The sequence below is a fragment of the Paenibacillus sp. 01T443 genome (assembly GCF_056398325.1).
Map to the genome: position 1 here is coordinate 1 of NZ_JBFTPE010000038.1, position 44,680 is coordinate 44,680.

The 44,680-nt window shown below is 40.5% G+C and carries 45 protein-coding genes and 2 pseudogenes; 13 read left to right on the forward strand and 34 right to left on the reverse strand.

Annotated features, from left to right (window positions below; translation table 11 throughout):
- Window positions 1-83: 83 nt before the first annotated feature.
- The gene (locus AC1DLI_RS32585; protein ID WP_477609584.1) at window positions 84-734 is read right to left on the reverse strand and encodes a DUF4304 domain-containing protein; all 651 of its coding nucleotides are present in this window, start codon (window positions 732-734) and stop codon (window positions 84-86) included.
- Window positions 735-1,352: 618 nt separating this feature from the next.
- The gene (locus AC1DLI_RS32590) at window positions 1,353-2,162 is read right to left on the reverse strand and encodes a hypothetical protein (RefSeq protein WP_477609586.1); all 810 of its coding nucleotides are present in this window, start codon (window positions 2,160-2,162) and stop codon (window positions 1,353-1,355) included.
- Between the two features lie 321 nt (window positions 2,163-2,483).
- Between AC1DLI_RS32590 and AC1DLI_RS32595 the strand changes: the two genes are divergently transcribed.
- A complete protein-coding gene (locus tag AC1DLI_RS32595) occupies window positions 2,484-3,335 on the forward strand; it encodes a copper amine oxidase N-terminal domain-containing protein (protein ID WP_477609588.1) in 852 nt (283 codons plus the stop codon).
- Window positions 3,336-3,781: 446 nt separating this feature from the next.
- Here AC1DLI_RS32595 and AC1DLI_RS32600 read toward each other — a convergent pair whose 3' ends face one another.
- The gene (locus AC1DLI_RS32600) at window positions 3,782-4,600 is read right to left on the reverse strand and encodes a hypothetical protein (protein WP_477609590.1); all 819 of its coding nucleotides are present in this window, start codon (window positions 4,598-4,600) and stop codon (window positions 3,782-3,784) included.
- Window positions 4,584-5,108, reverse strand: coding sequence for an RNA polymerase sigma factor (locus AC1DLI_RS32605; protein WP_477609591.1), 525 nt, complete (start codon window positions 5,106-5,108; stop codon window positions 4,584-4,586). Before AC1DLI_RS32605 ends, AC1DLI_RS32600 begins: the two co-directional genes overlap by 17 nt.
- A 362-nt stretch (window positions 5,109-5,470) precedes the next feature.
- On the opposite strand from AC1DLI_RS32605, the gene AC1DLI_RS32610 reads away from it, so the two are divergent.
- Together AC1DLI_RS32610 and AC1DLI_RS32615 are read left to right on the forward strand one after the other, a co-directional pair.
- Window positions 5,471-5,614 carry a hypothetical protein gene (locus AC1DLI_RS32610; protein WP_477609593.1) on the forward strand — a complete coding sequence of 48 codons (144 nt, stop codon included), beginning with the start codon at window positions 5,471-5,473 and terminating at the stop codon, window positions 5,612-5,614.
- Window positions 5,615-5,759: 145 nt separating this feature from the next.
- Complete coding sequence (locus tag AC1DLI_RS32615; protein ID WP_477609595.1) at window positions 5,760-6,290, forward strand: hypothetical protein; 531 nt, start codon at window positions 5,760-5,762, stop codon at window positions 6,288-6,290.
- A 380-nt stretch (window positions 6,291-6,670) separates the two neighbouring features.
- On the opposite strand, the gene AC1DLI_RS32620 is transcribed toward AC1DLI_RS32615, so the two are convergent.
- The 8 genes from AC1DLI_RS32620 to AC1DLI_RS32655 form a co-directional block, all read right to left on the reverse strand.
- Window positions 6,671-7,180 carry an SMI1/KNR4 family protein gene (locus AC1DLI_RS32620; RefSeq protein WP_477609666.1) on the reverse strand — a complete coding sequence of 170 codons (510 nt, stop codon included), beginning with the start codon at window positions 7,178-7,180 and terminating at the stop codon, window positions 6,671-6,673.
- A gap of 45 nt (window positions 7,181-7,225) precedes the next feature.
- Complete coding sequence (locus AC1DLI_RS32625) at window positions 7,226-7,546, reverse strand: hypothetical protein (RefSeq protein ID WP_477609597.1); 321 nt, start codon at window positions 7,544-7,546, stop codon at window positions 7,226-7,228.
- Between the two features lie 267 nt (window positions 7,547-7,813).
- Window positions 7,814-8,353, reverse strand: coding sequence for a hypothetical protein (locus tag AC1DLI_RS32630; protein WP_477609599.1), 540 nt, complete (start codon window positions 8,351-8,353; stop codon window positions 7,814-7,816).
- A 372-nt stretch (window positions 8,354-8,725) separates the two neighbouring features.
- Window positions 8,726-9,283, reverse strand: a complete 558-nt coding sequence (locus AC1DLI_RS32635) for a DEAD/DEAH box helicase family protein (protein WP_477609601.1) — start codon at window positions 9,281-9,283, stop codon at window positions 8,726-8,728.
- Window positions 9,284-9,427: 144 nt separating this feature from the next.
- Window positions 9,428-10,045 (reverse strand): hypothetical protein, encoded by a 618-nt coding sequence (locus AC1DLI_RS32640; protein ID WP_477609603.1) that lies wholly within the window; start codon window positions 10,043-10,045, stop codon window positions 9,428-9,430.
- Window positions 10,046-10,186: 141 nt separating this feature from the next.
- The gene (locus tag AC1DLI_RS32645) at window positions 10,187-10,486 is read right to left on the reverse strand and encodes a hypothetical protein (protein ID WP_477609605.1); all 300 of its coding nucleotides are present in this window, start codon (window positions 10,484-10,486) and stop codon (window positions 10,187-10,189) included.
- Window positions 10,487-11,116: 630 nt separating this feature from the next.
- Entirely contained in the window at window positions 11,117-11,650 is a 534-nt protein-coding gene (locus AC1DLI_RS32650; RefSeq protein ID WP_477609607.1) for a Nif3-like dinuclear metal center hexameric protein, read from the reverse strand.
- Window positions 11,647-11,763, reverse strand: a complete 117-nt coding sequence (locus tag AC1DLI_RS32655; protein WP_477609668.1) for a hypothetical protein — start codon at window positions 11,761-11,763, stop codon at window positions 11,647-11,649. Before AC1DLI_RS32655 ends, AC1DLI_RS32650 begins: the two co-directional genes overlap by 4 nt.
- An 847-nt stretch (window positions 11,764-12,610) precedes the next feature.
- On the opposite strand from AC1DLI_RS32655, the gene AC1DLI_RS32660 reads away from it, so the two are divergent.
- Window positions 12,611-12,904, forward strand: coding sequence for a Dabb family protein (locus AC1DLI_RS32660; RefSeq protein ID WP_477609609.1), 294 nt, complete (start codon window positions 12,611-12,613; stop codon window positions 12,902-12,904).
- Window positions 12,905-13,099: 195 nt separating this feature from the next.
- Here the strand turns inward: AC1DLI_RS32660 and AC1DLI_RS32665 are convergent, their stop codons facing one another.
- The 3 genes from AC1DLI_RS32665 to AC1DLI_RS32675 form a co-directional block, all read right to left on the reverse strand.
- Window positions 13,100-13,468 carry a hypothetical protein gene (locus AC1DLI_RS32665; protein ID WP_477609611.1) on the reverse strand — a complete coding sequence of 123 codons (369 nt, stop codon included), beginning with the start codon at window positions 13,466-13,468 and terminating at the stop codon, window positions 13,100-13,102.
- A gap of 102 nt (window positions 13,469-13,570) precedes the next feature.
- A complete protein-coding gene (locus tag AC1DLI_RS32670; RefSeq protein WP_477609613.1) occupies window positions 13,571-14,107 on the reverse strand; it encodes a VanZ family protein in 537 nt (178 codons plus the stop codon).
- Window positions 14,108-14,958: 851 nt separating this feature from the next.
- Window positions 14,959-15,390 (reverse strand): hypothetical protein, encoded by a 432-nt coding sequence (locus AC1DLI_RS32675; protein ID WP_477609615.1) that lies wholly within the window; start codon window positions 15,388-15,390, stop codon window positions 14,959-14,961.
- 401 nt (window positions 15,391-15,791) lie between these two features.
- Here AC1DLI_RS32675 and AC1DLI_RS32680 point away from each other — a divergent pair, with 401 nt between their 5' ends.
- Together AC1DLI_RS32680 and AC1DLI_RS32685 are read left to right on the forward strand one after the other, a co-directional pair.
- The gene (locus AC1DLI_RS32680; protein ID WP_477609617.1) at window positions 15,792-18,053 is read left to right on the forward strand and encodes a pectate lyase family protein; all 2,262 of its coding nucleotides are present in this window, start codon (window positions 15,792-15,794) and stop codon (window positions 18,051-18,053) included.
- 139 nt (window positions 18,054-18,192) lie between these two features.
- Complete coding sequence (locus AC1DLI_RS32685) at window positions 18,193-19,506, forward strand: ABC transporter substrate-binding protein (RefSeq protein ID WP_477609619.1); 1,314 nt, start codon at window positions 18,193-18,195, stop codon at window positions 19,504-19,506.
- Window positions 19,507-19,668: 162 nt separating this feature from the next.
- On the opposite strand, the gene AC1DLI_RS32690 is transcribed toward AC1DLI_RS32685, so the two are convergent.
- From AC1DLI_RS32690 to AC1DLI_RS32705, 4 genes are all read right to left on the reverse strand, one after another.
- Window positions 19,669-19,941, reverse strand: coding sequence for a hypothetical protein (locus AC1DLI_RS32690; protein ID WP_477609621.1), 273 nt, complete (start codon window positions 19,939-19,941; stop codon window positions 19,669-19,671).
- Window positions 19,942-20,476: 535 nt separating this feature from the next.
- Complete coding sequence (locus AC1DLI_RS32695; protein ID WP_477609623.1) at window positions 20,477-21,670, reverse strand: winged helix-turn-helix domain-containing protein; 1,194 nt, start codon at window positions 21,668-21,670, stop codon at window positions 20,477-20,479.
- Entirely contained in the window at window positions 21,667-21,864 is a 198-nt protein-coding gene (locus tag AC1DLI_RS32700; RefSeq protein ID WP_477609625.1) for a hypothetical protein, read from the reverse strand. Before AC1DLI_RS32700 ends, AC1DLI_RS32695 begins: the two co-directional genes overlap by 4 nt.
- Window positions 21,865-22,142: 278 nt before the next feature.
- On the reverse strand, window positions 22,143-22,565 hold the full coding sequence (locus tag AC1DLI_RS32705; RefSeq protein ID WP_477609627.1) for a hypothetical protein: 423 nt from the start codon (window positions 22,563-22,565) through the stop codon (window positions 22,143-22,145).
- Between AC1DLI_RS32705 and AC1DLI_RS32710 the strand changes: the two are divergent.
- From AC1DLI_RS32710 to AC1DLI_RS32720, 3 genes and pseudogenes are all read left to right on the forward strand, one after another.
- Window positions 22,564-22,701, forward strand: a pseudogene (locus AC1DLI_RS32710) (IS110 family transposase); the annotation flags it as partial. The gene AC1DLI_RS32705 and the pseudogene AC1DLI_RS32710 overlap by 2 nt on opposite strands.
- Before the next feature lie 205 nt (window positions 22,702-22,906).
- Complete coding sequence (locus tag AC1DLI_RS32715) at window positions 22,907-23,653, forward strand: ABC transporter ATP-binding protein (protein WP_477609629.1); 747 nt, start codon at window positions 22,907-22,909, stop codon at window positions 23,651-23,653.
- A complete protein-coding gene (locus tag AC1DLI_RS32720; RefSeq protein ID WP_477609631.1) occupies window positions 23,650-25,611 on the forward strand; it encodes an ABC transporter permease in 1,962 nt (653 codons plus the stop codon). Before AC1DLI_RS32715 ends, AC1DLI_RS32720 begins: the two co-directional genes overlap by 4 nt.
- 6 nt (window positions 25,612-25,617) lie before the next feature.
- On the opposite strand, the gene AC1DLI_RS32725 is transcribed toward AC1DLI_RS32720, so the two are convergent.
- Both AC1DLI_RS32725 and AC1DLI_RS32730 read right to left on the reverse strand, forming a co-directional pair.
- Window positions 25,618-26,613 (reverse strand): sensor histidine kinase, encoded by a 996-nt coding sequence (locus AC1DLI_RS32725; protein ID WP_477609633.1) that lies wholly within the window; start codon window positions 26,611-26,613, stop codon window positions 25,618-25,620.
- Entirely contained in the window at window positions 26,610-27,284 is a 675-nt protein-coding gene (locus tag AC1DLI_RS32730; protein ID WP_477609635.1) for a response regulator transcription factor, read from the reverse strand. Before AC1DLI_RS32730 ends, AC1DLI_RS32725 begins: the two co-directional genes overlap by 4 nt.
- Window positions 27,285-27,347: 63 nt before the next feature.
- Between AC1DLI_RS32730 and AC1DLI_RS32735 the strand changes: the two genes are divergently transcribed.
- The 3 genes from AC1DLI_RS32735 (at window position 27,348) to AC1DLI_RS32745 (ending at window position 30,101) form a co-directional block, all read left to right on the forward strand.
- Window positions 27,348-28,016 carry a hypothetical protein gene (locus AC1DLI_RS32735; RefSeq protein WP_477609637.1) on the forward strand — a complete coding sequence of 223 codons (669 nt, stop codon included), beginning with the start codon at window positions 27,348-27,350 and terminating at the stop codon, window positions 28,014-28,016.
- A 1,450-nt stretch (window positions 28,017-29,466) separates the two neighbouring features.
- Window positions 29,467-29,673 carry a helix-turn-helix transcriptional regulator gene (locus AC1DLI_RS32740; protein WP_477609639.1) on the forward strand — a complete coding sequence of 69 codons (207 nt, stop codon included), beginning with the start codon at window positions 29,467-29,469 and terminating at the stop codon, window positions 29,671-29,673.
- Entirely contained in the window at window positions 29,670-30,101 is a 432-nt protein-coding gene (locus AC1DLI_RS32745) for a hypothetical protein (RefSeq protein ID WP_477609641.1), read from the forward strand. The genes AC1DLI_RS32740 and AC1DLI_RS32745 overlap by 4 nt, the downstream gene beginning before the upstream one ends.
- 347 nt (window positions 30,102-30,448) lie before the next feature.
- On the opposite strand, the gene AC1DLI_RS32750 is transcribed toward AC1DLI_RS32745, so the two are convergent.
- The 4 genes from AC1DLI_RS32750 to AC1DLI_RS32765 form a co-directional block, all read right to left on the reverse strand.
- Window positions 30,449-30,937, reverse strand: a complete 489-nt coding sequence (locus tag AC1DLI_RS32750; RefSeq protein ID WP_477609643.1) for a GNAT family N-acetyltransferase — start codon at window positions 30,935-30,937, stop codon at window positions 30,449-30,451.
- 738 nt (window positions 30,938-31,675) lie between these two features.
- Window positions 31,676-32,281 (reverse strand): GDSL-type esterase/lipase family protein, encoded by a 606-nt coding sequence (locus tag AC1DLI_RS32755; RefSeq protein WP_477609670.1) that lies wholly within the window; start codon window positions 32,279-32,281, stop codon window positions 31,676-31,678.
- A 207-nt stretch (window positions 32,282-32,488) separates the two neighbouring features.
- Window positions 32,489-32,929, reverse strand: coding sequence for an oxidoreductase (locus AC1DLI_RS32760; RefSeq protein ID WP_477609645.1), 441 nt, complete (start codon window positions 32,927-32,929; stop codon window positions 32,489-32,491).
- Window positions 32,930-32,954: 25 nt separating this feature from the next.
- Window positions 32,955-33,290: a hypothetical protein gene (locus tag AC1DLI_RS32765; protein WP_477609647.1), complete on the reverse strand. Its 336-nt coding sequence runs from the start codon at window positions 33,288-33,290 to the stop codon at window positions 32,955-32,957.
- Between the two features lie 395 nt (window positions 33,291-33,685).
- On the opposite strand from AC1DLI_RS32765, the gene AC1DLI_RS32770 reads away from it, so the two are divergent.
- Entirely contained in the window at window positions 33,686-34,159 is a 474-nt protein-coding gene (locus tag AC1DLI_RS32770; RefSeq protein ID WP_477609648.1) for a DUF2975 domain-containing protein, read from the forward strand.
- A gap of 197 nt (window positions 34,160-34,356) precedes the next feature.
- On the opposite strand, the gene AC1DLI_RS32775 is transcribed toward AC1DLI_RS32770, so the two are convergent.
- The 9 genes and pseudogenes from AC1DLI_RS32775 to AC1DLI_RS32815 form a co-directional block, all read right to left on the reverse strand.
- The gene (locus AC1DLI_RS32775; protein WP_477609650.1) at window positions 34,357-34,827 is read right to left on the reverse strand and encodes a hypothetical protein; all 471 of its coding nucleotides are present in this window, start codon (window positions 34,825-34,827) and stop codon (window positions 34,357-34,359) included.
- A 259-nt stretch (window positions 34,828-35,086) separates the two neighbouring features.
- Window positions 35,087-35,866, reverse strand: coding sequence for a phosphotransferase family protein (locus AC1DLI_RS32780; RefSeq protein WP_477609652.1), 780 nt, complete (start codon window positions 35,864-35,866; stop codon window positions 35,087-35,089).
- Between the two features lie 257 nt (window positions 35,867-36,123).
- Window positions 36,124-36,582 (reverse strand): pentapeptide repeat-containing protein, encoded by a 459-nt coding sequence (locus AC1DLI_RS32785; protein WP_477609654.1) that lies wholly within the window; start codon window positions 36,580-36,582, stop codon window positions 36,124-36,126.
- Window positions 36,583-37,009: 427 nt separating this feature from the next.
- Complete coding sequence (locus AC1DLI_RS32790) at window positions 37,010-37,777, reverse strand: IucA/IucC family C-terminal-domain containing protein (RefSeq protein ID WP_477609656.1); 768 nt, start codon at window positions 37,775-37,777, stop codon at window positions 37,010-37,012.
- Between the two features lie 34 nt (window positions 37,778-37,811).
- The gene (locus AC1DLI_RS32795; protein ID WP_477609658.1) at window positions 37,812-38,825 is read right to left on the reverse strand and encodes an ABC transporter substrate-binding protein; all 1,014 of its coding nucleotides are present in this window, start codon (window positions 38,823-38,825) and stop codon (window positions 37,812-37,814) included.
- Between the two features lie 226 nt (window positions 38,826-39,051).
- A complete protein-coding gene (locus AC1DLI_RS32800; protein WP_477609660.1) occupies window positions 39,052-40,818 on the reverse strand; it encodes an ABC transporter substrate-binding protein in 1,767 nt (588 codons plus the stop codon).
- 95 nt (window positions 40,819-40,913) lie between these two features.
- Window positions 40,914-41,918 carry a phosphotransferase enzyme family protein gene (locus tag AC1DLI_RS32805; protein ID WP_477609662.1) on the reverse strand — a complete coding sequence of 335 codons (1,005 nt, stop codon included), beginning with the start codon at window positions 41,916-41,918 and terminating at the stop codon, window positions 40,914-40,916.
- 459 nt (window positions 41,919-42,377) lie between these two features.
- A pseudogene (locus tag AC1DLI_RS32810) lies at window positions 42,378-43,648 on the reverse strand (FAD-binding protein).
- Between the two features lie 457 nt (window positions 43,649-44,105).
- On the reverse strand, window positions 44,106-44,680 hold a 575-nt coding region (locus AC1DLI_RS32815), incomplete at its 5' end, for an ABC transporter permease (RefSeq protein ID WP_477609664.1).

Consider the following 44,680-nt stretch of genomic DNA (forward strand, 5'->3'; position numbering starts at 1 on the left):
CTCATCATGTGTGTTATTCAACTATCGTTACCCGTTAGTTTAATGAATACACTTTTCCAAAAGCCATGATTTTAGATAAAGTTTCACTCGCTTACACTCATAATTTCGAGAAAATCTTCGGTCATTCCAGAAGCATTTCCGATGTTGATTAGTCCCCAACTTGCAAAATCCTTGGCCTTTCTATGATTACCTAGAAATTCATACGTTCTTGAAACTAATAATGCCGTTCTTAAGTCAAGTGGCGCTCCAAGATTCTCTAATTTCTTGGAGCCAACCTTGATCTCATCCAGTGAGATGGAGGTAATTGGTTCGGGAAAATCTTTGAATTGAGAAAAATAACACATACCTTTATTCGTAAAAAGCTTTTTCATTTCATTATTAGTAGTTATCGCATCTTCCTCGGTCTCACCATATCTAAACCATCTTTCACGTTCCACAGTAAGAAATCTCTGCAACCAATTAGCTTTTTTGTTTAAGCGTTCTCTGAACTCACAATCGTAGGTCGTAATCTTCAGTGGTGGCTTAAACTCACCAATTGAATTAGGTAGAAAATCTAGATGAACTCCCATCTCCATAACACAAGAGCCGCCATATTTATCTGCTTGAATCACAAGAGTGTATATGAAATGATTATTTGCTTTTACAAAATGATGGTCAGTACCTTTAAAGCCAAGCTCATGTAGTTTTGGAGCAAAGTGCTCCTTGATTAGCCTTCTAAAATCTTTTGTGTTCATCTATTCATATCCTTTGTCTGATTTGTAACTCAGGTAATTTTCATGCTTGAGGTATTCGCGAAGTGAATAAAACTATACTGCCCGTAAGTTGAGAAGACGGCGGCCACTTCACTGGCTGCCGTCTCTCTTATTTATTAGGGTATCGTTTCCCGTTTAGCTTATTAAACTGTACAAGTACATGAACAACGCTTTAACCATCAAGATAATTATTACAGCAAACCACCCAAAAAAGAAAAGCCCAATACAAACGCTAAAAAATTGTTTACCGAAACTATGATTTGTATTGGAAACCCTTTGAGTGATTAACAAACTTATGAATAGTAAAAAAAATAAAGACCAAAGAAAGCTATTTAATATAATAATTGTTCCGCCATATACAATCGAACCTGAAATTAAATAAAGCACAAGTTCTTTCTTGTTCAATTTTTTCCTCTCCACTTCTTTTACCTACTACTTTATATTTAATATGTAAATAGAACCTTGAAACAACAAGTAAATCACTCCATTAATCTGCCCTTTAGCTTAATGAAAACAAGGAGCAGCTGCCGACGGCAAACTGCTCCTTGTTTCGTTCAACTATCGTTACCCGTTAGTTCAGTCAACTTGGTTAGAGTTGCACTAGTTAGTAGGTTCTTTGCATAGTTTTATTTTGATTTTTTTTGCTTTATGTGCTACCTCATCAATACCAACTTTCTTGCGGAATTTCCATTGGATATCCCTATTCGAAGGGTTGTCGTATTCCCAGATATTTTCGTACAGAACAATACTGATTGATCCATCGTTTAATTCTAAGTTTCTATAACCATCTGAAAATGCAAGTAATTTATCTTTTGGGATAAATGAGAAATAATTATGTCCAAACCACATTCTCCATGAAGATCCGAACCAAATCCCTTCGTTCGTAAAGTGATTATGTCCTGGGAAAGATTCGATATCGATCATTTCTTTATCTTTGCGAATGAAATGTGGCTTAAATGTTACTTGCTCTAAGGGTTTATTAGCTTTTACAAACGCTTCAATATCCGTTTGGTTTTGCCAATTCTGATCTTCACAAGAAACCGCATAGCCGACTATCCCGTCGTACAACTGAAAAAAATCAGTAAATTTGTTTGCAATTTCATTAATTGAAGTTTTTTCATAGACAGACTTGCTAAACATACAAAGGATCGAAGGAAGTTGACTAACGCCTTTTGTTAAGGTAAAGGAACTCGTATCATCTTTTAAATCTAATTGAAAATAAACGTACTCATCTGAAAATAACTTCTCTAGTTCTCTATAAAGTTGGTTTAACTTGAACTTACGTTCAGTTAGTTTCGTCCTCATCTTATTAGGGCTAAATAATACTATTTCATCGATCCATTTTTTAATGTTCTGAAGTGTAACGATCTCCTCTGGAATGACTATCTTCACAAATAATCGATCTTCCAATTAAACTGCCCCTCCCATGGAAAAGTGACTGCTTTCAAAAGTCAACTTTACTTATCAGTAAAGGAAATATTCGTTATGAACATTGAACTATCCTGCCCGTTAGCTCAACAAGACTGCCGTTTCATACCGGCAGTCTCGTCCTAATGTTTATTGAGCGTAGGAAAATCTAATTCAATGATTTACTCTTTGCAGGACAGCCGGTAGGACTCCGTTCTTCTCTCCTTCCATAAGCTGATYAGTGCAACTTAATATTGGAAATTACGTTTATATATAAGCAAAGGTGGGCTAAGACAAAGATTCAATTCTTAACAGGAGGTTACTATGATTAAAAAACTGACTTTTACGCTGTTTGCAACTGCCATGCTGATTCTCCCGGCTCTACCGACTCCAGGTTTTGCGGCCAATCAAGTAGCGACTGTTGCCGATGGCAAATTACTTAACAATCGGGTACTGATTCCGGTACGCGCTGTTTCTGAAAATTTAGGGACGCCTGTGGAGTGGCATCAGTATGAAAAAACAGTAGTAATCAACAAAAGGGACTCTGAAATAATACTCATTCCCACAAACTTTAAACGAGCAGTAATTCTAACTCCATCCCTTGATCCGTCTATTGGTAAAGATATAAAATACATTGATTATGATGCGCCAGCCCAGATTATCCAAGACACAACCTATGTTCCGCTGCGGTTTGTCAGCGAAATGTTGGGTGCGTCTCTGACGTGGAACCAGCAGTCCAAAGAAGCAACGATCACATTGGATGGCAAGCAAACTGTGGTGAAAATAGAGCATCCATCCTTTGAACCCACACATAAGCTCTCGAATGCGCGACTTAAACTACTGTCGGAAAAATTGAACGAAGCCACTGATGTTTCTACGGCTAACAATATTAAAACTGCTTTTAAGCCTTATTTTACGAACACTCTTATCAATTCAATAGTGAAAAATAAAGGGCTGCAAAATAAATATCAAAAGCAAGAAGCTCCAATAACATCTGTTTACTATACGAGCAAGACAACTGCAAGTTTAACGCAATCACTTATCTTTGGAAATGGTTTGACTGCAGAAGATCATTATGTCTCGGATCGAACTTCATATTTTGTATATACGGGGGGAGTATGGAAAGTTGATAGTGTAAAGTTCGCATTCAGAACGATTATCGGTTTGGGTTTATAATGCTTACCCAGAGGATTTAAATGTTTATATATACTGTCTTTTAAGCCAGTAACTAAGTTAGAAAAAAAAGTATACCGCTCCAGTTTATCATTTTTTGTTACTCAACTAATCTGCCCGTTAGCTTAATGACGCATCGTCAGTCTAATACTTTATTTTCTATAACACGACTTACTCATGACTATTACGGCAGCACGTTTGTTTTTTAGAATGTCTGACATGGTGCATCATTTCCCCGTCGGGAATGGGACAATGTTCTTGACTTGACACACTTGGAGATCCGCTCTCCCATCCCACGATCTGCAGGCTGGCGGATTCCGTTACCGAGAGCTGTTTTTCATTATGCCTGAATATTGATTTATTTAGATCAAAGGAGCTGCGAACGCAGCTCCTTTCCTTTTCCTTGCAATCAAAAACACCAGGAGCCTCTTTGAAACGGAAGGCGACCCTTATTCGTCCGCCAGCACCTCGAACTGCTCCAGCGTATGGTAAAACCTTGCCCCGTGCCCTTCCGCGGCTTCGAGGAAGTAACGTCCCGACAGGACGAAGCTGCCTTGCTTCTTGTTGCTGACCACGTAGACGTTCGTCACCTTGCTGAGCCGGTCACTGCCGTCGATGGCGTGGACGAGATAGCCGTCGACCGGCGCCGTGACGCGTTCGACCGCGTCGACGCGAGCGTACTCGCCTTTGAGCTGCCCTGCGATCTGCTTTGCCAGCTCCTCGGGTAGAATATCCGTCTTTTGCTCAATGGTCAGCGACACTTCCGGATACAGCTCCGACAGCGGATCGATCGTCGTGATGATGTCCTTGCCGTCTCCTTCAACCAGCATATATCGATCCTTGTCATAATAGATGGCGTAGTCGCTCGTATCGTCGACATGGACTTGGCCGTTCGTCTCTTCCTTCTGTCCTTCCACTTCGATCTCGATCTTCTTCTCCGGCTCGAACCAGTTCTTTACGCTGCTCATCATCGCCGTGCCCGCCGGCAGCGACAAGAATACCGTTGCGGCAACGGCCGCGGCCGCTACGGCAGTCCATATTTTCAAGGCTCTCATCCCCTTTTGCTTGTTCTTGTTATTCTTGCTGCGTTGCGGCAGCGGCTCTTTTTGCGGCAACGGCCTTTCTGCAGGAATGCTCTGCATTTTGCCCGTGATCGCGTCCTCCTCTTCCCGATCCAGATGGGTCTCCAGCCGACCCCAGATCTCTTCCATCCAATCGTCGGGATAATTCGATTGCTTCATCAGTTCATCCTTAAGCTTCCGATCCATGCGGATCCCCTCCCAAGCGGTCTCTCATCTTCTCGCGCGCCTTGAAGAGACGCGACTTCAGCGTATTGACGTTCAGCTCCAGCATGTCCGCAATCTCTCTCTCTGAATAATCGTGCACGTATTTCAGCAGGAGCGGTATTCGGTACATGTCGTTCAGCGATTGAATGGCTTCGTAGACGTCTACCCCGGCATCCGGCAGATTCGGCTCCACGGCGATCCGGTCCAGCTGCTCCCCAAACGGAACCACCTTCTTCTCCCGCTCCATGACCCTATAGCACTCTCTTAACAAAATGCAATAAAACCACGGCTTAAACGGCTTCGAAGCATCGTATTGCCAGCAATTGCGGTATACGCGAAGGAACGTCTCCTGCACCGCGTCCTTCGCCCACTCGCTGTTTTTCGACACGAGCATCGCCGTTCGCATCGCGTAGTCGAAGTACTCGTCGTACAGCGTCCGGAACGCGCCCCGGTCTCCTTGCACGATCCGGCTAATGATCTCCTTCTCCACCTCGTTCACCTCTTTCAAGCTGTTATATATAATTATTACCCGGCATGCCCGTGGAAAGTTTGCTTCGGGTAAAAAATAAGAAAAACGCCTTTCGGCATCCTTTGGGTTCATACTGCTGCTTTTGCGTATACGAAGCACCTGAGCGTAAGGAAGTTTCCTTTACGTTCAGTTGCCGTTTATCTCCTCTATATGTGAGGAATGTATGGGCATTATGACCAGAGTATTACAATGTGTTCACGGATATGAATACAGAACGGGCCGGTCAACCGTGCAGGGAACACAATCAGTAATCGACTCTCGCTGACTGACAAATTCTTTCCTTTACTTTATCTACTTACATCAGTCGGGAATGGGATAAGTTCATGACATCCGACACCCATTTTGAGAAAATGGTTGACCACTATACAACAAGACCGGTTGCTGCCGTGTTGCATTCAACTATCGTTACCCGTTATTTGAATGACTTGTGTACGGTTCAATTTATTATTGCAAAGGCGAATTATTAGAACTCTAATTTGGGTGCCCTGCGTTTGTTCCCGTCATTTCTACCATAGGCATCACTTCTTATTTATCTACCCGACAGATATCCCTTACGGATTCTTGATGTGGACATATACTTAAGAAAACCCGATGGGGAGGATGTATGTGGTTATGAAATCAGACCGACTCACGATTATTATAGAAAAAGGTAATAAACGCATGATCGCAAGAACGCCGATCACTGGAATTGACAAGCTGGTGTTCGTCGTAAACCATCAATTTACCAACGCCCCCAACACGACGCAAATTGCAAGCGGTGCAGGCCGCAGCAGCGGTGCCGGCAACAACGCCGCTATTAAATCCCCGAATACGCAGCAGCAACAGAGCGTCGGGGCAGGAGGAACAGCCAAGAACAAGTGGTTGAAGGGTGCCAATGGCGGACTTTATCATGGCAATACCCGGTCCGGAACGCGTCGTTGCGGCAAAGAAATTGTCATTGTCCTTAATGATCAGATCGTCAAGCTTCCCAGAAATGCCGCTAACGCCTCGGCTACCCAGGTCGCAAGCGGAGGCGGAAGATACAGTACGAGCGGGACTAACTCCGCAATTGAAAGTGCAGGAACCAAACAGCAGCATGCTGTCGGTGGAGGCGGAACTGCTTTGAATAAATGGATTAGCAAGTACAGGAAGAAATCGAGGTAGTGAATAGCCGACAAGTTTGTGAAAGGCCATTCTTTGTAGGATGGCCTTACTCACTCCACTTAATAGGTTTAGTGATTAAGGATATTTAGGACTAATCGTTGCGTTAACCTACCCGTTTGCTTAATAAAATGAGCAGGCTACTGTAGCGCCTGCTCATCCAAAGATTTTGGTTTCTCAATTAGGGTATGTAGAACATTAAGCGCTTTTTCTTCCTGAACATTTAATAAATATGATGCACTCCTAAGTCTGACAGAATCATGATCATGTTGTAAAAATTTAACTAGATATTGAAGATTGTCCTTGCCTGCCCGTTAACGTAATGAAGCAGTCGATCATTGTGGTCGGCTGCATCTGTGTTTTTATTGAACTATCGTTCCCCGTTAGTTCAATGATTCATTTTCAGTATCATCATCGTAGGCGTCACCTAGTGATTTAAAATCCTCATTAAGCCAGTACCACCTTTCTCCACTATTTTGGACCAATCGTTCTAATAGCTCAGTAAAAGAATTTGCTATTACTGGACAATCTCCCACAACCCCATGTCTGTCCCAAAAGCTGTCGTAGCATTTCCCCAAACGGTCTTGATGTAAATCTATAGAAATATAATCACCATTCCCATCATGACCAACAATGTACCAATGTGATGATATGTCTTCCTCAGCTGGTTCTCCTATGATGACTGGATTTGATAAGGTGAACTCCTCTGGTGGAACTATTATGCAAGAATAGTCTTCACTTTCAAAAAGTAGTACTCCTCCGCAAAGCTCATAAAAACGGCTAACATCAGGAGGAAGTTTATGCTTATCAATTCGTGGCAGTCCATTTGGTGGACTTACTTTACAATTAGGTAAAGACTCAATATGTATTAATATTTCATAGATGTCTTTCAGGCTATATCGTTCCTCTCATAAATCTTAATTGCACTATAGTACCCGTTAGCTCAACGATTCAGCGTATCTTTTTAATGCTTCCTTCTGAATAGCTAGCTGGTCAAGAAGGGTATTTATCAATTCATTGTTTTTAGGATCGTCCATATTTCTGTGATTAATTTTTGCATGGTATTGTCTCATAATTTTTAGGATATTGTACTTAATTTCTTCTTCTAATGGACCAAAGTGAGTGTCTGAAAATTCATGCATAAAAGCTCTTTCATCGTTAGTATAGAGGCTTTTATTTTGGACGACCTCTTCAATAATCGCAATTGCTGAACTGCATGTTTTGATGAATCGTTCGGGTGAACGATCAATATTCTCCATGTCTCTGCTCTCCTTATTAAGCTACCAAAATCAGTACCACAAACATGAGGAAGATGTACTTCATCAAGAACAATTGTCCTTTAAATGATCCCCTCACATTATTTTACATATTTCAGACGTATTCGGATAGTTCGGAATTACAACTTTAATTAACGTAATCTGCCCGTTAGCTTAACGCCCCGCAGTACATCTGTACAAAATCTTTTATTTTGTGAAGATGTAAAAAAGGAGCTGCCGTAGCAGCTCCCTCTTCGTTTTTATTTTCCGCTACCAGGGAATGGCAGGCGCTCCTTCTGTAATTTCAATATTTAAGTTATCTGCACCAAATTTATCTTTTAAAGCTTGAACTTGCTCATCATTAAGAGGTGCCTTTACATCAATTACTTCAGTTTGATGATTGTAACCTGCACTAGACGCAATATTCATTGCACCTATAAAATTAACAATTTCCTCTTGTTTCGCTGTAAACTCTTTAGGATTGTGCTTGGCTTTCTTAAATTTCACCTTCTCACCAAGTTTTTCCTGAAGTTCCTTCTTAATATTATTAGTCTTGCTATTCTCCTTATCAATTAAGAATACAACTTGGTTTCGATCGAAATACAATGTCGCATCTTCGTTGAATTTTTCTATTCTTGGATATTCTTTTGATATAGCACCTTCGACGATGGGTAAGACTTCACTTTGGAAAGCAGTATCCTTCCCAATTTCTATTTGCACTTCATCCAATACAGGAATTTCCGAAGTCTCACTAAAACCAACCATCACCAGTAATGACAATACAATGAGTACAGTAATGACTCTTTGCACTAATGACACGCCCTTGTTTTGTTTTTAATATTTTATTTTAAACTTGTCCTATGTAGAACAATATTGCGTCATACTGCCCATTAGCTTCACGCCCATCAGCTACATCTGTACAAAAACCTATATTTTGTGAGCATGCTGCCACGGAGATGCCAAAACGCATTAAACAAGCAGAAAAGCCCCATATACCATTTCCCCTTTGTGGTCGAAGTTTAACTACCACAAAAAAGAAAATGGCTTATAGGGCCTTTTTTATGCATCTGGAGAGGTTTTCTTATGGATACAGTCACAAATGTAGCAGTTTTGCATGCATGTCTTATTAAGCTATTGTTCTCCGTTAGTGCAATGACTTGTTTGTAAAATGTCAGGGATATTCTACAAATTAAACTTTTCTTTAATACTTTTAGCAACTTCTTCTTGAGTCAAATTGGTGTTGTTGATTTTAATATAGTTTTTTCTCTCGATTTCTCCCTCAAATGAATTTAACCTATGGTTTTCTGTTGCAATTCTCATTCTATGTTCGGATTGTTCGATATTTCTTTTTGAAGGTTTATGTTCCAATCTACGGGGGGTCCTGTTACGCTCAATTCTTTCATCAAAATCAGCCTCGAGTTCTACAAAATATACTTCTCCGCCATTTCCCTCAAAAATTCCGCAAACCTTCTCTACGTATTCCCAGTCTTCTTTCGAATCAAATGACCATACGAAAGTGAATATCATTCCGTACGAATCACTCTTTGAGAAAGCTTCAAAAATTTTCTGACGAAACAGATTGGATAATTCCCACATTTCATGACTAAATCCTAAAAACGGACAAAGTAATTCAATAGTCATGTGATTATGAAAAAGTTTCAACTCAGTTATTTTCTCTAATTCATGACCAACTGTCATTTTCCCAACTGCCTGAGGTCCGAATATTAATAGCAATTTCATCCTTTGTTCACTCCAATTCAGTTTTGGATAGTATTCTATCGTTAGACCAAACAATCCTGCCCGTTAGCTTAACAAAGAAAGGAGCAGCTGCCGCAGCAAACTACTCCATGTTTGTTCAACTATCGTTACCCGTTAGCGTAGTCTCTAAAAAACAAATTCTTTCTCGTTGTTTTCCTTATCAAGATATCTTACCCTACAGGAATCTTTCCAATTATCCCAATTTGTGATGCTGTCAACTTCCGCACGGAATAACTCTTTATATGGTACATTCAACGGATTAGAAAAATCATAAAAAACAAGTTCATAAGGGTATGCCCAATAGCATCCATCAACCACCATTAGTTTTTTTTGTTGAAAATTCATTATTTCTGCCCAGCAAAATCCACGACCTTCATAAGCATCTTCGGGAACATAATGTTTGGTTTCTTTATTTGATAAATTAACAATTGAATATCCCTGATAGTCGAGCCCACACAATAGATATTCTGTGCCGTTTACCTCAACCCAACTGAATAGGAATGGGTCGAAATTTCTATATATTATGTCGATGGTTTTAGAGTCACAATCCGTAATAATCCCTTTTGTGTAATTATATCTGTTAATTCCTTCTTCATGATTATAGTGATGGATTTCAAGTTTGAACTTCCCCGTTGGTGAATCAATAATTTCAGTCTCCTCAGAGTCGTAAAACTTATCTTGAAAATAGTACATCATCTCAGCTCTTTCATTAAGAAACTGAGAATCCTCAACAATATTTCTCAAAGTCATTCACCTCACATTAGTATTACAAATTGCACCATATTATTGGGCTGGCTATTACGTTAACCTGCCCGTTAGCTTAACAAAGAAAGGGAGCAGCTGCCGCAGCAAACTACTCCATGTTTGTTCAACTATCGTTACCCGTTAGTTCAATAAGCTAAGAAATGCAGGGAGTAATATTAACAAAATAGAGCCTGAAAGTAGTAGTTGGGTTGCTCCTCTTGGAAGTTTTTCTCTTCCCTTTCCTTTGTACCATCCGCTGAATTGCATTTTATTTCTATATAAAACGAAAATCAGAATGTAAATACCAAGCATTGCAAACCAGCCATGTTTATCAATGTTTATACCGATTTCTGAGTATATTTTTCTAATTAAATATCCCAGAAATCCCCCAAGAAGTGCGACTATTATAATAATACGAAGCAATTCAAGTATAACCCTCAACGTATCTCCTCCTTATGCTCCAGCCACCTTAATCCTTTACGTTCTAAAAACTTGAAAAGTTGCTCTAATCTGCCGTTAGCTTAACGCCCAGCTGTACATCTCTACCAAATACCCTATTTTGTAAAGATGCAAAAAGGAGCTGCAGCGGCATCTCTTTCATCGTTTGTATAGAGTCCTTGATTGTAAACGAAAAGCCCCCGTTTCGCGGGAGCTCCCTTACTACATTTTCTCTTGGTTTTACATCTTAACTTGCCAATCCAGCACATCATTTATTTACTTAATTTAGCATGATATCAAGATATACATACCCACTTCTAATGCTTCTTTTCTTTCATAACTAATCCTGCAATAAATACAATGATGCATGTAATAGGTAGACTTATGTGAACTATTATGCCTATATTGCTACTATATATAATTAATAATAGTGTAAAAATGCTCGACATCATCAGCTTATTTGGTACCAATGTTACCACTACTTTCTCGAAAATTGATAATTATACTTTCCTTCTTCAAAAACTATCCATTTTCTGCCTGCTCATCATGTATGTTATTCAAATATCGTGTCCCGTTAGTTCAATGGAAAAACTGAGAAACGATAAATTTTGTTGATTGAGGTATGAAGTAAAATCATTCAAAATGCTCTTCTATTAATTCGACGATCTCTAAATAACTATACTTTTCTTTAAACTTTTCAGACAGCGTTCTCACTCCAAAGATCTCTGTATATGTATGACTTCCTACAATTAAGTTCATACCAATGAACTGTGCATATTGTACAGTATATAAGGTCTTCTCACCTGTTATATATAAATCACACCCTGAATTATGGGCATCACGAATGTTTTTTGTTGAATTTCCTGCCCCTGTAATAATTCCTACTCTTTTTATGAGTTTTTCTGAGTTTCTCCAAAACTTTATGTCCTCATTTAATACAGTTTTTACTCTTTCACATAACTCATCAAAACTAATGATAGTTTTGAATTCTCCAATACCTGGCAGGCTTCTGCCCTCATGGTGAAAGGATTGATGGATGAGTTCATTTATTCCAAGAGCTTTAAATAATGAATTACACGTACCAAATCCAGCATAGTCAAGAGGTAAGTGTACAAAGAAATGACTGATTCCATATTCCTTGAGAAGAGAATGACACTCCTCTTTCATTCCAACACGAAATCCCATGCGTCGTGATGAGTAATTATTAGATCAACTTCCTTTTCAGAAGCTTGTTTGATGAGTTCAGGAGTGATATTTGTTGAGTAACCTATTCGATTAATTTTTTTTGGACCAAAGTCGTAGGCTGCCGTTCTGTGCCGGCAGCCTCGTCCTCGTGATTGTTAAGCTATAGTTATCCGTTAGCGGAATGGCGGAATGACATAATTACCTTTTKCGTAAATGGTGGTCTGAAAAATTAGGGCATTGGAGTAAAAAGATTGCTTGCTATGTTATTTACCCATTCATAAGTGAAAACACCCGTAAGTATCAAGGCTAAAATACTTGCAGTAATCTTATTGATTTTTGGAATTATTCCAATAAGTTYATACATAACGAAAAAACATAAAGTCGTTCCTGTCAGAAATAAGAGGACCGGCACCCACATAAAAGAATTCCTCCTTTTCTAGTCTAACGCTACTTCAACAAACGTCTCCGTTAGCGTCACGTCTTTTGTTTAAGATGATGCTCGTAAATAGGAATATTAAAAACGAAGATATGAAAGCAATGCTTAAGTCTAACCAAAGAAATTCAGTCAACATGTAATGGGATCTAGGAAAGTATTGAATGATGTTAGACAGAGGATTCGTTTCGATATCCAAGGCTATTTTTTTGGTCTCATTGTTGTTATATAGTACATCAATGAGTAACATAAAGAACGCAGGCAACAACGAAAGCAATAATGCACGAGAAACTATTGTCTTTATGACTATCATCCTCCACTTGAAAACCTTTTAACCTTTAGACGCAACATCCGATGAAGAGTTACGCTAAACTGCCCCTTACTTCAATACCTAGCCGATTTATGAAGCAACAATGTGTTGAGTAGTGTCACGACGAACTGGAAAAGCTTGCCCGTTTCATGCTATAGTGCTTAAAGTTATAGATGTTGAGGAAAGAGGGGATCTTTACATGATCGATCGCATTATTCTCGTGAAATTCGGTGAGCAAACAACCMACGCACAGCTGCAGGAAATTGTGGAGCGATTTAAGGCGCTGAAGCAGCACTTGTCTGGTGTCGTTGAAGTGAACGCAGGAAATAATTTCTCGGACAACAACAAAGGCTACCAGCTCGTGCTTCGCGTCCGATTCGAAGACAAGACAGCGCTAGAGGCTTATGGCCCGAATCCGCATCACCAAGCGGTAGCAGCGCTCATCCGTGAGTATGGCCGGGAAGATAGCATCGCGGCCAATATCGAAGTGTAACAAAAAAACAGCGATGCCCTTTGTGAGGCGTTCGCTGTTTTATTTGATTTCAAGTTAGGTTTTATTCGCGCAAGCTACGTCGGCGCAAGCCTCGACCGGATGGTTGCGAATCATTAACATGAGCGGAGTGTTACTCAACAATGTTACCCGTTAGTTCAACAGAGGATCATATCAAAATTAGTCTTGATTGTTTCATTATTCTAAGTGTCCTTGACTTATATCTTGTTTAGCTAAATCTAAAGCCACTGCGATTTTAATCTGATTCCATTTGCTGAGCCCCTTACTCAAATATTCAATAGGTCGCACATCTATAATTGGAGCAATTTTATCATCTAAGCGATCTAGCTCAATTTGAATAATCGAATGTCTATCCACCAAGAAAGTGATAATATCCTCGCCCTGATCGGGTATCCAATCAAGAATGTATGCTGTTTTCATTGCAGGAAAGGCTTCTTTAATAATGTTATAAAACCTACGCATGGACATATCGTTGAATAAATGAATTCGTGAACTCTGTAATTCCTTTCTGAACTCTTGTTCTGTAATAGTCCCTCTAAGCTTCAAGAACCCGCCTTCTTTCTACGAAACATCCTGAGCTCTTCTTACGCTTGTTACACCATCCTGCCCGTTAGCGTAACGACCTGATCCTCTCAAAGTTCACTCCAGTTACTTTATGATTTCATGAACGGTCGTGCCCTTTAAGTTCCTTAAGACGACCTGATGAACTACTTTGTATAATAAGAATCCGGTCAGTGCCCCCGCGCTGTTTAATATCAAATCATCWACATCGACAGACCTTGTACCGAGGGAAAGAAGTGAAATGGTCAACTGGATTGTCTCAATTGCGAGAGATACCAATAGYCCGTATAGGAGCGCCCTCCCCGTCGTCCTTACCTTCATAATCCTCAAGAGTATGCCAAAAGGAAGCAGCAAAAGAAGATTTCCCAAGACATTTCGAATACCGACCATATAATAAAAATGATTGAGCGAGCCGGAGATACTCTTAAACGGGATGAGGTTATAAGAAAGGACAACACCGTTAATCTTCWTAWCCGCAATTAGCCGCRGGTCAATAGGCATAGGAAAGAACGTCACTGAAATAACCGCGGCACCGTAAACCAAAGCCAACACGCTGATAACATGGAAGAATATTTGTTTTTTGTATAACAGGTTAAAGATGATGAGAATCGGTACTCCTATCACGACTATTGTAATAAAGGCAAAGGTGGCAGCCCTTCAGGGGTGGAACTATCGTTTCCCGTTAGTTGAGCAACCAACGGGTCAATGACTTATCTTCCCAAACTTGTACTTCTATGTACCTCTCTGGCCCATTATTCCCTAAGGAATTCCACTCCTGGGGTAAACCAAATTCTTTTATTACTTCAATAATCTCATTTAATGTATAAATTTGACCTCGATATTTCTTTCCATCCCGGTATCTCATCGTTGGAAACAAATCTCCATAAGTAAAGCTTATAGAATATGGATCGAATTCTTCAATTGGTATACGAATTTCCTTACCTTTTTCAAACCAATCCAGAAGCCACGGACATTCTCCAACAGTCAAGTAATGCGGATAGTTTCGAATTGGCTTTCCTTTAGAATAAACAGTTCTCTTGCCTTTACTTCGAGGCTTCGCCGGATCGTTAGATAATCCTCGGATCTTTTACTGGCGAATCCTTTCTTCTGTACCCGTATAACGTCAAGTATTCTCTCCGCATCTTCTAGTTCTAAATCAGAGATAAATTTTTAAAAGGTCCTATTGATTCATCAAAATAATGGTATAGAAGATTCATCATTTAATTAACCACACAAACCGTAATTGACTGACCGATACAATAATAACACGATATTGAACTATACTGCCCGTAAGCTTAATAAGATGAGCAGGCCACCGTAGCGCCTGCTTATCATGTGTGTTATTCAACTATCGTTACCCATTGCTTAATAAACAATGAAGAGCAGTTGCCTCGGCATACTAATCCTCATTGTAAAACTAAAGTTCACCGTTACCGTAACCGAGTAAACATATGTCACAAACTCAGACGCACCCATTATATAGGATCTGTCGCCCAAAGGATTCCAATTTGAACATTGTCAAATGCGATTATACCTGTATCAAATGTATTCACTCTAGAATTAGTTATTGTTGTCCAAGAGTAGAGTTTAAAGTAGTCGGAAATTGAATCAAATTTCCMATTTGTATAAAAAACGGCTTCTGTCCGAAATTTTTCTAAAAAGTAGTCACTTATCTTTTCAGCAAAAGGTTTTGTTTCCAAATCAATATCATGAGTCATGTTTTTTGAAAGAGCATATGTAAGAATGTTTTTAGCACAAGTTTTATTTACTTTTATCCAGTTATCCATTATTTTCTCGGGATTATGGCCCATTTTCCTCAGAAACAATTTCATAATTTCCCTGTTTTCATTATTTCTTCTTACTTCAAAACCATAAGTAACTTCACCAGAATTCCTCTTAGTTAACAAACTGTTGAATTCTTCATCATTTTAATCATAATCCTACCCAATACTCCTTTCTTACAAGTTTTCTAACCCCTTAAGTAATTGCTTAAGCAACCCTCTAATATTAACAGATATTGGAAGTTTTCTACCCGTTAGCGTAATCTACCTTTCGAAATACCCATTATAAATGAAACTTATCTTTAATACTTTTAGCAACCTCCTCCGAAGTCAACTTCGTATTATTTAATTTAATGTAATTCGTTCTTGTGATTTCTCCCTCAAATGAAGGGGTACCGCCAACACGTTTGTTCATAATAAATTTCAACGCGTTCTCCCCCATATGAAAGCGCTTTCGCCCTATTTTTAAAGGTGTTAGATCGTAGTAATATAAAGGAAATTTTATTATTTTAAAAGGAGGGTATTTATTGAAGAAGTCACTCACCATTTCATTTCTCGTATCGGCACTCTCTCTTGCAATGATTATCATGTTTGCCACGAGCGCAGCAGCTGAAGAAGACACCGTCAAGATCGACTTCCAGACCAAAGGGTCTCAAACGGCAGAAGGTTATCTGCCCGACAGCGGGGATGAGTACAACGACCGCGGGAATGGCTATACATATGGATGGTCCCCAGGCATTGTTGGAGCCGCCAGGGATTACAGCTTAATTGAACCGGATCTTAAACTAGCTACCTTAAACCAATTTGGTGAAGGGATTATTTGGGAAATTGCTGTTCCGAACGGTAAGTATGAAGTGACGGTCAGCATAGGCGATATTCGATATCCGGACCAAATCAAAGGAAAATTGGTACTCTTGGCTGAAGAGACCGTCATCTTCGAAAACAAACAAGTTGACGGCAGTTGGGAGCACGTAAAACCGAATGGACAAACTTACATTTCCAAAACTGTAGAAGTGGATGTGAATGACGGCAAACTGACCCTCGATCCGAAAGATACCGTCACGGAAAACATTAAGATCAACTACATTGAAATCAAGTCGCTTGACGGTCCGATTCCTATTGATCCCGTAGACCCCGGAAATGAAGAACCTCTTCCAGACATTGATATGACTCCCGTAACCATTGTTGTCTATGGAGAAGAGGCGGAGTCGGATGTTCCGCCGGTTAGAGCGGACGGCCAAGTCATGGTACCTGTAAATATCATAGCTGAAGAACTTGGTGCTGATGTTGTTTGGAATGAGGAAAAGAATGCCGTTCTGATTAATTCCATGCCGCGCCAAGCAAGGCTCAAACAGCAGTCGATCCAGTTGATCGTGAATGGTATGGAAATCAACCCGGAGGTTCGTCCTTTTGTTCTGGATGGTAATATGATGCTTCCTATTCGGGAAATATCCGAAGCCATGGGCCTGGATGTCACCTGGGATGAGGCAACCCTGACGCTTCATATTAGTTTAAGGCCCCATACGGAACCTTCCATGGAACTTTACGGTTGGGCCTCCGTAGAGGCTGAAGGACTCGACGGGACGACAGGCGGCGGCGATGCCGAATCTCAGACGGTGACAACGCTAGAAGAACTGGAACAACTGGCTGGCGACGACGCACCAAGAGTCATCGTCATTTCCGGAACAATCACATCCGGAGTTCAGCCTATCAGCATAGGCAGCAACAAGACGATAATGGGAGAGAACAAGTACGCGACCATCCGCGGCGGCATCACCATAGATAATAGCAGCAACATCATCATTCGCAACTTGAACTTCCAAGGCATCTGGCCCATTTTCGGCCCCAGCGACACGATCGCCGCGAGGGGATCCCACCATTTATGGTTCGATCACCTGAGCCTCTGGGATGCGAGTGACGGCTTAATGGACCTCACCGATGGCTCCAACTACATCACCGTCTCATGGAGCAAGTTCTTTTACACCGATCCGGATAATCCTCACCGTATGGTCAGCTTGAACGGCGGAGGTGCGGAACATGAAGATACCGACACAGGCAAGAACAAGGTTACGTATCATCACAACTGGTTCGCAAACAATGTCGATCAGCGGATGCCTCGTCTCCTATTCGGACAGGGGCACGTCTACAACAACTACTACAAAGCAAGTGACAACAATTACGCCATCGGAGTAGGAGTCTTCGCGTCGATGCTCGTGGAAAACAACTACTTCAGGGACGTGAGAAATCCACACCAGTTTATGTACCCCGACAGTCGTCCGGCGTACATCACGGCTACGGGCAATATTTATGACAACACAAGCGGAAAAATGGATACGGGCGCCGTTACACCAGATGGCTACGACAGCGTGGCGCCTTTTACCAATCCTCCCTACACCTACTATCTGGATGGTGCCGAGGATATTCCTTTTCTTGTCACTCGGTACGCGGGTCTAATGGTCAACGAAGAAAAGGACATTACAGCGCCAGGAGCACCAGTTATTATAGCTCCGGCAGAGTCAGCAGTAATTCATACGCGTACTCCGAGCATAAGAGGAACGGCAGAACCGAGCAGTATCGTGACAATAACATTGACAGATACTTCATCAGGATCAAAAAAAAACACAACGTTGACGGCAACGGTTGACTCGAACAGTTCATTCAGTGTCGAATCAATAAGATTGAACAACGGAACGTATACCGTCACTGCAACGGCAACCGATGCTGCAGGAAATGTAAGCGACTCTTCGATAAGTCGCTCTTTTAGAATAAAAGGACAGTCTGGCAAGTGATTAATTGGAGGGTTAGGAAAACAAAATCTGTGCGGTATATTTGCTTTTTCGTTGGACGGAGCCAACTTTTCTAGCGAGCTCTTCAAGTTGGGTAGAAGAAAAAAAACGGTGATTGCTTAACTAAGGGAGGGGCATCGAAATGTTAAAAAGAAGTATGGTACTTCTATTGGTTTTAATTTTGACTACAAGTTTAGTTGCAGCTTGTACAACAGGTAATACTGAAGGAAATGTTACACCATCCAACGGTAATAATCCGGCAGAAGAACTTCAGGTAACGGAAAATACCGAAGTTACATTTTCTACCATATTTTCTGATGAAGAATTTGAAGCAGTTATAGGTAGTTATGTAAAGAAAAAGTTCCCTAATTATACGATTAATCATATTTCGAATAGAGGACTTTCATTAGAACAACTAGTAGCCGCTCAATCTAAGTTTGATATTTATTTCGCAAGAGCTGGTTCATTTTTGAATGCATACGAACCGATGAAAATGACTTTTGATATGACGGAGTTAGCTGAAAAACATGGAATTAACTTGGATTCATTTGCCCCAGGGTTTATTGRATCAGCCACGTTTGATGGCAAATTATACGGCTTTCCGATTTTTAACGATTCTCTTGTTTTGTTTTATAACCGGGATTTATTCGACAAATTTGGAGTTCCATACCCGAGAGATGGTATGACATGGGAGGAAACGTTGGAACTCGCCCATCAATTCGATCGGAATGAAAACGGAACCCAGTATATGGGTCTTTGGATGTCTCCGAAGCACTACTTCCGCATGAATTCCTTATCTCAGGGTTTCGTTGATCCAGAAACGAATAAAGTGACGGTAGATAACAATAATTGGAAAAACATTCTTAATATCTTCACTGAATTGAGTAGAAATTCTGGTGTGCAGGAAATGGCTAGAGAAAATTTCCCAAGTCATGATCACTTTAGAGGAAAAAATAATGTTACAGCAATGTATGTATTTTTAACCGAATGGATTGCGGTCTCGGAAGAACAAATGCCACTGAACTGGGACATGGTTTCGATGCCAGTCTTCAAAGATCTTCCAGGTAAAGGTACTCAACCTTACGCAAACTATGCCGGTATTACTTCCATTTCTGAAAATAAAGATGCGGCAATGCAAATCTTAAAATATTTAACGTCTGAAGAATACCAAATGGAAGTCTCGAGAAAAGGGAAAATATCTCCATTGAAATCACAGAAAGTTAAAGATGTTGCATTTGAAAACCATCCAGACCATGATAAAAACTTCGGTGCAGTGTATGTGAATGAAAATACTCCGATGCGTCAATTACATCCATTAGAAGATCATATAGTTGATTTAATGAATGATAAAGTAAATGAACTTGTAACAGGGAAAAAAGATATAAATACGATCTTAAGAGAGGTGCAAGAAATGGGCCAACAAGTGATTGATCAGGAAATGGTAAAATCTAAATAAACCAAAAATTCACCAAAAAAAGAGGGTTCGTTGCTTTCTTTTTTAGTAGCAATTTGTTTGAAGTTAAACTAAACTGCCAGTTAGCGTAACAAAGGGCTGCCACGCGGCTGCCCTTTCGGTGTTCAACTATCGTTCCCCGTTAGCTTAGTCAAAGAGCATAAATTAAAGATAGTATTTTGCTAAATCGGAACGGAGCTTTTCAATCATTCCCGTTTCACCTAAAGCTAATGGATATAGATCACTATCCTCAAACACATTTTTTTCTGCTGCAACCTCATCTTCTGCGGATTCAAGAACAAATGCTTTTAAACCTTCAATAAAAGATATCTTATAATACTTTCCACTACGTGTATGTGTCAGAGCTCCATTTACCTCTACTTGTTTAAAACCAGTTTCCTCTAGAATAAATTCAAGTTTCTTCTTTACTATTTCCATATACTCCTCCTAAGTACATTCGTGCTTGAGTGAATTATTCTATAATTGTCCATGTCATCCTGCCCGTTTGCTCTACGAGGCTGCCGATTTATGCCGGCAGCCTCGTCCTTGCGATTATCATTAATTAGCCCAACTTCTAATAGCTTTTGTAAATTGTTACGATGTAAAAATGAAACTGCGCCTACATCGAACTCTTCAAAGATGTTATATGCAATTACGGAATCATTTGAACTTAGTAAGTTCCACAGTTCTTAATCGTTTCAATGAATAGCTCGTATAATTTTTCTAATGAAATAGACTCCATCAAATACATTCACCCCATATTCGAATCGAAGGTTTACCCATCCTCAACGGAATTCCCCTTGAACAATTATACTATATATTGGAAGTGATCTGCCCGTTAGTTTAGCCCGCCGCGCTTGAAGCCCCCATTTGAAACTCATGTACACACATACAACGGCGCTATCGGACGCGTCGGCTTACCTGTTTCGTACGCGGAAACTTGTCGGCAAATGTTACCGTGGAACTGGAAATATCAGTTCATAGACTCTGTCGAAATCGTCTCGCATCCGTTGAATAATGCAAAATTTTGAAAACAATTGTTCAAGGCTTTTCGCAATTGCTTTGTTGGTTTTATATCGTTCTCGTACCAGATGTTTTTAATAACGAGCGTCCCGGCTTTTCGCTCCGCGATTACCTCGGCTCGTCCGATGAGGCTTTCTCCGTATAATAGAGGCAACACATAATAGCCGAATTTCCGTTTGATTGCAGGCGTGTAAATCTCCCAGGTGTAATCGAATCCAAACAATTCATTGATCAGTTTTCTGTCCCATATGAAATTATCTAGTGGGGCAATCAGCTCGCAGCGCCATTTCGGCGCTGGATTTTGCAGAACGGCTTCAATAAGCGGCAAGTCCTCCGCGCGGCAATAAAGTATATCCTTCATTTGTTCCACGGCAACAGCAACAATGCGAGCTTCGTGCAACAGTTGGCGGAAAACCTCGTTGCGCTGCTCCGCTTTCAATCCCCATATGTTCAGCCAGGCATCGGATGCGCGATTCCATAAAAGGCCAACAGCGCCGATTCGACGCAGTACTCGCCACTTGTGATGCTCAARCTCGCCCTCCAGCGGCTCCGGCGCATTCAGCAGATTTGGCTGTATGTACTTCCCGGCGATATCGTAATATTTACGCGTTCCTTTTTTGTGATGTATAATCAACTCGCCTGTCGAGTACATCTGCTCCAGCACCGACCGGGATGAATTGTTTCCGCTGCTCCAGTGGATGGCCGATCGCCAAGCGAAATTTCCATCCAATTTTAGATCATCCGAACTTAGCGCACCGTGATTTTGGATGTGAGCTCGTACTTGCTCTATCAACGCTTCCATTTCGGGATAGCGCTTGGCATGTTGTCGGGCGGCCTGCCTGTACCGCTCAAAATACGGCCAGTCCTCGACAGGGATAATGGCCAAATTCTTGTCGGGATAATCGACAAGGATTCTATCTTGATACAGCAACTCGGCGAGCATGTTCTTGGTAAATCCTTTGATTCGCGACTGCAACACCAGTTCGGCGTTTTTTCCGCAAACATCGATGGGATCGAATTGAATACAGCCGACCTGCCGCACAAAATCCAATATTCCCTGCTTTCCGGTAAAATGATATTCGCCCAACAACCCGTGCTTCAATAGCAGAAATTGCCGTGCCTGGCGGTTCGTCAATTGAATCATGTACACATCGGCTCCTTAACGATACAAACGGGAGCCGTTTGCACATGATTATGGATGGCGAGATTGCTTATCTCAATAAAGTTACTATTTGCTTCTTTCCATAATGATGGTATCCATTGGGATGCTTCATTAGCAAACCCCTTTCCTAATTTTCCAATAACCGAAAATTGCTCTTTTTCAATAATTTCAACCACGCCTATGCCCCCTATCCGTTGGAAAACACAAAAAACAAACACATATTCCTGTAAAATGTTACCATTATCTCGAGCATAAAAACAAGAGCTATTGAAAAATAATGCCCGTTAAAGCAATGAAGCTGCCGATCGCCGCGGCAGCTTCATCTAAGTTGTGTATTAAGCTAAAGATACCCGTTAGTTTAAAGAATTTTGTTGAATGGATCGAAGCGTGAATACGTTGTAATCTGAATTTACTCTTCTCCAAATTAGCAAATCAATGATTCTATCCATATTCTTTAACTGTATCCGTTTTTTAAAATAAAATGAATCCATTCTATCCCTGTTAATTTTAGCTCGTCACTTTCTATGCCATAATCTTCTCTAGTCCACTCATTACAAAAAGCAATATTTAAAATAGACTCATTATTATCAAAAATACTCAACTCGAATACGTCATCATCAAAATAGGCTACAGTTATTATACAATTGGGAATTATTTCTGATAATCGCTCACCTAAAACTTTAATACCTCCCCATGAAAACCAACCATTTAGAACCGATACCCATCCTGGTTTTACTTCACCGATATAGAAGAGCCCTCTGCTAGTGTCGTCATTATAAGGTCCCTTTTCATAAGAGTCTCGTAATGCATTTATGATTAAGTCAATGTTTGTTGATTTAATATGAGCATTTGCAAACTTTGTTCCCATTGCTTTCAAAGCGTTCCACGATCGCAAAAGAGTCGAAGGAAAGCCGCATAAGGTTGCTCTAGTCGCATGTGCAAATAAGCTGGTTCACTGGCTCTATACCATCTTGAAAAGTAAAAAGGCATTCCGTGCAGGAATATCGCAATAGAAGCAGATCGATCACTAAATAGACCCCCGTCAGCATGTAGAAAGCATGTATTTACGGGGGTTTTACTTGAATTTTAGCGCAAAACGAATAAGAAATTGGCCGATTCTTCACTCAATGTGACAAAAATGTCACTTTAGATGTTGTTATATCGATGGTTGACGGACAAAATAGACAGTATAGTAAGGTGGTGAAGGAGGACGAAACAATGGCTAAAATTATTCAAACAAAAAATTTATCGAAATCTTACGGAAAAACACAAGTCTTAAAAAATATTGACATGACAATTGAACAAGGGGAATTCACCGCGATTATGGGACCTTCTGGCTCTGGGAAAACGACATTAATGAACACCCTCGGGGCGATTGACACATTTACAAGCGGGGATGTTTCGATCGAGGGAAAATCACTGTTGGATTTGAAGAAAAAAGCGTTACGAGAATTCCGCCAAAAACGAATGGGGTTTATATTTCAAGATTACAACCTGCTGGATACGCTAACAGTGAAAGAAAATATTCTGCTGCCACTCTCGTTGCAAAAAACAGCTGTTGCGGAAATGGAGCAGCGATTAGCGAAATTGATTGAAGCGTTAAATATTGAATCGATCTTACATCATTATCCGTCTGAAATTTCCGGTGGCCAAAAGCAGCGAACGGCAGCAGCGCGGGCGATCATTACCAATCCAGCGATTGTGTTTGCCGATGAGCCTACGGGTGCACTTGATTCCCGATCTGCTACCCAGCTTCTGGAACAAATCCAATTACTCAATAAAGTATTTAAGACAACGGTTCTGATGATTACCCACGATTCGTATGCAGCGAGCTACAGCCAGCGCGTCATTTTTCTCCGTGACGGAAAAATCGTCAATGAAATGTTTAAAGGAGAACAATCGGAAAAAGAATTTTTTGATCGCATATTAACGATTCAAAGTGCTTTAGGAGTTGACCAGCGATGAACTTAGTTGATTTATCATGGAGGAATATGAAGCGGAACTTCCGTTTGTATACCATATATTTCATTTCCATGCTTGTCGGGGTTGTCATTTACTTTACCTTTTCCGGTCTAATGTTTAACGAGGATGTAGTTGCAGCCATTCAAAATAAAGAAAACTACAAAACGGTTATTTTCATTGCCTCGATTATCGTCTTTTTGTTTATCGTGTTCTTTATTTTGTACGCTAACTCATTTTTTATGAAGCAGCGGAAAAAAGAATTTGGCATGTATTTACTTTATGGGATGAAAGAAAGACAAGTTGCCACAATGGTCTTCTTTGAAACATTATTTCTAAGCGCCATTGCTGTATCCATCGGTATATTAATCGGTGGATTACTATCGAAATTTTTCGGTATGGTATTAATGAACTTAATGCACTATAAAGACGATATTTCGTTTGCTTTTCCACTTGAAGCAATCCTATTAACCATACTTTTATTTGCTTTACTAATCGGCATTATTACGATTCAAAGTTATTTTAACGTCCTTCGTGTGCAGTTAGTTGAATTGTTTCATGCAAAAGGAAAAATGGACAAACCGCTTAAGTTTTCCATGCCTTTAGCGATATTGTCCATCATATTGATAATAGCGTCCTATTACACGATTACCATAGCAGGAGATACAGACATATGGAAAGATCATTTTAATGAAACATTAATGGCTACAACAGTGGCTTTGATTGCCGGAACGTATTTATTTTTCCGCCAGTTTTCCGGTTGGGTTTTACAAAAAATGAGTCAAAGTAAAAATTACTTAAAGGGTAACAAAATGTTATGGATTTCCTCCCTTCGGTTTTCAATTCGAGGAAATACAGTAAACTTTACGTTTAATGCACTGATTAGTGCGATTGTTATCTTTGCGGTTGGATTTATTGCTGTAGATTACGCCGTGAAAGGTGACGTTGTAAAAAAAGAATTTCCTAACCATATTGCCTTTTCGACGCAAAATGATGAAACACAAAAACAAATTGAACAAATGATGAATGACTCTCATCCAATTATTGCTCATGAAACCATTACGGGAATTCAAACAGAAAAAATCCCAAATAGAAAAACGTTTTTTAGCTATCCCGAATATTACACAGAGGAGTTTTACCTTTTCCCTGAGTCACAATTAAATGCGATTGTTGATTTACGTGAAGTTGGTGAAAAAGTAGATTTAGAAGGTGAAGAAGCAATTGTTTTAACAAGAGGATTAGATGAACCGACAAAATATAAAAGTCCTCAGCCTGAAATTTCCGTTTTAGAAGGCAATACATTTCAAGTACTCGAAAAAATACGCTACCCGTTGTTAAGTGTCCCAACGGGTCCTGGTGAAGACTCCGCCGGTCTTCAACCTTCTGTACTTGTTATTTCAGACGAAGCTTTTGAGCACATAAAAGAAAATCGTACCCTTTCGTCATATGAAATTTATCAAATCGAAGATCCGAAAACATCCAATGACGTATCACGAAAAATTTACGATATCGTTATGAAAACAAAAGGGTCCTATTACTCAGCCTATGTCGATAGTTATGCCCTTAATACGGAGTCGTCATCTTTAGTATTGTTCTCCGTTGCGTTTTTTGCAGTCATTGCATTGTTTGCTTTAGGAAGTGTCATTTACTTTAAACAGCTGCGCGAAGCTACAGAAGAGCGAGAACACTACGCCATTTTACGAAAAATTGGTGTTGGCGACAAAGAAATGAAAAAGATTATTCGTAAACAATTGCTGTTCGTATTTTTACCGCCACTAATACTTGGATTGGTACACAGTTGGTATCTTTTATACTACACAGTCATCCTAATCATAAAAGATTTACCTTCCTTAACGACAATTATTTTTTCTGTCATGGGATTATACGTGTTAACTTATCTAATCTTTTACGTATCATCAACATCTATATACTATAAAATTATCAACGAAAAAAACACACGGTGAGTTATTTTACTCATCGTGTGTTTTTTTTAGTATTAAATACGGATCATCATCCTTTGGAAAATGAATGATAAATTGAGTATATACACCGACCTCGGATGTGCAGCTAATATAATGGCCTAGCTTGTTCGATAATTGCTGCGCCAAATATAAACCCATTCCGGTCGACTTCGTATACGTTCGTCCAGTTTCTCCAGTAAACCCACGATTAAAAATTCGCGGAAGGTCTTTTTGACTGATGCCCATCCCGCTGTCTTGAATCAGCAGCTGTTTTTCTTGCATGGTTTCCAATGCTGAAATAGTAATCTTCCCGCCATGTTCGGTATATTTTAAGCTATTCGTCAATAACTGATTAACGATAAACTGCAGCCATTTAGGATCACTTTGAACATCCAGTGAGTTTGCCTTCATGTCAATGCGGATTTTTTTTGTGAAAAAGGTTTTAGAATGAGCCTTAACCATCTCCTTTGAAATCTGGATAATGTCACAATTTTGAATATCGTAATCCTGGTTAAAGCTATCGAGCTTGGCGTAATAGAGAGCGTGGTCGACGTAATTTTCAATCTTCGTGATTTCTTCCCTTAAACTATTGGCGTCCATATCGGTTTGCTGCAGTAAGCGAAGAACAGCAATCGGTGTTTTTATCTCATGGAACCAGGAGACGATAAAATCATAATGCTCATTCTGCCTGTCTTGAACCTGATTCATTTCACGGATATGCTGTTTTTTCAGATCATCGATGTGCGCTTTAGCGAATTCGCCTTCCAGCGACAAACTGTCATAATCATCATTACTCATATGTCGGATCACACGTACATTTTGCTGGTAGCGAAATAATAAAAATCCGAGTAACACAATTGAAGATAAGGCGAAGGCATAAAAGAATGTCCCCCATTCCCAGCCGCCATTGCTATCGGTAAAAAATACGGCTGCCGAGATCAGGAAACTAGTTAGATATAGGTAAATATAAGGCTTTTCATAGGTCAGATAGCGCAGGAAGGTCATTCGATCAAATACCCCATTCCTTTCCGTGTGACAATGAACTCCTCCATACCAAGCAAAGTGATTTTCCTACGCATCCGGTTCACGTTCACGGTTAGTGTGTTATCATCGACGAACTGTTCTTCATTCCAAAGGGCTTGCATTAAGTCCTCGCGCGAAACAATTTTCCCGATACTCCTCATCATCAATTGTAAAAGGATGAATTCATTCCGGCTTAACTCGGTGCTTTGCCCTCCATATTCAATTGTTGAATTGGTTACATTTAACTTCAGGCCCCGATGGATGAATCTGATGTTCTCCTCTTCCTGATAGGTATATTTTCTGCGGATGAGCGCACTGATTTTTGCGACAAGGATATCCAAATCAAATGGCTTCTGGATAAAATCATCCCCACCCATATTTATCGCCATTATGATATCCATATTCTGATTTCTGGATGAAAGGAATATAATCGGCACCTTGGAAATCGAGCGTATTTGCTGGCACCAGTAGTATCCATCAAAAACCGGAAGATTGATATCTAAAAGAACGAGGTGTGGATCTGTCTGCTCAAGTTCCGTTAGCACCAGGTCAAATTGGGTCACTTCCACCACATCATAATTCCACTTTTTCAACGTATCAGCGACAATCCGTCTAATTTTTTCATCGTCCTCAATTATCAATATTCTATACATGAAATCCCTCATCATTTTAAGAATGGTCACTACATTATTTTAGCACAATCTTTGGGGGATTTTATGCTAGGACTGACCGTAGGAAGTTCTGTATTACCTGTATTTGCGGCAACACCTGTGAAAACGGTAACCGCGTCAGCAAAACTTGCGTACAATCTCAAAGGACTTAATCACAACGTGGCTGTTCAGAAAGCTTACATCGCTTCAAAGTATCTTTATGTAACTCAGCGGTCTGGGGTTAAGACCGGTAAAAGATTAGGTGAGACATACCGTGTTGATGCCAGCGGCAACAGTACCCATACTGTCTTCCGCATACAAACTGTAGAAGGAACCGTAACTTGGTCCATTTATGATACGGTAAAATTGAACCGACTTCTTGACAGCAATGAACAGGTACGAATGGACAGTGCGGCGGCGAAAGATGCATGCATTACCAGCTTTACGCAATCGGGCAGTGCTATAGTCAGACCGAACGGATCTTTCCAGGGTGCTGACATGCTCGTTAATACGGAATTATATACGTCAGGCGGCGCGGAAGGTGAAACTCCGCAGATTGCTATGATGTCAAACACAGGAACATACAAAACCCTTGTGAAAATTGCAATTGTGGGAACCCATGAAATCGAGGGAGTACAGACAAAAAACGGTAACGTTTATTTTACTATAGTTACAGACCCAGTAAACAAAAAAAACACGCAGAAAGTTTATTACGTTCCTGATAGCATATTTTAAATAACGCCAAACTATAATTCCAAAGCCCTTTTCAAAATTTCTAATCCTTTTTCAAATTCCTGTAAGGTATTTGTAGAGGCAAGCGCTACACGCAAAAATTTGTCCGGTATACTTGCTCCGCTGAGAAAGCGATCTGAATGGAAAACGCGAATACCATGGTTTTGTAAGGAATTTTCGATTTCCACAGCAGGTTTTTGGCTCGATATCGGCAGCCATCGGTAAAAGCTTAATGGGTGTCATTTACATGAATGCAGTGGGAAATACGTTGAAAATAGGTGGTTCGCCGTTTGAGCTAAGTGACTCCACTTATCTGAGTGGTAGATTCTAATCACTCTTATCCTATTTTCAATTTTTCAAGTTCATTGTCTCACTTCAAATGGATAATTATTTAGTTCAAGCACAGTACCGTATTACGTCGTTTGTACTTTGTCTTGGTGTGGTGCCAAAACTTTGACCTTCTGAACGTAATCACAATTAAAAGTGAGCAAACCAGTTTTAAATATCGATTCGCGCAGGTGACAGAAGAAAATAAAATATTAGACTTGAAATGCTGATCCAAGTGGCTTTTCAAATGATAAAACTGTCAGATTTCGTGAAATAAGTATTAGACTATCCCCAACAATAAAAACAGCGGTAGCTATGGACGAGAATAAAGTCCTAGACTGCCGCTGTGTTATTGAGTTAACGTTACCCGTTAGCTTATTCGTCCTAGCTGTAATGAGCTTTTTTATCGATTAAACAATTTCTCTATAATTCAATGCATAATAGCTCCATTGGCTCTTCGAAATATAAATGGTTTCATAAAGTCACCAAACTCCGGTAGAAATACCTTGCCCCTGGACTAAAAACGTACCCCCGTCCACCAGCACCAACCGTGAAAGTGATATGTTCATTTAATTTCGTCGTTAAACCTACTTGAAATGGCCCCCCTTTTGGCATAGGTCCGTAATACGGTTCTATATCTTCTTTTCTTGCTTTTCGTAAAATTGTAAGAAGTGAATCAATCTCATATCTTGTGAGCATCCAGCGAAATCTAGGACCCCATTTTACATGTGCTGATTGGATTTCATTTGCAGTTAGTCTAAACACTCGCATATCAGAATTACTAGAGGATGCATTCGATGGAGATGATTCAGCAAAAGCAGTGAAAGCACTAACCATACGGCTATTTACTTCATTCAACTTCGTTATCCGTTACTTTACTGTTGGGGAAACTTATTTCGATGGTGTCGCAAAAACTAAATCCTTGTTTATCCCTTTGACGAAACACTTCACCTCACGTATCTTTTTGTAGTGTTCAAGCAGTTGAATAAAACCCAGACGAATGAAAATATCATCCCCTCTGGAAATTAATCGCTTTATCAAAATGGAAAGCACGCTTGACATTGCTTGTGTTGCACGATATACTTTCCTCGTGGAAAGTTAGCTTTCCATAAGGAGGGTGAACGCATTGAACAACCGTTTAGAAGAAATCCGCAAGCAACGCGGAATTAAGCAAGARGAATTAGCAACGGCTCTTGAAGTGTCAAGGCAAACTATCGGTTCGCTGGAAAACGGACGTTATAACCCATCGATCCTTTTAGCGTTCAAAATTGCTCGTTTTTTTGGTATGAGTATCGAAGAAATCTTTATTTATAAGGAGGATGAAAATGTATGAAAAAAATTATTTCGTATTATTTCCTTACCTTTGTAGGCGTAGGACTACTAGCAGTTGGTCTGTACTTCATCAAAACAATTGAAGATCCACAAGGTATGCTGCGAGCGTTGCCTTATATCTGTGTTGGGCTTGGCTGTGGTATTTTCGGTCATGGTATTGGAGAAATAATCGTCAGAAGCGCTATGAAGAAAAACCCCGCCGCAGCAAAGCAGCTAGAGATTGACAAGAAAGATGAGCGTAATTTGGCAATCGCTAATCGGGCAAAAGCGAAAGCATATGACATGATGGTTTTTGTATTTGGAGCCTTAATTACAGCAGTTGCCTTGATGGCTATAGATTTAACAGTGGTATTGCTATTGGTTTTTGCCTATATGTTTATCCTTGGATATAACTCTTATTACCGTTTCAAGTACTATAAAGAGATGTAATAAAATTTATGTACTTCTTTAGGAGTAATCGAAAGGTTGCTCCTTTTTCATGCCATTTTTGAGAAGGTGAGCTTATATGGCGGACAATTTCGACCTGAAAATTGGTGCCGAGGGTTTTTCACACATTCACTTTTCCACCCACGACATCAATACCACGCAATTCATATGTAATGCGCTCAATCGAAATGTCGTATATGAACAACCTAAAACACAAAGTCAAAATAGATCCAGATAACTGCCCGTTAGCTTAATACAATGAGCAGGTCACCGCAGTGCCTGCTCATATCAATGTGTGTTATTCAACTATCGTTACTCGTTAGCTTAATGAATTATTTCTTGAAATTGCACTAACCCAAAAAGGATAAATCTTTTATAAACCAAGCGTCCGTAGCATTATGCTCTGATCCATCTAGTGGTCTTTCAAGTTGTTGGAAACCTAATTTGATGTAAAGGAAATTTGCTGCTTGAAGTTTCTTCAATGTTTCTAAGTAACAGAGTGTATAGTGAACCTTGGCGAAGTCAAGTGCTACTTTCATAAGATCTTTCGACAGACCCATACCTTGAGCTTCGGGTGTAATGTATAGCTTTTGCAACTCGCAAATTCCCGGTTCCTCCCCAAATGGGGCAATCCCCACACCGCCTACCACTTCATTTTGTTCATTGACTGCCACCCAATACTTTGAATTTGATTGTTCCTTGTAATATTGTGTCAGACTTCTCAGTTGAGGGTCAAAATATGCTGTTCCCGGAATGTTTAGGTTAAATGATTCCAATGAGCGTTTAATAATTCGCTCTATTATTTGATTGTCCTTCTCTTCAATTTCACGAATTTGCATAGTTTCATTCTCCCGATATCTAAATAATTATAATTTATTAACTCTAATAATATTCGCCAAATAATTCAACCTAATCAAGTCTCCCGCCCGTTAGCTTAATAAAATGAGCAGGCAACTGCAACGCCTGCTCATCCTAGTTCATTTTCTCACTCTATGTCTTATTACTTTGGTCATAACATTCAGTGTAAAAAAACCAGTATTGCCCCGAGAGTATTTAACAATAAATCATCAACATCAAAGCTACCTATTCGAGAAAACAATTAAATGAGCTCAAGAAATAAACTCAATAAGAAAGAAAAAGTAAAAAGTTGAACAAGGTTTAGCTTCCTCCATGCAATCACTGGTAACAGAAATCCAATAGGAATAAAAAGGATAATATTGCCCACAACATTCTTGATAACAATATTCTGGTTTGACGTATGAAAAACATAAGCTTTAAACAATATGACTTTTAATAATAAAAGCAAATAAACTAGAAAAGTGATTAAAAATGCTACTCTTATTATCGTAAATTGATTATCAATAGTATTCATTAATGACCCAATACACACCTTCCATTTTGAAGCCTAACTGAGTTTGGTTTCAGAAATTATCCATTTCCTGTAAATAGACAGTCTGAAATTAAGACGCTATAAATGTTATGAAAGTCGCGCTATACTGCCCTTTAGGCTTAACAAAGAAAGGGAGCAGCTGCAGCAGCAAATGCTCCTTGAATGTTTAACTCCCTCGGTTCATTATTTATATGAAAATCCCATATACCGACAAACTGTTTCGCAATACGTCTGCCATGATGTTATAGCCAAGTACATTAGGGTGCAGGGAATCATCCGCCAATTCGGGCCGCAATGTTTTTCCGTCAGGACCCACTAAATGGGTGTAATAATCGATATAGATCGCTTTTTCGTATTCAGCCATTTTTTTGAGTGCATTGTTCGATGCAGCGAGTAATTCGTTACGGATATCGGTACTGCATTTTGGACATTGAATTATAGGTTCAAAATGGAAACATGGAATATTTCTGCCCGTAGGAATATTCGAACCGACTATCGGCATTATACCGTTGTTTTTTGAGAGCTGTACCATCATCGTAATGTCTCTTAAAATTTCATAATAGATTTGCTCGGGGGTTCTTCTCTGGATCATTTCAACTGCATCCAGCCTCCATGTATTGTTTGTCCCTCCTAAAATATGAACATATTTAGGCTTTAACTGAATAACGTCTGCCGGAAAACGCCGTAACATCGTATACGTTACGTCTCCAGCAATCCCCCGGTTGATTAAAAATTTGCCCGCTGCTCGGAAATAGACATGTAAATCCCAATACTGCGTGATGGATTCACCGATAAAATCAAAATCAACTACGAATTTCTACAATATGTAGAAATAATCCCCTCTAGACTATTCGTTATCCCTGCAAAGCATCTATAAGTTTTCATCGTGATCCTTGAAAACGAACCATGTTGACTACATTTTCCTGCCGGTTAGGTGTGCGAAAGGCTACCGTTTTTATCGGTAGCCTTCCATTGTTGTTTATTGAACAAACGTTCCCCGTTAGCGTAATCGACCAATATCATAAGCTTTTTCTATTGATGATTTGTAGTTGTCCCATTCAAAGTGAAAAGGTCCTATATCAAGCAGTTGATTATTATGTTCTAAGTAAAAATTGCTCCACTCAACAATATCTGCTTCTTTATCAATAGCTACAGAAATATAACCACATTCCAAATCACCGCACTGCGGACAAATCAATATTGGATACCTATGATACTTATATTCAAAGGGATATTTAAATAAAAAGTAATCAGTTATACGCAGTAGATGCTCATCATTCCCCCAACGAAACGCAGGCACAAATTCGTACTCTTTTAGCCTTTGATATAAGGACACCGAATCAATGATTATGTCAGCAAATGCTGTGTTGTTCTCTACTTTTGAACCATCTTCACCATATCTGCTCGCTAATCTTGTCTCTAGAAAATTTATATTAGTCATGGCTCCTCCATTGAATTTCCACTTGCTATCGAGTGAGATCGCCGTTGAAAGTGAAAAATTCCACTTCGACGACGTTTCCTTCTTCTAACCCCTCACATTTGCCTAACATGAGTTGCTGCTCATCTCCATCATCCTGGATCTTCATCTCCCCACACGTGAATGTTGTTTCCTCACCGCCGTACATGTCCCTCGTGCCATCCATTCTGATCGTTACCAAGTTACCATCAGAATTCAAATCGTAAATCGTATATCCGCCGTCAATGATAGGCGGAATTGCCAGAACGTAATCACCATTTTTATCATTGAATCTATCTACAAATTCCTGCATCCGCTTTAAATCTTCGTCACCGAACGTTTTCAAAATTTGCTGCCTGTATGGATTTGTTTTTCTTGATTATTGCTTGAGTTTGAGCATGCTGATATTCCAAAGCAAACAAGCATCAGGAAAACGAGTTTGAAATTTTTCATGATGTTATATCTACCCCCTTTTATACGTAGACGAAAAGTATGGACAATTGTTGCTTAAGTTAACCTGCCCGTTAGCTCAACAAGGCTGCCGTTTCATTCCGGCAGCCTCGTCCTGGTGATTGTTAAGCTATAGTTCCCCGTTAGTTGAATCAAATGTTTTATTTTTGTCAAAATTAAAAGGAAATCTCAATAACAATAATAATATAATAAAAAACAATGCATATTTATTGTATAACGACAAATCATATGCTAAAATCATGTTGTTATTAAATAAGCGAGGTGTTTTAAATGAATGTTAAACGAGGTTCAACCACTTTCTTAAAGGTAATTATTTTTCTGGTTGGAATCGCAGTGCTTGCTTTGTGTATCTGGTTGCCTGAGATAGCCGTTAAAGATGCAAGGGTACATCCAGATACGGCTTACTTCCTAATCCCCTTTTTAGTATGTGCATACGGATTCTGTATTGCGTTTTCTGTTGCGTTGTCTCAAGCATATAAACTATTAACCTACATCGAAAAGAACAATGCTTTCTCTGAATTATCCCTTAAATCCTTGAAGATTATAAAGAACTGTGCTTTTACAGTCATTTTCCTCATTTTGTTAGGAATAGTAAGCTTAAGGGTACTTGCTCAAGTTACAGATAGTGATGATGCGGCGGGTCCTACATCATTATGTCTAATGGGTATTTTAGCAACAAGTATCATCGCAGCCATTGTGGACGTACTTCAAAAGCCATTAAGAAATGCCCCAGATATAAAGTGAAAAATTGAATGAATAACGGAGATTTAAAACTACAGGACACGATAGTTCAATAAAGACACGGAGGCAGCCGATCACAATCATCGGCTGCCTTTTCCACGCTAACGGGCAGTTTAGCATAATGACTGATTCAGTTTTATTCCATGACGTAAATATCCTTATTGTGGTAATATGTTTCTGAGATAGTTCAATGAGTTACTTTAATTATCAAACCAAAAGATCATACGGACATTCTCAGGCTCGTCAATTTTACTCAAACGGGGGATAAATTCATACACAAAAGGGATATCCAACGCTTCGAGAGGAAAGATTTCGTTATTGTCATCCTCGATTTTTTGTTGCCAATCGTATTCGAGGAGTTCTTTTAGAGTTAACCAACTTCTTGTATGTGCGTCGTCGTTTTCTTTGTCGCTCTGATTTTTCACTTCAGGGCTTATATCGTCAGGCAGTCCCTTTGGCAACGATATGGGATGGATATTATATTCATTTCTTTCATCTGCTAGTATCGCAAATAACAGATAATTTCTATCTGTCCAGAAATGTTCTCGAACCCTCATTCCCTCAAAGTAAGGGGCATGTATCCATTCATCTATACTAATCCATTCAGTCATTAAAGGATTGTCATTTTTATTTATTTTCTGCTCGATATATACATGGATGTCGGTCCCCATTTGATCCCCTGCCTTTCATTAACTTAATTCGAATTAAGTTCACCAAMCCACCTTAATTTTATATTGGAACTAAACTGCCCGTTAACTTAATAAAAAGAGCAGGCCACCGCAGCACCTGCTCATCCATTTGTTATTCACCTATCGTCCCCCGTTAGCTTAATCTTCTAGAGGAATAGTTCTCTTTGTCAAACGATCTAGATGAGCTAAGGTTCATGTTTCAGGAATATATTGTTATCTGATGAGGCCTTCGAAGCGATACTTAAAAGAACTTATACAAACCTTCTTGGAAATACCTATATTCTTCATCTGTTATCTTTAATCTACCATAGGATTCAAAGAATAATTCTTTATCCCCCTTTTGATCAAAAACAGCCTGCTTAGGTCTGATTGCCAACGCGATATCAAATCGCGGATCACCAAACGCAGCTCTTGGCCAATCGATAATACCAATCACATTATTGTTGTTAACCAATACATTATTAGTGTGGAAATCGCCATGAATCAGAGTATTCTCAATCGGTTTAGGTCTATAATTTTTCAGTCGTATAAGTAATTCATCAGTGCCATCCACATTATAATTAGCAAGATTGTGGCTTGCCTTCAGGAGCATCGTATCTAACCAAGATTGATCGTTCTTGCGCAATCCAACAGGGAATTGGCTTTCATGGATTTGCTTTAAACATAAACCATAGTGAGATATAACTTTCTCTCTATCCCTGAGATTGGGTTTACTTCCTAGGAAATGTCTCAAACTAATTCCATCTATATAATCCATGAGTAGCCATCTAGATTTGTCCTGAATATGGAAAGCATATGCTTTTGGAACCGGTAGTCCAGTAGTCGAAAGATATTGTAATGCTCTATATTCCTCCGATAACCATTCATTAAATAAATGATGCTCAGTCTTTTTAATTACGAACTGATGATCACGAGTTTCAATTTTAACAACAAGTGAAGTATGCCCTTGTTGAGGGAATGAGATGTTCTTAATCGTTCCTATTTGATCTACAAATTCAATAGGAATATCATGTATGTCCATTGGTCTCTCCTCTTCCGCCCTTCGTTCTCTTTTAGGTAACGTCTTTTTTTTCGAACTTCGTAAATTCGCCATGCCTTACGAAATTCGCGGAAGTGAATGAATTATCCTGCCCTTTAGTTTAATAAAATGAGCAGGCCACCGCAGCGCCTGCTCATCCATGTGTGATATTCAACTATCGTTACCCGTTAGCTCAATCGTCCGGTTCGTTCAGCATTTCCTCTTGTTGTTTTCTCATCGTGTCTGCTAATGCAGTGACTTTATTCAATCTTTCTCTTGTAATGCTCCAATAAGTCCGTTAACAAGATTCCATCAATGCTCAAACCCTCAATAATACAATCCTTAATCTCTACATTGGAAAGGTTGCTTTTCTCAAATCTGGCAGTGCTTAAATCACTGTTTTTAAAAACAACAGGTTCAATGTTCACCCAACCATCAGTTCCTGGCTCTTCTGACAACTGACTCATTTCTGCATTGGGCCTAATAACATTTTCAAAAACAGTTCCACCCATCTGAATAAAATTAACATGAACATCTGAAAAGTAAATATGCTCCCATTTAGATTTCACAAAGTTCGTATGAGCAATTTTAGTACTGCGCATATCTATACCATGAAAATCTGATTCCTTAAAACAAACCATATGTATTTCTTCATTTCGTAGGTCTTGTAATTCCAAACCATTTTTCGAATCCATTACCTTCTTTTGAGTAAGCGGCACTTTAAAACCTCCCTCATTATGGTAATTATACTATAGATTAGTGAATGTATGTTTCTCTGTAAAGTGCCTTTTAATCCCACATACACCACGCTAAACTGCCAGTTGCTCAACGAGGCTGCCGTTCTATGCCGGCAGCCCCGTTCTCGTAATTGTTAAGCTATAGTTTCCCGTTAACACTATTGTTTGATTGATCTAAAGTCTTCTATTTCTCTTTTCATCTAGATATATATCGAGTGCTGCTATCGCTCTAATCAAAAGCTTTATTATTAAATAAAGTGTATCAGTTTATACGTTTCCATACCTTGGATAGATACATATTACCTGCCATTAGTTGAGAAAAGGCTGCCGTTTGGCAGCCTTGACGTTATTGAACTGTCGTTCCCGTTAGTTGAATTATCGTAATGACTTTCTTGTATCTTATCTGACCTTAGCTCCTCAACTTCGGACAGTTCGTGCAGTATTCTTCAATACTGGAGACCTCATAGTAGAAACAGCATGTTTTGCGAACCCGCATAGGTGCATTAGAATCAGATGTGAATGACGGTTTGCCATAAAAGCGGCCCAACGGGTTTTGTTTTTCCCCGAACAAAGCACCTGGAGCTAGATGAATCAGATACTGAAAGTCTGCTCGGCTGCGTAATTGCTCCTGCTGTTCACCCGTTACCCCGATTCTTTTCTCGTATAGTGAGAACACACGAACCGCAACATTTTCCCATAATATCATTTTGGGCACGTTAGCCACTCTAGACATGACCGCTATTAATTTCCCTATATTCCCAGCAAAATGAGTTTGAATAACCTTATCACGCCATACATGTCGTTCATTAGCTTCGGGCATTGCAATATCAATATCGGCTAGACTGAAATGCTCCAGCCAGGAGTGACCCGGTGAAGATTCAAGGAAGCAATTTTCGGCAGATAAATCCAGTCCCTTGTTGTACACTGTCATGGCGTACAGCAGCGGAACAGTGGTTAAGAAGGCGTACCTTTTAAAAAACTGCGAAGCTGTGGTCATCCTCGATGGGGACTGTAGAAGCACTGTCAGCTTATCCAGATAATCAGTGCACATCTCCACGTCGAGCAAGTCCAAAGCTCTCACCGAATGAACAGAACAGGTTGAACCATTTTCAAATAAGCCAAATTGTCGGTTCAAATAATCCCATTCAACCTGCGCGAGCCGTGACTGCTTGTTCATACCCAACCCCCTTGTACTCTCTGCTCAAAATGATTTAATTGAGCGCATCAGCGATTTGATCGACAATCAAATTGATCGCAATAGGTCCATAATAACCGATCCACTGCGCCGTGTTTTCCACATATACTTGGTTTGCCTTAACCGCGTTCAGACTTTTCCAGATCGAAGTGTTCTGAAATTCAGTCGTTAGCTCCAAATTCGTATCGTCCTGGAGTAGAAACATATGATCGGCAGCCAGTTCTGGGGTAACTTCAAGAGAAATCATCATACTTGAATCCGTACTGTTGACTGCCATTTTGGGTGGAGTCAGGCCTAGATCGTCGTACAGAATCTGTGAAGTTCGATGAGATGTCGTTTGGAGACGAATCATTTCATCTCTAGGCCGGATCAAGGCAACCGTTTGGCCCTTCATTTTATCTGTCAATGCCGTTTTTAGATCGCTTATTTTTTGTTTGTAACCATCAACCAGCTCTTGCGCCTCTTCCGGCTTATTCAAGATTTTCCCAAACTTCAACAGTACTGACTGCCAATCCTCATTGCGCTCTAGTAAAATCGTCGGTGCGATTTTGAGTAAATCTTCATAGATCTCATCATGGAATTCCGTAGCGATGATGAGATCCGGTTCTATTGCAATGATTCCTTCCAGATTTGGTTCTACATATGTTCCGAGCAACGGGATATTTCCCATCTTATCGCCTAAATATGGAGGAAGTCCGTTGTCGGTTTCGGCAACTACGCTGCCAGCCGGCTGAAAGCCAAGTGCCAGCATTTGATCCGCGTATTGGACGTCCAACACGACAATTTTCTCTGGAACGTTCTCAAACGTCATTTCACCCTTCAGATGCTCGATGGTGACCGGTGCTGAGAGGACGGTCTCCACTAGGGAGTTGCTGTTTACGGACTCATCATTTTTGACTTGTGGTTGATTCGTCGTTCCTGCCCCAGCATTATTGCTGCCTTGATTTAAGCTGTCTGAGCATGCGCCCAGAAACATTACTAAACTAACTAACAAGCTAAAGGTCAATAAAAATCTGATTTTCGGATACATATATGTAATTCCTCCACATTTCTCTTATTGAGAATGACACTCATCTTCACTTACAACACTATAACGACTCGCTCTGTTATCTTCAATGGATATTTGCGCCAATAACAATGGATTATGGCGACAAAAAAACACCGCTGCTCGAATCGTTGGATCCGGATACAACAGTGTTTGTATAAGAAATGGATCATCGAAGCGCTTGTCATTCCTTGTACTTTACGATAAAAAGTTATTTCGCATCCAAGAAAACTTCAGCCACTTGATCAACCACCTGGTTCATCGAGATAGGGCCGTAATAAGCAATCCAAATGCTCGCTTTGGCGTGGTATACATGATGCTGCTGCACGGCGCGCAGACTTTTCCATTTAGTCGTGGTCTGGATCTCATTCGTCCAATCTTTAAATTTATTGTCGGTCAATACAAAGTAATGGTCTGCATCCAGCTCCGGCAGCGCCTCCAAAGATATGATAGAGCTGGTCCTTTTGCGGTCAACCGCTAGCTTCGGAGGATACAGCCCCAGATCGCTGTATAAAATCGCCGCCGTACGATGAGCGCATGTATGCAGCCTAATGGTATTGTCCTTCGGCCGGATCATCGTTACCGACTGCCCATGCAGCTTGGCTGCCAGTGCCGATTTCAGCCCACTGATTTTGTGTTTATACTGCTGTAAGACCTGCTCCGCCTCACGTTTCTTGCCCATAATCCGACCGATGATTCGTAATGTTTCTCTCCAGTCACGGTTTCGCTCTAGCATGATGGTCGGCGCTATATGCGTGAGGCTTCTATAAATGTTCTGCTGGAACTCGGTGCATATGATCAGATCAGGCGCCAAAGCACGCAGTGCTTCGAGATCGGGTTCATCTAACGTTCCCAAGGGCTGGACCTCACGCAGCTTGCCGATCAAATACTCAGGAAAGCTACTAAGATCTCCGGTTACCATGACGCTGCCGGCCGGCTGCTCGCCTAAAGCCAGCATATGGTCCATAAACTGGGGATCCAGCACAGCAATTTTCTCAGRCTGCCGCTGTAGCAGCAGCTCGCCTTTAAGATGAATGATCGTCCGCAGTGAGCGACGGATAGCAGCATCTAGTGGATCTGACGGTGCCACTTTTTCATTTCCAACTGTTTCCAGAATAGTAGCGTCCGGTTCATCACCTCTGGCTTGATACATCGATTCTCGATACGTGCTTGGTGAAACGCCCGCGTAACGCTTAAATAATCGGCTGAAATAGTAGCTGTCCACATAACCGACTGCTTCGGCGATATCCTTGAGCCCTGCATTCGTACGACATAGTAATTCCTTGGCTTTGTCTATTCGGATCTGCATCAAGTAGTCAATCGGCCCAAGAGCCAGCCGCTTGTTGAACATCCTCTGCATTGTGCGCGCGCTGCAATTCAATTGCGCTGCAAGTATATCTGCTGTGATCGGTTCGGCATAGTATTCATCCATATATTTGACAGCCTGCAGCACTATATCCGGTGAAGCCTGCTCCAATCGACGGTGCTGCAGCTGTCCCATCAGCTCGCAAATGAACTGATAAAATAACGATTTCACCTGTAGCTTTGCCATCGCTTCCGGCTGGCCCCATTCCTGCTCCATACGGGACAAGGATATGAGCAGCGAAGCAGCATGACTGACTACAAAACCATATTGGATCTCAAACGGTTCTGTGCTAGTTAGCAATTGAAGCAGATCTTGGCTGCACGGCAGCGGTAGAGATGCCTTATATTGAATCATATAATATTCTAAATGGTCGGTGATGTCCATAATTGTAAGAACGGTGCCTTTTCCGGCGTGACAAACATATCCATTCTCCACATCATGCTCATCCCCGTCCAGCAGCAGCCGAGCACGACCTTGTATCGTATATAACAGTGTACTCGACGAAAGCTGGTGTGTGTGCAATTGCTCGCCAATCGGCCGCTTGATCCGCTGCACATCAATTATTTTCAGCGATACTTGGTTCCAAAGTATAAGGTGATTCTCCACAATCATCGTATGTTGTCAACTCCTAAAAAGGGTCTGTGGACCGTTAGCTTAACGAACTATAGGAATTAGTGTTGGCATTTTAAACGTTTAATAGCTTTTTCTTAAATCTCTATTTCATTAAAAAGAAATGGTGCCCCTGCTAAATAATTTTTTATTATAGCTTGTGCATAGGGCTGTTCTTCTTTTAGCCCCTCGGTTTCCCTTGGATCAGGGGCATGGTGGCAATAATTCTCTATCATTACCATCACTGTAAAACTTTCTAATGCTGGAAGCCAGTCACCTTCTAGTCTCCTTTTGCTTTCATAACCTTTAATTAATAACTCCCTTTGCCAAGGATAAAGCCCCAAAATGGTATGTGCTATATCATATAGGAAGTATCCAAATCCACATCTCCCAAAATCAATTGGATGAGGTTCCCCATTATGAAATACAATGTTCCCTTGATGCAAATCACCATGAATTAATCCGTAGCTTTGATCATCTTTGCTAAGTTTGTTAATCCAAGAKATTATCCTTTCAGCCGCTAATTGATACAACTGGAATTCGGTATCTGCCAGGAACCGATCATAATGTTGCGCTAAACGATTCATAGCTTTCCTAAAACTTTCCTCACCCCAAAAAGGGCGAATGAAGTTAGGACTCCATTCGAAATTTTGTGATGCCTGATGGAGCTTTGCTAAGAGGATTCCCTCTCTAAAGATTTGATCTTCAGTAAGACCGCCACTCACTTGCACGCCCTCTACCCAACGCATTAATGAAGCGTAACCGAAGTACCCATTCTCCAAGTTAATTTTCACGGTTTTGGCTCCATTGCGGTCTAATATCCCCTTAGGAAGGGAAATATCCATCTTTTCACTCAAAGCATCAAGCCAAACGAGTTCAGAATCTATTTCTTCTCTACTCATTCCTACATAAAAAAATCGGAGTAAAAATTTCCCTTCGTTGCTTGTTTCAATTATAAATGTAGATGTATCGGATAATTGGTTGAAACGTATTTGTTCCCAATCCAAATCATAATTTTGAAGCGCCATTAAAGCCGCTTGCTTTGACTGTGTAATAACCCGCTTAATTTCTTTTTCAGAATCTATCTTAAACACCTCAGTCATGACATCCTCCTATTCCCTAAATTCTCACGGTACAGGATCAATGTGTAATTGTTACTTTAACGCAAAATGACACCAGTCCTTAAGTTCATTCAAGTAGACGATTACCAACCTCAGGTCAGTTTATTGAATGTTAGACTTTGCGATTATACAGAATATCTTAACACAGCAAATAACGGAAGATTGGACGACTTTGATTATAACTAAATTTACAATACAATGTTCAACTATCGTACACAGGAACAGTCTCTAGAGCCGTTATTGATTTTTTTGCACTAATCTGCCCGTTAGCACGGAAAAGGCAGCCATATCGAATCGGCTGCCTTTCATACTGGTATTGAGTTTTCGTGATCTTTTAACGCAGTACTAATTATATCTATCTATGATGCGGTTCTCCGCGCTGTATGTAAAAAAAGGGTTAAGGTTTTGTGGGTGTTTCGGCTGCTATCGCTGATTTTTTGACTATGAATAGCTATCCTTAATATATTTTTTCAAGAATTCATTGCAGAACTTTCCTTGGGGATCGCATTGAAGGAGCAACTGCTGAAAGTAGGGCAACTTCTCGTATAATGATTGTAAATGGACGGGCGGCATCGCAAACAACTTCCCCCAATGTGGACGGGCACGGAAAGGCGCAATCTGTTCCTCAATTAGTGGTAATATTTTTCGAACTGCAATCCAATCCGCTTTCCACGTAAAGTGAATAGCCACCGAGTCCTGCTTGTAACAAGGGCTCATCCACAGATTGTCTTCCGCAATCGTGCGAATCTCGGACACATAAAGGTGTGGCGATATGTAGTTACGTATTCGGTCAATCGCACAAATTGCTTGATAGGCATAGTGGCGCGGCACGAAATATTCACTTTGTAGTTCCTCACCGGCGCTTGGCGTGAAATCATGCGGAAGTGCGGAAGCCGTTCATGCCATGGCCCGGGAATGCCAAACTGCTCGCTGCAGTTCTCCGCTGCGTGTCCTGGCACTGGATGACGATGCACACTTGCGTGCATGGCGCCAAAAAATTCGGATTCCTCCCCAGCAGTGTCATAATCTGATATTTTCCGCTTTAACCAGACTTGATTGAAAGCGTTAGTCTTCCAATCCGTGAAAAGACTAACACTGTAAGCACTAGAGAAAATATCGTCAAAATGATCATTAAGCTGCGCTAAAGGCAAATTATCGAATACATACTGACTCATATGAAATGTGGGAATCACATCTAGAGTAATTTGTGTGATAACCCCCAGTCCCCCAAGCCCTACGACCGCTCCGGCGAGGAGCCCATCTTGTCGATCACGTGAGAAAACGACCCTCTCCCCATCCGCTTTGACAACTTCCATGGAATGAACCGCTGTAGCAAGATTACCGTTCCGGTCACCAGAACCATGTGTTGCCGTTGAGCACGCACCTGCAATGGTAATGTGCGGCAACGACGCCAAATTGTGCAAAGCATAGCCGCATCCGTACAAATAATCGCACAGATCCCCGTATCTAATACCGGCCTCAACCGTAACCTTATTGCGTATATGGTCTAATTCAATTACTCGGTTAAGCTTGTGAAGAGAGAGGAGACTCTCGGTACAATCAGCGATTCCATTGAACGAATGACGGGTGCCAAGCGCCTTTATTCGACTGCTACGAGCTACCAATTCTTGTATTTGTTCCACGGTTTCCGGAACATGAAGTTCCGAAGCGCTATACTTATAGTTGCCTGCCCAGTTTCGATTATTTTCCAATCACATACACTCCCGCTAAATCGAATGAAAGATCTGTGCAAATTGATAGATATGTAATAAAAAACATTCCACATAATTTAGGAGTATCCTGCCCGTTAGCTTAATAAAATGAGTAGGCCACCGTAGCGCCAGATCATCCATCTGAGTTGTTCAACTACATTACCCGTCAATAAAAAAGGGAGCTTCATTCTTCTAGAGCGAGGATGTTTTAGATACAGCTGATTGGTTTGTATTCGTTGACATCTTCCTTCCTATCGCGAGGCAGCAATTAAAGGGATCCAGCCTATTGGTTCCATTAAATCCCTCTCCAAGTTGAATATCCACCACGTTTAGCGGTACCGCAGTTTTGAACGCTGATTCAACTATCGTTACCCTTATCCTTCACTTCACTATAAACAAATAACAAAATAAAGCCCGCGGTTCACCACGGACTTCATTCGAACAATAATGTCCTTCTTCACACTCTCTTTTTATACACCCTCATTGCAAAGAAATAGGCTACGAACAAAATCCCGACGCACCACGCAAGAGCGACCCATATATCATTGCCCACCGGCTGATCTGACAGCAGCGCACGTATAGCCTCTACGATCGAGGTCACCGGCTGGTTTTCGGCAAAAGCGCGAACGACCTTCGGCATCGACTCGGTCGGAACAAATGCCGAGCTTATAAACGGTAGGAAGATAAGCGGGTAGGAAAAGGCACTTGCGCCATCGACCGTTTTTGCAGACAGACCTGCAATGGCCGCTAGCCAAGTTAATGCCAGCGTAAACAGCGCGAGTATGCCGACAACCGCAAGCCACGACAGTATCCCCGCAGATGAATGAAAGCCCATAATCAAAGCGATGAGAACGATTATGATAAGTGATATAGCGTTGGATACTAGTGAGGTGAGTACATGTCCCCAAAGAAATGCGGAACGTGAAATGGGCATGGATTGAAACCGCTCGAATATGCCATTCTGTACATCGTTGAACAGTCGAAAAGCCGTGTAGGATATTCCGCTAGCAATGGCAATTAGAAGTATACCTG

Coding starts and splice junctions, on each gene's coding strand:
- AC1DLI_RS32585 (WP_477609584.1), bottom strand. CDS start 734: ATGAACACAAAAGATTTTAGAAGGCTAATCAAGGAGCACTTTGCTCCA.
- AC1DLI_RS32745 (WP_477609641.1), top strand. CDS start 29,670: ATGAAAAAAATTATTTCGTATTATTTCCTTACCTTTGTAGGCGTAGGA.
- AC1DLI_RS32770 (WP_477609648.1), top strand. CDS start 33,686: ATGAATGTTAAACGAGGTTCAACCACTTTCTTAAAGGTAATTATTTTT.
- AC1DLI_RS32715 (WP_477609629.1), top strand. CDS start 22,907: ATGGCTAAAATTATTCAAACAAAAAATTTATCGAAATCTTACGGAAAA.
- AC1DLI_RS32790 (WP_477609656.1), bottom strand. CDS start 37,777: ATGAACAAGCAGTCACGGCTCGCGCAGGTTGAATGGGATTATTTGAAC.
- AC1DLI_RS32795 (WP_477609658.1), bottom strand. CDS start 38,825: ATGTATCCGAAAATCAGATTTTTATTGACCTTTAGCTTGTTAGTTAGT.
- AC1DLI_RS32775 (WP_477609650.1), bottom strand. CDS start 34,827: ATGGGGACCGACATCCATGTATATATCGAGCAGAAAATAAATAAAAAT.
- AC1DLI_RS32610 (WP_477609593.1), top strand. CDS start 5,471: ATGACATCCGACACCCATTTTGAGAAAATGGTTGACCACTATACAACA.
- AC1DLI_RS32595 (WP_477609588.1), top strand. CDS start 2,484: ATGATTAAAAAACTGACTTTTACGCTGTTTGCAACTGCCATGCTGATT.
- AC1DLI_RS32780 (WP_477609652.1), bottom strand. CDS start 35,866: ATGGACATACATGATATTCCTATTGAATTTGTAGATCAAATAGGAACG.
- AC1DLI_RS32720 (WP_477609631.1), top strand. CDS start 23,650: ATGAACTTAGTTGATTTATCATGGAGGAATATGAAGCGGAACTTCCGT.
- AC1DLI_RS32690 (WP_477609621.1), bottom strand. CDS start 19,941: ATGGAAATAGTAAAGAAGAAACTTGAATTTATTCTAGAGGAAACTGGT.
- AC1DLI_RS32735 (WP_477609637.1), top strand. CDS start 27,348: ATGCTAGGACTGACCGTAGGAAGTTCTGTATTACCTGTATTTGCGGCA.
- AC1DLI_RS32730 (WP_477609635.1), bottom strand. CDS start 27,284: ATGTATAGAATATTGATAATTGAGGACGATGAAAAAATTAGACGGATT.
- AC1DLI_RS32615 (WP_477609595.1), top strand. CDS start 5,760: ATGAAATCAGACCGACTCACGATTATTATAGAAAAAGGTAATAAACGC.
- AC1DLI_RS32650 (WP_477609607.1), bottom strand. CDS start 11,650: ATGAAAGAGGAGTGTCATTCTCTTCTCAAGGAATATGGAATCAGTCAT.
- AC1DLI_RS32635 (WP_477609601.1), bottom strand. CDS start 9,283: ATGAAATTGCTATTAATATTCGGACCTCAGGCAGTTGGGAAAATGACA.
- AC1DLI_RS32750 (WP_477609643.1), bottom strand. CDS start 30,937: ATGCAAATTCGTGAAATTGAAGAGAAGGACAATCAAATAATAGAGCGA.
- AC1DLI_RS32625 (WP_477609597.1), bottom strand. CDS start 7,546: ATGGAGAATATTGATCGTTCACCCGAACGATTCATCAAAACATGCAGT.
- AC1DLI_RS32600 (WP_477609590.1), bottom strand. CDS start 4,600: ATGGATCGGAAGCTTAAGGATGAACTGATGAAGCAATCGAATTATCCC.
- AC1DLI_RS32725 (WP_477609633.1), bottom strand. CDS start 26,613: ATGACCTTCCTGCGCTATCTGACCTATGAAAAGCCTTATATTTACCTA.
- AC1DLI_RS32760 (WP_477609645.1), bottom strand. CDS start 32,929: ATGACTAATATAAATTTTCTAGAGACAAGATTAGCGAGCAGATATGGT.